The 57671-nt window shown below is 42.1% G+C and carries 56 protein-coding genes (1 of these 56 running past the window's edge); 38 read left to right on the top strand and 18 right to left on the bottom strand.

Annotated features, from left to right (window positions below):
- Nucleotides 1-361 precede the first annotated feature (361 nt).
- From ACNA6I_RS23110 to ACNA6I_RS23140, 7 genes are all read left to right on the top strand, one after another.
- The gene (locus tag ACNA6I_RS23110; protein ID WP_416314236.1) at nt 362-1111 is read left to right on the top strand and encodes a GntR family transcriptional regulator; all 750 of its coding nucleotides are present in this window, start codon (nt 362-364) and stop codon (nt 1109-1111) included.
- An 87-nt stretch (nt 1112-1198) separates the two neighbouring features.
- Nucleotides 1199-2938 carry a class I mannose-6-phosphate isomerase gene (locus ACNA6I_RS23115; RefSeq protein WP_416314237.1) on the top strand — a complete coding sequence of 580 codons (1740 nt, stop codon included), beginning with the start codon at nt 1199-1201 and terminating at the stop codon, nt 2936-2938.
- 20 nt (nt 2939-2958) lie between these two features.
- Nucleotides 2959-3336 (top strand): PTS sugar transporter subunit IIA, encoded by a 378-nt coding sequence (locus ACNA6I_RS23120; protein WP_416314238.1) that lies wholly within the window; start codon nt 2959-2961, stop codon nt 3334-3336.
- A 19-nt stretch (nt 3337-3355) separates the two neighbouring features.
- Nucleotides 3356-3832, top strand: coding sequence for a PTS system mannose/fructose/N-acetylgalactosamine-transporter subunit IIB (locus ACNA6I_RS23125; protein ID WP_416314239.1), 477 nt, complete (start codon nt 3356-3358; stop codon nt 3830-3832).
- Nucleotides 3833-3868: 36 nt separating this feature from the next.
- Nucleotides 3869-4651, top strand: a complete 783-nt coding sequence (locus ACNA6I_RS23130) for a PTS mannose/fructose/sorbose/N-acetylgalactosamine transporter subunit IIC (protein WP_416314240.1) — start codon at nt 3869-3871, stop codon at nt 4649-4651.
- Nucleotides 4652-5458 carry a PTS system mannose/fructose/sorbose family transporter subunit IID gene (locus ACNA6I_RS23135; RefSeq protein WP_416314241.1) on the top strand — a complete coding sequence of 269 codons (807 nt, stop codon included), beginning with the start codon at nt 4652-4654 and terminating at the stop codon, nt 5456-5458.
- A gap of 657 nt (nt 5459-6115) precedes the next feature.
- A complete protein-coding gene (locus tag ACNA6I_RS23140; RefSeq protein ID WP_416314311.1) occupies nt 6116-6655 on the top strand; it encodes a lysostaphin resistance A-like protein in 540 nt (179 codons plus the stop codon).
- Nucleotides 6656-6894: 239 nt separating this feature from the next.
- On the opposite strand, the gene ACNA6I_RS23145 is transcribed toward ACNA6I_RS23140, so the two are convergent.
- The 4 genes from ACNA6I_RS23145 to ACNA6I_RS23160 form a co-directional block, all read right to left on the bottom strand.
- Nucleotides 6895-7275, bottom strand: a complete 381-nt coding sequence (locus ACNA6I_RS23145) for a hypothetical protein (RefSeq protein WP_416314242.1) — start codon at nt 7273-7275, stop codon at nt 6895-6897.
- Between the two features lie 217 nt (nt 7276-7492).
- Nucleotides 7493-8740 (bottom strand): aromatic amino acid transport family protein, encoded by a 1248-nt coding sequence (locus ACNA6I_RS23150; RefSeq protein WP_416314243.1) that lies wholly within the window; start codon nt 8738-8740, stop codon nt 7493-7495.
- A 31-nt stretch (nt 8741-8771) separates the two neighbouring features.
- Nucleotides 8772-10199, bottom strand: a complete 1428-nt coding sequence (aspA, locus tag ACNA6I_RS23155) for an aspartate ammonia-lyase (RefSeq protein WP_416314244.1) — start codon at nt 10197-10199, stop codon at nt 8772-8774.
- Nucleotides 10189-11541 carry an amidase gene (locus tag ACNA6I_RS23160; RefSeq protein ID WP_416314245.1) on the bottom strand — a complete coding sequence of 451 codons (1353 nt, stop codon included), beginning with the start codon at nt 11539-11541 and terminating at the stop codon, nt 10189-10191. The genes aspA and ACNA6I_RS23160 overlap by 11 nt, the downstream gene beginning before the upstream one ends.
- Before the next feature lie 396 nt (nt 11542-11937).
- On the opposite strand from ACNA6I_RS23160, the gene ACNA6I_RS23165 reads away from it, so the two are divergent.
- Nucleotides 11938-13500, top strand: a complete 1563-nt coding sequence (locus ACNA6I_RS23165; protein WP_416314246.1) for a sigma-54 interaction domain-containing protein — start codon at nt 11938-11940, stop codon at nt 13498-13500.
- Between the two features lie 587 nt (nt 13501-14087).
- A complete protein-coding gene (locus tag ACNA6I_RS23170) occupies nt 14088-14606 on the top strand; it encodes a GrpB family protein (protein WP_416314247.1) in 519 nt (172 codons plus the stop codon).
- A 395-nt stretch (nt 14607-15001) separates the two neighbouring features.
- Here the strand turns inward: ACNA6I_RS23170 and ACNA6I_RS23175 are convergent, their stop codons facing one another.
- From ACNA6I_RS23175 to ACNA6I_RS23185, 3 genes are all read right to left on the bottom strand, one after another.
- Entirely contained in the window at nt 15002-15412 is a 411-nt protein-coding gene (locus ACNA6I_RS23175; RefSeq protein WP_416314312.1) for a DUF3784 domain-containing protein, read from the bottom strand.
- 462 nt (nt 15413-15874) lie between these two features.
- Nucleotides 15875-16282 carry a type II toxin-antitoxin system death-on-curing family toxin gene (locus tag ACNA6I_RS23180; protein WP_416314248.1) on the bottom strand — a complete coding sequence of 136 codons (408 nt, stop codon included), beginning with the start codon at nt 16280-16282 and terminating at the stop codon, nt 15875-15877.
- A 26-nt stretch (nt 16283-16308) separates the two neighbouring features.
- The gene (locus tag ACNA6I_RS23185) at nt 16309-16581 is read right to left on the bottom strand and encodes an AbrB/MazE/SpoVT family DNA-binding domain-containing protein (RefSeq protein WP_416314249.1); all 273 of its coding nucleotides are present in this window, start codon (nt 16579-16581) and stop codon (nt 16309-16311) included.
- Between the two features lie 241 nt (nt 16582-16822).
- Here ACNA6I_RS23185 and ACNA6I_RS23190 point away from each other — a divergent pair, with 241 nt between their 5' ends.
- Nucleotides 16823-19030 carry a glycoside hydrolase domain-containing protein gene (locus ACNA6I_RS23190; RefSeq protein WP_416314250.1) on the top strand — a complete coding sequence of 736 codons (2208 nt, stop codon included), beginning with the start codon at nt 16823-16825 and terminating at the stop codon, nt 19028-19030.
- A gap of 777 nt (nt 19031-19807) precedes the next feature.
- Here ACNA6I_RS23190 and ACNA6I_RS23195 read toward each other — a convergent pair.
- Nucleotides 19808-19996: a hypothetical protein gene (locus tag ACNA6I_RS23195; RefSeq protein WP_416314251.1), complete on the bottom strand. Its 189-nt coding sequence runs from the start codon at nt 19994-19996 to the stop codon at nt 19808-19810.
- Nucleotides 19997-20478: 482 nt separating this feature from the next.
- A complete protein-coding gene (locus ACNA6I_RS23200; protein ID WP_416314252.1) occupies nt 20479-21126 on the bottom strand; it encodes a hypothetical protein in 648 nt (215 codons plus the stop codon).
- 493 nt (nt 21127-21619) lie between these two features.
- Between ACNA6I_RS23200 and ACNA6I_RS23205 the strand changes: the two genes are divergently transcribed.
- The gene (locus ACNA6I_RS23205; RefSeq protein WP_416314253.1) at nt 21620-22525 is read left to right on the top strand and encodes an Abi family protein; all 906 of its coding nucleotides are present in this window, start codon (nt 21620-21622) and stop codon (nt 22523-22525) included.
- Between the two features lie 982 nt (nt 22526-23507).
- On the opposite strand, the gene ACNA6I_RS23210 is transcribed toward ACNA6I_RS23205, so the two are convergent.
- The 6 genes from ACNA6I_RS23210 to ACNA6I_RS23235 form a co-directional block, all read right to left on the bottom strand.
- On the bottom strand, nt 23508-23987 hold the full coding sequence (locus ACNA6I_RS23210; RefSeq protein ID WP_416314254.1) for an STAS domain-containing protein: 480 nt from the start codon (nt 23985-23987) through the stop codon (nt 23508-23510).
- A 76-nt stretch (nt 23988-24063) separates the two neighbouring features.
- Nucleotides 24064-24315, bottom strand: a complete 252-nt coding sequence (locus ACNA6I_RS23215; protein ID WP_416314255.1) for a hypothetical protein — start codon at nt 24313-24315, stop codon at nt 24064-24066.
- A 360-nt stretch (nt 24316-24675) separates the two neighbouring features.
- A complete protein-coding gene (locus ACNA6I_RS23220) occupies nt 24676-25323 on the bottom strand; it encodes a hypothetical protein (RefSeq protein WP_416314256.1) in 648 nt (215 codons plus the stop codon).
- Nucleotides 25324-25653: 330 nt separating this feature from the next.
- Nucleotides 25654-25875, bottom strand: coding sequence for a hypothetical protein (locus ACNA6I_RS23225; protein ID WP_416314257.1), 222 nt, complete (start codon nt 25873-25875; stop codon nt 25654-25656).
- A 94-nt stretch (nt 25876-25969) separates the two neighbouring features.
- On the bottom strand, nt 25970-26452 hold the full coding sequence (locus tag ACNA6I_RS23230; RefSeq protein ID WP_416314258.1) for a hypothetical protein: 483 nt from the start codon (nt 26450-26452) through the stop codon (nt 25970-25972).
- Nucleotides 26436-27218: a ParA family protein gene (locus tag ACNA6I_RS23235; RefSeq protein ID WP_416314259.1), complete on the bottom strand. Its 783-nt coding sequence runs from the start codon at nt 27216-27218 to the stop codon at nt 26436-26438. Before ACNA6I_RS23235 ends, ACNA6I_RS23230 begins: the two co-directional genes overlap by 17 nt.
- Before the next feature lie 223 nt (nt 27219-27441).
- Here ACNA6I_RS23235 and ACNA6I_RS23240 point away from each other — a divergent pair, with 223 nt between their 5' ends.
- The 3 genes from ACNA6I_RS23240 (at nt 27442) to ACNA6I_RS23250 (ending at nt 28884) form a co-directional block, all read left to right on the top strand.
- Entirely contained in the window at nt 27442-28002 is a 561-nt protein-coding gene (locus tag ACNA6I_RS23240) for a hypothetical protein (RefSeq protein WP_416314260.1), read from the top strand.
- 241 nt (nt 28003-28243) lie between these two features.
- Complete coding sequence (locus tag ACNA6I_RS23245) at nt 28244-28546, top strand: PadR family transcriptional regulator (RefSeq protein ID WP_416314261.1); 303 nt, start codon at nt 28244-28246, stop codon at nt 28544-28546.
- 59 nt (nt 28547-28605) lie between these two features.
- Nucleotides 28606-28884, top strand: coding sequence for a hypothetical protein (locus ACNA6I_RS23250; protein ID WP_416314262.1), 279 nt, complete (start codon nt 28606-28608; stop codon nt 28882-28884).
- Nucleotides 28885-28914: 30 nt separating this feature from the next.
- On the opposite strand, the gene ACNA6I_RS23255 is transcribed toward ACNA6I_RS23250, so the two are convergent.
- Together ACNA6I_RS23255 and ACNA6I_RS23260 are read right to left on the bottom strand one after the other, a co-directional pair.
- Nucleotides 28915-29082: a hypothetical protein gene (locus ACNA6I_RS23255; protein ID WP_416314263.1), complete on the bottom strand. Its 168-nt coding sequence runs from the start codon at nt 29080-29082 to the stop codon at nt 28915-28917.
- A gap of 31 nt (nt 29083-29113) precedes the next feature.
- Nucleotides 29114-30382 (bottom strand): helix-turn-helix domain-containing protein, encoded by a 1269-nt coding sequence (locus ACNA6I_RS23260; protein ID WP_416314264.1) that lies wholly within the window; start codon nt 30380-30382, stop codon nt 29114-29116.
- A 265-nt stretch (nt 30383-30647) separates the two neighbouring features.
- Here ACNA6I_RS23260 and ACNA6I_RS23265 point away from each other — a divergent pair, with 265 nt between their 5' ends.
- From ACNA6I_RS23265 to ACNA6I_RS23305, 9 genes are all read left to right on the top strand, one after another.
- Nucleotides 30648-30860: a hypothetical protein gene (locus ACNA6I_RS23265; RefSeq protein WP_416314265.1), complete on the top strand. Its 213-nt coding sequence runs from the start codon at nt 30648-30650 to the stop codon at nt 30858-30860.
- Nucleotides 30861-30915: 55 nt separating this feature from the next.
- Nucleotides 30916-32598: a hypothetical protein gene (locus tag ACNA6I_RS23270; protein ID WP_416314266.1), complete on the top strand. Its 1683-nt coding sequence runs from the start codon at nt 30916-30918 to the stop codon at nt 32596-32598.
- Nucleotides 32599-32622: 24 nt separating this feature from the next.
- Complete coding sequence (locus tag ACNA6I_RS23275; protein ID WP_416314267.1) at nt 32623-33351, top strand: ABC transporter ATP-binding protein; 729 nt, start codon at nt 32623-32625, stop codon at nt 33349-33351.
- 15 nt (nt 33352-33366) lie between these two features.
- Nucleotides 33367-33594 carry a hypothetical protein gene (locus tag ACNA6I_RS23280; protein WP_416314268.1) on the top strand — a complete coding sequence of 76 codons (228 nt, stop codon included), beginning with the start codon at nt 33367-33369 and terminating at the stop codon, nt 33592-33594.
- Nucleotides 33595-33651: 57 nt separating this feature from the next.
- A complete protein-coding gene (locus ACNA6I_RS23285; protein ID WP_416314269.1) occupies nt 33652-34191 on the top strand; it encodes a stage II sporulation protein M in 540 nt (179 codons plus the stop codon).
- A gap of 212 nt (nt 34192-34403) precedes the next feature.
- The gene (locus ACNA6I_RS23290; protein WP_416314270.1) at nt 34404-35075 is read left to right on the top strand and encodes a YIP1 family protein; all 672 of its coding nucleotides are present in this window, start codon (nt 34404-34406) and stop codon (nt 35073-35075) included.
- 49 nt (nt 35076-35124) lie between these two features.
- Nucleotides 35125-36249, top strand: a complete 1125-nt coding sequence (locus ACNA6I_RS23295; RefSeq protein ID WP_416314271.1) for an efflux RND transporter periplasmic adaptor subunit — start codon at nt 35125-35127, stop codon at nt 36247-36249.
- Complete coding sequence (locus ACNA6I_RS23300) at nt 36242-36907, top strand: ABC transporter ATP-binding protein (protein ID WP_416314272.1); 666 nt, start codon at nt 36242-36244, stop codon at nt 36905-36907. Before ACNA6I_RS23295 ends, ACNA6I_RS23300 begins: the two co-directional genes overlap by 8 nt.
- A gap of 16 nt (nt 36908-36923) precedes the next feature.
- Nucleotides 36924-38117 carry an ABC transporter permease gene (locus tag ACNA6I_RS23305; protein WP_416314273.1) on the top strand — a complete coding sequence of 398 codons (1194 nt, stop codon included), beginning with the start codon at nt 36924-36926 and terminating at the stop codon, nt 38115-38117.
- A 98-nt stretch (nt 38118-38215) separates the two neighbouring features.
- On the opposite strand, the gene ACNA6I_RS23310 is transcribed toward ACNA6I_RS23305, so the two are convergent.
- Nucleotides 38216-40003, bottom strand: a complete 1788-nt coding sequence (locus tag ACNA6I_RS23310; RefSeq protein WP_416314274.1) for a helix-turn-helix domain-containing protein — start codon at nt 40001-40003, stop codon at nt 38216-38218.
- A gap of 565 nt (nt 40004-40568) precedes the next feature.
- On the opposite strand from ACNA6I_RS23310, the gene ACNA6I_RS23315 reads away from it, so the two are divergent.
- From ACNA6I_RS23315 to ACNA6I_RS23385, 15 genes are all read left to right on the top strand, one after another.
- On the top strand, nt 40569-41456 hold the full coding sequence (locus ACNA6I_RS23315) for a helix-turn-helix domain-containing protein (RefSeq protein ID WP_416314275.1): 888 nt from the start codon (nt 40569-40571) through the stop codon (nt 41454-41456).
- Between the two features lie 870 nt (nt 41457-42326).
- The gene (locus ACNA6I_RS23320; protein WP_416314276.1) at nt 42327-43772 is read left to right on the top strand and encodes a primase C-terminal domain-containing protein; all 1446 of its coding nucleotides are present in this window, start codon (nt 42327-42329) and stop codon (nt 43770-43772) included.
- A gap of 785 nt (nt 43773-44557) precedes the next feature.
- Nucleotides 44558-47026, top strand: coding sequence for an ATP-binding protein (locus ACNA6I_RS23325; protein ID WP_416314277.1), 2469 nt, complete (start codon nt 44558-44560; stop codon nt 47024-47026).
- An 11-nt stretch (nt 47027-47037) separates the two neighbouring features.
- Nucleotides 47038-47928, top strand: a complete 891-nt coding sequence (locus ACNA6I_RS23330) for a replication-relaxation family protein (RefSeq protein WP_416314278.1) — start codon at nt 47038-47040, stop codon at nt 47926-47928.
- A gap of 30 nt (nt 47929-47958) precedes the next feature.
- Nucleotides 47959-48237: a hypothetical protein gene (locus ACNA6I_RS23335; protein ID WP_416314279.1), complete on the top strand. Its 279-nt coding sequence runs from the start codon at nt 47959-47961 to the stop codon at nt 48235-48237.
- Nucleotides 48238-48303: 66 nt separating this feature from the next.
- The gene (locus ACNA6I_RS23340) at nt 48304-49281 is read left to right on the top strand and encodes a conjugal transfer protein (RefSeq protein ID WP_416314280.1); all 978 of its coding nucleotides are present in this window, start codon (nt 48304-48306) and stop codon (nt 49279-49281) included.
- Between the two features lie 15 nt (nt 49282-49296).
- Nucleotides 49297-49518 carry a hypothetical protein gene (locus ACNA6I_RS23345; RefSeq protein WP_053072152.1) on the top strand — a complete coding sequence of 74 codons (222 nt, stop codon included), beginning with the start codon at nt 49297-49299 and terminating at the stop codon, nt 49516-49518.
- A gap of 38 nt (nt 49519-49556) precedes the next feature.
- Nucleotides 49557-49976: a conjugal transfer protein gene (locus tag ACNA6I_RS23350; RefSeq protein WP_048014320.1), complete on the top strand. Its 420-nt coding sequence runs from the start codon at nt 49557-49559 to the stop codon at nt 49974-49976.
- The gene (locus ACNA6I_RS23355; RefSeq protein ID WP_416314281.1) at nt 49966-52509 is read left to right on the top strand and encodes an ATP-binding protein; all 2544 of its coding nucleotides are present in this window, start codon (nt 49966-49968) and stop codon (nt 52507-52509) included. The genes ACNA6I_RS23350 and ACNA6I_RS23355 overlap by 11 nt, the downstream gene beginning before the upstream one ends.
- Nucleotides 52506-52940: a lipoprotein gene (locus ACNA6I_RS23360; RefSeq protein WP_416314282.1), complete on the top strand. Its 435-nt coding sequence runs from the start codon at nt 52506-52508 to the stop codon at nt 52938-52940. Before ACNA6I_RS23355 ends, ACNA6I_RS23360 begins: the two co-directional genes overlap by 4 nt.
- Nucleotides 52940-55213 (top strand): CD3337/EF1877 family mobilome membrane protein, encoded by a 2274-nt coding sequence (locus tag ACNA6I_RS23365; RefSeq protein WP_416314283.1) that lies wholly within the window; start codon nt 52940-52942, stop codon nt 55211-55213. The genes ACNA6I_RS23360 and ACNA6I_RS23365 overlap by 1 nt, the downstream gene beginning before the upstream one ends.
- Nucleotides 55214-55229: 16 nt before the next feature.
- Nucleotides 55230-55862, top strand: a complete 633-nt coding sequence (locus tag ACNA6I_RS23370) for a hypothetical protein (protein WP_416314284.1) — start codon at nt 55230-55232, stop codon at nt 55860-55862.
- A complete protein-coding gene (locus ACNA6I_RS23375) occupies nt 55849-57060 on the top strand; it encodes an NlpC/P60 family protein (protein WP_416314285.1) in 1212 nt (403 codons plus the stop codon). The genes ACNA6I_RS23370 and ACNA6I_RS23375 overlap by 14 nt, the downstream gene beginning before the upstream one ends.
- A gap of 20 nt (nt 57061-57080) precedes the next feature.
- Nucleotides 57081-57356, top strand: coding sequence for an AbrB/MazE/SpoVT family DNA-binding domain-containing protein (locus tag ACNA6I_RS23380; protein ID WP_416314286.1), 276 nt, complete (start codon nt 57081-57083; stop codon nt 57354-57356).
- A 201-nt stretch (nt 57357-57557) separates the two neighbouring features.
- On the top strand, nt 57558-57671 hold the 5' portion of the coding sequence (locus ACNA6I_RS23385; protein ID WP_416314287.1) for a hypothetical protein. 33 nt of this gene lie beyond the right edge of the window; the window shows 114 of its 147 coding nt (coding positions 1-114); its start codon is at nt 57558-57560; its stop codon lies beyond the right edge, outside the window.

The raw sequence follows: 57671 nt of genomic DNA on the forward strand, positions 1-57671 counted from the left end.
GCCGGAATTCGATACGAAGTACTATACTCCAGAGCTTCATCATGCCAGCTTTGTACTGCCAAAGTTCGTTAAACAGCTCGTTGATCTTAAGTAACATAACATTTAGAGTAGATGGCACCTGAGAGATTTTCAGAAAGGTGTCCGTACAAGAACAATTGGACAAAGAAGAGGGTCAAGGTTGCATATGCAACTTTGACCCTCTTTATTTACCGCACCCTAATCTCCGATTGTTCAAAAATGAGGCCTATGATGTGAGGGTTTTTCCTGATTGATGAGTTTCATTCTGTATAATACAATGGGAATAGTTTTAAACGCTTCTATGTCAGTAGGTAACAAATCAAATGAAAAGAAGGTGAACCATATGACAAGGAAATTGCATACCGGAAAAGATGCTCCTCCTTTGTATATACAGCTGAAAAATGAATTGAAAAAGAAAATAGATGATGGGACCTGGATGCCTGGAGATAAGATTACGTCCGAGCTCGAGCTTTGTTCCATCTATGATGTCAGTCGAACAACGGTGAGAGATGCTATAAATGAATTGGTTTGGGAAAAATATCTTGTCCGCCATAGGGCGAAGGGGACCTTCGTGTTAGATCATGAACACGTAGAAGGTAAGGATTATAATACCTATGTGAAGAGTTCCATTTATGAATTAAATGAAATGGGCCAGGAAGTCCATACCTATCAAGCCGAAGTTAAACGAATCAAGGCAGACAAAACGCTATCACAATTACTTGGGGCTGACCCAGAATCTACTGTATACATGCTCTCTAGACTTCGCAAAAGTCCGGGTACAAGACCCTTTTATTCGAGGACATGGTGGACTGGACAGGGAGCATTCCCGGAAGACCCGGCTGAGTATATGGGTTCTTTCTATACATTGTTGGAAGGAAAAGGAATCTGCGTAACAACAATTAAGGAATATTTAGAGGCTACCCTTCCGGAGAAGGCGATTGCTGAAGCATTGGGGATTCAACAAGAGACACCGATCCTGAAAAGGGTAAGGAAGGCAGAGGACACGGAAGGATTGTACACGGAATATTCTGAATGCTACTACATTGGTGAAGATTATCGATATCATATTGAACTAGTCGGCGGGAAAAATTAAGTTGAAAATTTCAGAAAAAAGAAATAGAATTAAATTAAATGTTATAACAATACAACATTACTACATTAGTTCGGAGGATGTGCAAAAATGATGTATGACAAGAACCCTGAAATATTCGTAAACGATACGGGACAGGGAGCATTTCAGGGCTATGACGCCATTTGCGATGCCATTTTAGAAAAAGTTTCAAATGGGCGGGGACGAGTGATCCTTACGTTGGATTGCTATCCAGGAGTAAATGTCAGTGAGTTGGAACAACGCTTGATCGGGAGGTTTTCAGAGGCCGTCACTATTTACTCAGATGATTTAACATTGGATAGTGAGGAAATTGAGGCGATGATCTCAAGGAATCTGACAGATGATAGGGTGTTCGGCGTCATGTCTCATCATAGGTTGCGAGAATTTTTTGATGAGGGATTACTTGCTAAAGCGAGGGGTAAGATCGAACAATCAAACGGATTGGTTATTATCTACGGTGTCGGTGCACATATCGTGCACCAGCCTGATGTTCTCGTCTACGCCGACATGACACGATGGGAAATCCAGCGAAGGTTCAGTGAGGAGGGCTTGAACAACTGGAAATCAGTTGATCTTGAAGAAGACATGTTAAAGAAATTCAAACGTGGATACTTCTTTGAATGGAGGGTCGCTGACCGGCATAAAAAAACTTTATTTGATGAAATTGATTTCCTGCTGGATACGTCGCTTAAAGAAGATCCAAAGATGGTGACTGGAGAGCTTTTTAGGTGGGGAATGAAGAAAGCGCTTACCGGTCCGTTCAGGCTCGTTCCTTATTTTGCTCCTGGAGTGTGGGGGGGGCAATGGATGAAAGAGAGATTCGAACTTGACCCCGATTCGGAGAATTATGCGTGGAGCTTTGACGGAGTACCGGAGGAAAATAGCGTTCAGATGCGATTCGGTGATATAAGAATTTCGATGCCAGCAGTGAACCTGGTATATCGTCATCCCGTCGAATTGCTCGGTGATCGTGTCCATGCGAGATTCGGTGATGAGTTCCCGATTCGATTCGACTTTCTAGATACGATGGGAGGGCAGAATCTTAGCCTCCAGGTTCATCCTGTCACGGAGTATATTCAAGATCGTTTCGGTATGCATTATACGCAGGATGAGAGCTATTATATGTTGGATGCCAAAGAGGCCGCAGTCGTTTACCTAGGGGTGAAGGAGGGCGTTGATCCTAACGCAATGGAGGAAGAGCTTCAACAGGCAAATGCCGGAGGGAGCGAGTTTCGAGATGAAGCTTACATCAATCGTTTCCAAGTGAAAAAGCATGACCATATCCTCATTCCCGCTGGAACAATCCACTGCTCAGGACGGGACACGGTCGTGCTAGAGATCAGTGCTACTCCTTATATCTTCACGTTTAAGCTTTGGGACTGGGGACGCTTGGGAATGGATGGTAAGCCGAGACCGGTTCACCTAGAACATGGCATGAGCGTAGTGGATTGGGAACGAGATACGGCATGGGTTCAGGATCAGCTTCTCAATCGCATTGAAGAAGTAGGTAAGGGAGATGGTTGGGTGGAAGAAAGGACCGGCCTCCATGAGAGGGAATTCATTGAAACCAGGAGGCATTGGTTCTCAGGATCCGTCACGCACTCAACGGACGGTAGCGTTAATATGCTGAATCTTGTCGAAGGCCAAGAGGCCATCGTGGAGAGTCCTGACGGTTCATTTAATCCTTACGTTATTCATTATGGGGAGACCTTCATTGTACCAGCTAATGTGAAACGTTATACGATCCGGCCATATGGCCGTTCCGAAGGAGAGACGCTCGCCACCATCAAAGCAAGCGTCCGTATTTAATAAAGAAAGGAGCTGATTAAATGAATGCAGTTATGGTTACCGCCCATGGAAATTTCGCAATCGGGTTGAAAGATTCATACACGATGATCATGGGAGAATCTAATCATATCTTTCCTATTGCATTGAAAGATGGAGTAGAGTCATTCAGCATGTTGATGGAAAAACAAGTTGAGAAGCTACTGGAGAAATACGAAGGGATCATGATTTTATGTGATTTAAAAGGAGGGACTCCTTATAACACTGCTCTCAAGCAGATGTTCACCCACCCTGAGCGCATAAAGGTGGTTGCTGGAGTGAATTTGCCATTGCTTATCGAACTCTCTTTGATTCTTGATAAGGGCATTCACGAGCTTGCAGGGGAAGCCATCACAATCGGTATCCAATCAATAACAGATTAATGTACAGGGGGATATAAGCATGCCAATTAGTTTTGTACGAATAGACGATCGAGTGATACACGGACAGATCATTACTAGATGGACGAGAATGAAGGAATGCCATGGGATACTGGTCATCGACGATGCCATTGCAAATGATCCTATGCAGAAAAAGATTTTCAGTCATGCAGCACCGAGGAATGTAAAGGTAGGAATCTATACGGTGGAAGAAGGAATTGAAAAGATCGGTAAGGCCGTACAGGCAAAGAATAGTTATTTTGTGATTGTACGATCGCCTGTTACGCTACAGCGATTGAGTGAATCGGGGGCGGAGTTTGGAGGACAAGTGAATGTCGGACCCATGAGTGCAAGGCCAGGAGCTGATACGATAGGAAAGAATGTAGCTGTAACGGTGGAAGAACGGCATGCATTTGATTACTTGGATGAAAAAGGTATGGACATTACATTCCAACTGGTTCCTGAGGAGACGCCCTACCGATGGGGAAGCATCAACTAGTTGACGAAGGAGTGAATGAAGTTGGATGGTTTACTATTGATACAAGCATTAATGATCGGGGTGTTTTGTTATCTTGGATCGGTTTCGTCCCCTTGGCTCCTCGGGGTGACAGGTGGTTATTATACCATCGGTCGACCGCTGGTTGCAGGTCTAGTGATAGGTATCATCCTTGGGGATGTGTCGACAGGTATCATCCTGGGGGTGGCCGTACAGGCGGCGTTCATCGCGACTATCTCCACGGGAGGTACGCAAAATCAAGAAGTCACGTATGCCGCATATGGGGGAATCGCACTTGGGATGTTGGCTGATGCCTCACCGGGAGTAACCGTGACGTTATCCGTCGGTATTGGTGTATTGGGGTTATTTTTGCACAATCTGATGATGGTCCTCAATTCTGGATGGAATCGGCGTGCAGAGAGAGCTGCTTTAGAAGGCGATGCAGCAGGAATTATCAGAAGTAATGCCATCTATCCTCAATTGGTCAACTTTGTTTTAAGGGTTATTCCTGTCGGGTTAGCCATCTATTTCGGAGAAGGGTTCGTCGAACAATTCCTACTATTGGTACCTGAACAGGTTACCCAGATAATGAACGTTTTGGGAGGACTTCTGCCTGCACTCGGTATCGCCTTATTGATGAATCTGCTGATTAGGGAGAAATCCCACTTCATCTTTTTCTTGGCTGGTTTTGCGTTCATAGTTTTCCTTACTAAGAATATGATTGCATTGACTATCTTCTCACTCTTGGTTGCTTACCTTTTTTATGTATCTATGGAACGATCGGATGGGAACTCAAACTTAGAAGAGGACGAGGTGATCTAGGTGCCGAAGTTAGAGAAGAAAGATCTTAAGAAATCATGGTTGAACTGGGCGATGTATCACTTGTCTTCCATGAGTTTTGAAAAGCTGGAAGCCCATGGATTTGCACACGCGATGATTCCTATATTAAAAAAGCTGTACAAACATGATACCGATGAGTATAAGAAAGCGTTGGAACGTCACTCTACGTTTTTTAACGTTGAACCACAAGTGGGTAGCGTCATTGTCGGAATTACGGCGTCGATGGAAGAAGAGAGGGCTAATGGCAAGAAAATCGATGATGAGCTCTTTGTCAGTGTGAAAACAAGCACAATGGGACCGTTGTCTGGTATTGGTGATTCCACAATCCAAGGGATCCTCATTCCAGTGCTTCTATCTATAGGTATGGCCTTGTCATCGGATGGAAGCCCCATTGGGGTTTTGCTCTATATGCTGGGGTATGTCGGCATTGTAGGATGGCTGTCGTACTTCTTGTTCATGAGGGGTTATTCATTTGGTGTCACCTCCATTGATTCAATTGTGGGTGAGGGTTCAGGTAGATTGAGGGAAGCATTCAACCTATTAGGAATTATGGTAATCGGGGGGCTGGCAGCATCTTTTGTTCAGCTCAAGACGACGGTTGAAATTCCGAACGGTAAGGACTCCATGATCCTGCAAGAAACACTCGATGGATTTTTTCCGGGTCTCTTGGGATTGATTGCTGTTTTCCTGTGCTGGTATCTTATTGCTAAGCGAAAGATGGCAGCAACGAAAGTACTGATCATTTTAATTGCTATTTCAGTTGTCGGTGTGTTGGTGGGCATATTTTAACTGAATTAACCATGTGTAAGTGCATTCCTTATGGGTGACAGATTCTCTTACTTTATTAAGAGCCTAACTGGGTAAGTGCTTATGTAGTCTTCAATAATATACTTAGTTGTTCAGATAACGTGGAGAAACGTAGCATTGGAAATCGAGTACGAAATCGCAGAGATTTCTACTCGATTTTTACTGCTCTATAGGGGTTCTTACTGATATCATTCCTGAAATAACATACCAACCAATAGAATGACAACAGTAATTGTCGCTCTGTTATTACATATGGCATGTAGATTTTCGTAAAATTTGGAGAAATAAAGATAATAGGCAATTTGTGTTAAAATTACTTAAGGGACATTGTAATTGTTCCGTTTTCGGACCATTATCATAAATCCAAATATCAGGTCGCAATTGGAGGGATTATATATAAAAGGCTTTAAGGTAGATGTATTACTCATATTTTTGGCAAGTTTATTTTTTTTCGGTATTGTTCTTTTTTCGTACAGGTTGTTTGTTTGGGGAATGTTCACAGTCGTATTCTTTCTTGTTATCTACATTTCAACCTCTAAATATCGTTCAACTGTCTCCTTGTTTATATCCTTTTTAATAGGGACGTTCATGTTTCAACTAGTAAACGATTATTTTACTGACTGGGATATATCCAAAAAAATGAAAATTATTATAAACAGAGGTTTACTCTTGCTTATAATATGTGGAATATTGACTTCGATTTTGTTATCCAAGCAAAAAGTGTTCCTTTTCACAACATTGCCAGATTGGAAGAAACACATAGTGTTCCCATCTCATTCGATTAGGATATCATATTTTTTATTTTTTGGACTAATTGGCTCAACTACAATCTTTATACCTTTATTGTTCTTGGAAGATATAAGCTATACAAAACTATTCGTGACATATGGAATATTTTTCTCCATCATAAACGCTTTTCTGGAAGAGTTTTTGTGGAGAGGATTAATGTTATCTAGTTTAAAAAGAAATGTATCGACTATTTTTTCCGTTCTAACTACCAGTATTGGTTTTGGTCTCTTGCATATATCAATAGGTATTCCTTTTATAATGAGTTTGCTCTTTTCGTTAGGAGGACTTTTCTATGCAATGGTAGTTTTAAAAACCAATAGCATATACCCAGCAATAGCCTTTCATTTCATTATAAATTTAGGTATGGTTTTTAACGGCTGGATATTTTAACCTATCAAAAAACTCAGAGTTGTATTTAACTTTGAGCTTTTCTTCGTGTTTTCCTGTTTTATTTACAGTGTGAATTCGATTGTTATTTTCAGTTTTTCCTACAAAAACCGAACTATCTAATAATAAATAATATCCTGAAGGTTTTTTTGAACGAGTTCATTGATGTTAATAGCGTTCATACAACTTAGTAAAAGGGAACACTAAAACTTTTTTAGGGTTCCCTTATCCATTAAAGTAAGTCATTTAGTTGTTAATAATAGATGGATAATTTTCTTTGTTTGTTTTTCATTTATTTTATAATAGTTGTTGCTACGATCAGTAGCAATAAGGGTCTCATTTTTATCAAAGCTTTCGTAAAAATATAAAATTTCTTTATTTCTGTCCTTATACACTAACTGGATTTTATAAGTTGGTTCAACCGTCAGTGAATAATGTGTGTGTTTTATTTTATTTGCCCTATTTAGTATTCCTGTAATGGCTCCGATTGTCTCATTGTTAGTTGTCTTAAGGCCATCTTCGATTCTTATTTCTTCAACACTAAAAAAACCATTATAGAACATTGAATAACCTGTAAAACAAAGCAAGGTTAAAATAATGGATATCATTACTTTTCTTTTCATGTACACCTCCAATAATTCCTGTGAAATGGAATACTGATTTTGTTTTAGTTTTAATTTTCTGATATTAAAAGCATATCATAGGTTTTATTCATTAAGAATAGCCAGCTTTCACAATCACCTAATTAGCGAAGTTAAATGAAGGAGATCCACTTTATCAAGAAAGGTACTGGCAATAGGCCAGTACCTTTTATCAATGTGCATTTTAACTATGGCGTCGTTACCACCCCTTAGGAAGGACATCAAGAAGTCCAAGGAACGTGTAGACAGCTGCACCCGTAAACAAAATGATCAGGGTGGCCTGAATGGCCGGGTGGGCCAGTCTTCCACATGTCCATTCAGGTTCCTTTTCATTGACCTTCCTTGCTTTATTAATCATCATGACGGGAAGAATGGCCATGACAACACCGGCAAATGCCCCGGCAATGGAGATGGCATCAACGAATCCAATGACTCCACTGTAAGCGATTACAAATGGAGGTACCGCGACGAATGACAATGAAAGGAACCGGTATTTTTTATCCCATTCAGAAGGGAATTTAAACTGATCGACGATGTTGGTCAGGAAGCTTCCTCCGATTGCCCAGAAGGAAGTCAGCATGGCCAACAGGGCAAATCCATTAGCAGTGAAGAATGCCCAGCTTCCGAGCGCATCAGCCCAAGCAACGGTCACGACTTCGGTAACGTTGTCAGGACCTGTCAAGCCCAGGGCAGCCATTGGAATGACGGCCATGAAAATCCCGGAAATGACCATTCCAATGATGATGGCCCGAGGGAGGTTCTTGACGTTTTCTTTGGACGAATATCCCCTTGCCAATTCAGGGACGGTGTACTGTGCCAAGAATGCGAAGATCGTTAAGCTGAAGATCGGAATCGCAAATCGGACGTCGGAGTAGATCAAGAACTTTCCTTCGAATTGTGGTGCAAGGAATGAAGCGATGACTAGGATCAAGACGAGTCCGGCCATGCCGAAGATGATGATATTCTCCGCCACTCCTGTCGCTTTCAGACCGAACCAGATGACAACCACGGCCGGGATGAAGAAGATGATGCTTCCGAGACTAGGAGGGATATTGAAGAATTCGGCAAGGATATTGCCGCTTCCCGCCGTGTAGGCGATCAAGGCCCCTAGTGAATTCGTCAAAACGGATAAGAACATGATCCAGGACCCAACTTTTCCGACGTACTTCTCTGCCAGACCGCTCAATTGCAGGCTTTTTTTCGTCCGAAGGGAGGTTTCGGCGATGTATAACATCGAGATTGTGGTCAGTGTACCGGCCAGGATGATCCAAAAGAGGAGCACCGGGAATCCGGCATTGCGGGCACCGAAGGCCAAGCTCAGGATTCCTGCACCTACATCGGCCCCTACGATGATGGCGACTCCTTCAATTAATTTCAGATTGGTATGCTTGAGTGCACCTGGAGGTTGGCTAGACTGGTCTACTTGTTGCGCTTGTAAATTGGACATGAGTTCAACTCCTTATTTTTTTGATGGGCATTCAATCCTTCAACAATCCTTCACCTGCAATTCCTGGGTGGGTCATCTCGTACGGATCGAGGATGAGCTTCAGCTCTTCGGCTGACAGCAATCCATGCTTAATGCATAAATCCCTGACGGACTGTCCGCTTTGGGTTGCTTCCCTAGCGATCCTAGCTGCCTTTTCGTACCCAATATGCGGGTTGACGGCTGTGATGATTCCAATGCTCTGCTCGACGTATTCCTTCATGTGTGATTCATTAGCTTCGATGCCAACCAAGCAGAAATCAGTGAAAGAACGGAAGGCATTGTTCATGATGCTGATGGATTGGATCAAGTTAAATACGAGCACAGGCTCCATGACGTTCAATTCCAATTGTCCGGCTTCAGAGGCCATGCAGATGGTGTGATCATTTCCTATTACTTGAAACGCTACCTGATTGATCATCTCCGGCATAACTGGGTTCACTTTCCCAGGCATGATCGACGACCCCGGTTGGCGGGAAGGGAGAGAGATTTCTGCCAAGCCTGCTCTTGGTCCTGATGACATGAGGCGCAGATCGTTTGCAATCTTGGACATGTTCATCATGCAGACCTTCAAGGCTGCGGAGACCTCTGTGTAGGCATCAGTGTTCTGAGTGGCATCCACGAGGTGCTCGGAATGTAGCAGAGGCAGCCCAGTAATGTCTCTTAGGTATTCCAATACACTCTCAATATAAAGGGGGTTGGCGTTCAGCCCGGTTCCGACTGCTGTGGCTCCGATATTGATCTCATACAGATGCTGTCTTGAACGCTCAATCCTTTTCAAATCACGCTGGATGACCCTGCTGTAAGATTCAAATTCCTGGCCCAAGCGGATCGGGACGGCATCCTGCAGATGAGTACGCCCCATTTTGATGATATGATCGAATTCTTCCGCTTTTTGATGGAAGGCATCTTGCATTCGTGAAATAGAGTCGATCAAGTTCTCCAGAAGGGATAGGGTTGAAAGGTGTATCGCCGTCGGAAAAACATCGTTCGTTGACTGAGCCATATTGACATGACTATTGGGACTGACGTACTGATACTGGCCTTTCTCGTAGCCAAGGATCTCCAGTGCGCGATTGGCGATGACTTCATTGGTGTTCATGTTCATTGAGGTGCCTGCCCCACCTTGGATGGGGTCGACGATGAATTCATCATTCCATTCCCCATCGATGACCTCCTGGGCTGCTTGCGCGATAGCTTGACCTGTCCTTTGCTTTAGTCGTTTCACCTTCACATTGGAAAGAGCAGCTGCCTTCTTCACACTTGCCAAAGCTTTAATCAAGGCTTCATGAATCCTGTATCCGGTGATTGGGAAGTTTTCTACGGCCCTTAATGTTTGGATACCATAGTAGGCTTCTACTGGCACTTCTTTAATTCCGAGAAAATCTTCTTCAATTCGAGTATCGACAGTCTTAACGTCCATCTTTGATCTTCCTTTCTAATGCATGGGCGAATTGATAGAGTACTTCCTCATTTCCATGTTTTGATATTAACTGGAGCCCGATTGGCAGTCCTTGACGGGAAGGTTCACCCGGTATTGACAAGGATGGGTTACCGGTCAAATTGGTTGGCGAGGTAAGGGATAAGAGCAATTGACGTACAGATTTTGTTTCTCCGTTCAGTATGATCTCTCTCTGACCGATGTCTGGTGGCAGGATGGGCAAGGTGGGTAAGAACAGGATGCTGACCTCTTCAAATATCTTGTTATATCTGGATGTGAGTCGACTTCTGATCTGTTGGGCCCGGATATACTCATACGCCTTCACATTGCGACTCGCTGATAGTCTTTCATACACCTCGGAGTCCATAAGGTCTTTATGGTTTTCAAAATTCTCTTTGTGGATTTCAGCAGCCTCAGCTTGAATAGTGATTTCCTGCGCCCACTTGATTTCATCAAGGTGTTTAATTGTTACTTCCTTTACAATCGCGCCAAGATCTTTCAACATCTTAATGGCTTTACCAAAGGATTCTTTCACCTCGTCTTGGATCGGATCCAGAAGATGGAAGGGGACACCAATAACTTTGTCCTTGATATCGTTGCCAATCAAAGAGGTGTAATCTTTAGCCTTGATCATTAGAGAGTAGGGATCCCCTGAATCGAAACCGGCCAATACGTTCAGCAGTTTTGCGTTATCTAAAACGGTAGATGTAATGGGACCTACATGATCAAGGGAGTAGGCAAGATCCTGTACACCTTTTTTACTCACCAATCCAAAGGTCGGTTTCATGCCAACGACTCCACATGCAGAGGCTGGAATTCGGATGGAACCACCTGTGTCCGTTCCGATGGCGTAATCAACCAAACCGGCACCAACAGCTGCGGCAGATCCACTGCTTGATCCACCGGTGATTTTACGTGGATTGTGAGGATTGAAGCAGGGGCCCACAAAAGATCGGTCTCCCAAAGGTCCATAAGCCAGTTCATGGGTATGTGTCTTACCGATAACGATGGCTCCTGCACCTTTTAATGAGCGTATAATAGTCGCATCTTCATCCGGGAAGAAGTTTTCATAAATCTTAGATCCCATTGTTGTCTCTATCCCATTTGTGTGAATGAGATCTTTAATGGCCACCGGTTTACCGTGGAAGTCGCTCAAGAGCTTCCCTGCCTGAAGCTCTTGATCCAGGACCTTTGCAATCATTAACGCTTCTTCATTTACTGTAATGAAGCTATTCGTCTTATGTTGGTTATAAAATATCGTTGTAAGTGTCTGCCGTATGGATTCTTCAATCGAACCCAATTTGTTAATTGAATTATTTCTCATGGTCGATTCACTCCTTGGATGAACAATTGACAAGTGATGGTTTCCCCCTTCATTTTATAGTCTCGCATTATTTACTTAGCAAAAATCGTGCCAAGTTTAAAACGTGATTATGAAGAAGATGTGTTGTTGTTTTATTCTCAATCTAGTAGAATTAATTGCAAGATCGCATGGAATTAATGCGAAAATGCATAGATACTGAATTTAAACTTACCGGACGGGTGTCTACTCAATGAAATGGAGTGTGAAATTATGGAACAGAATCTTGAGAGGGTATTAACATCAGCACTTGGGTCTATGGGGTGTGCTTTCCTTTTGATAGATCATCATGGGAAAGTTCAATTTGCCAATGACCTAGCAAAAGAGAAGCTCTTCATAATAGATCACACCACCGCCTGCATGGGTAGATTAACGGACAGTACCGATAAATATTTCTACAAAAGTGAAAATCCCGGTAAGACCATCATACAGATCAAGGAGAAAAGGTTTGTAGCCACACACTATCCAATTTATCAAGAGCGATCTTTCTATGGGGTATCCTGCTTTTTAGAAGAGGAAGAAGCCTATGTGGGAGTTGCGGATAGGAATGATCAAGAGATTGGCGAAGATCTGAAGGCACTCTTTGATAACACGTATGACGTCATTTATGTTTCTGATCATAACGGTGTCACTTTGCGTGTCAGTTCAGCTTGTAAAGAACTGTGGGGAAAGGAAGAGCATGAACTCATCGGTCGAAAGGTTTTTGATTTTGAGAATGAAGGTGTCTTTACCCCTTCCATCACCCGGCTAGTCCTTGAAAAGAAGGAAGTCGTTTCGGTTGTTCAAACGACTCAAACGGGGAAGAAATTGAAGGTGATCGGAACGCCTATCAAGGATCAAAATGGAAACATTATTCGCGTTGTCAATGTGTCGAAGGACATCACTGAACTAAGTGAGCTTCAGACAGAATTAAGCGAGATGCGCGCATTGGTGGATCAGTACAAAGCAGAACTGGATGAACTGAGGAAGAGGGAAAGCGACAAAAAAACCCTCGTTTCATATAGCTTGGAGATGGAAAGGGTTTTGACGACTGCCAGCAGGGTGGCAAGAGTAGATTCCCCAGTTCTGATCCAGGGAGAAACCGGTGTTGGGAAGGAGCTGATTGCTGATCACATCCATGCGTTCAGCCCCCGATCAGAGAAGCCGTTCATCAAACTGAACTGTGGTGCGATTCCTAAAGAACTACTGGAGTCAGAACTATTCGGTTATGAGAAGGGAGCTTTTTCAGGAGCCGTCCAGCAAAAGAAAGGGATGTTCGAGCTCGCAAACGGTGGTACCCTGTTCTTAGATGAAATCGGTGAGCTTTACCTTCCTTTACAGGCAAAGCTGTTAAGGGTCATTCAAGAACGTGAGCTTAGGAGGGTCGGAGGAACTAAGGCCATTTCTTTGGATGTTCGGATCGTGGCAGCTACAAATCGGGATCTGGGACAGATGGTGAATGAGGGGACGTTCAGGGAAGATCTTTACTACCGTTTAAACGTATTGCCGTTGAAGGTACCTGCCTTACGGAACAGGATGGATGATCTCGCGGGATTGGTCTTGCATTTCCTGGAGAAGTTCAATCACAAATACGCAGAATCCAAGAAACTTTCCCCGAATGCCCTCAATGTACTGCAAGGATATCACTGGCCCGGTAACGTACGTGAACTGAGGAACGTCATGGAACGCCTTGTCATTCTAACAGAGGGTGACGTCATTGATCAGGCAACGATAGAGGATTATTTATTCAACGAGCGATCCCGTCCTTCCGAGAAAGTCGTGGTCAACCACATCATTCCATTGAAGGAATGTGTGGAGGAGGCAGAGAGACAGTTATTGTCTATGGTAAAAAAAGAATATACATCAACATCACAGATGGCGGACGTACTGAAGGTGAATCAATCCACTATTAGCCGGAAGTTGCAACGGCTAAATTTAAAATGATATTGAAACAAAAGCTAACTGATAGCTCTATGCTTTCCTAAAGAACGTCTTCACTCCAAGCTAACTGTCTCGGAATTCTCCAAAAGTATGCACCTTTTCTGCGTGAAAGCTGGAACCTTATGATTATGCTCCCAGGCAGGGCGGGTGAGGGTTCCCCTTCTTCATTGTTACCACTCAGTGTAACAACAAGGAAGGTCGGTAGTGCTAGGGAAGTTAATGGCTAAGCTAGAAGCTTGAGGGACCGTAAGTAATGAGGCTTCCTCTTCTACTACCATCCATCTCGAAGCATCACAAGATAGGGAAGGTATTTTAAATCATTTTAAATGATTGAAGGCAGCGAGTGTACTGAAAGCAGGTACCCCATTGTAAAGGGACGTGATGAACCTAACGGTTCCATTAGAGACACGGCGTTACCCTGTTAAGAGAAGACATGAGGGTGACGCAACTCTTCGCTGAAATGTGGTCGCACTCTCGGTACCCTTGGACATGTACACGATCGTCAACGAAAAGTAAGACTTATACAACATAAAGGAAAAAGGAATATATAAATGGTATGATTAATTGCTTTAAACTAAGGAGGTATTAGCATGAAAAATTCAGTCATAATTGAAGGGTTTAATTCTGAATGGGCTTTAGAATACGAAAAAGAAGCAAAAAAGATAAAGAATATATTAGGTGTGAAAATTATCAGTATTGAGCATATTGGAAGCACTGCAGTAAAAGGTTTAGGCGCAAAACCTATTATTGATATAATGGCTGGAGTAAAGGATCTTAAAGATGTTGACGAATTTATTGAACCATTAAGCCAGATAGGATATGAATTTGTCTTTCACAAGGAGTTCCCTTTTAGACGTTTTTTTAGAAAAGGTCAGTGGAGAGCAGGCACACATCACTTTCATATTTATCAGTACCCGAGTGAGTACTGGACTAATAACCTCTTATTCAGGGATTATTTAAGGAACTATCCAAAAGTGCTTAAACAGTATTATCAGTTAAAAAAGGACTTAGCTGAAAAGTACCCTATGGATAGAATACTTTATACTTCAGCTAAGGCTCCATTTATTGAAGAGATTATCAATAAGGCTAAAAATGAACTGAAATGTTAACTCATCAAACAAACATATAGGGTACTACCAAACATACCAAGATTCCATCTGAGAGGTTATGCATCACTTGACTGTAAAAGCCAAGGCAGACTTCTACAGCAATATCTTTAATCCAAATGGAGAGCAATCTACCTATTTAAATTGAGTCCATTATTAAAAAAAAATCGCAATTAAAAACAATTACGTTTACGTAATTGTCTTTAATTGCTGTGGCTGAGTTCCTTTTAGTGATCAAACGAAAATCATACGAGACCCCGCTTAATTTTCAAAGTTTACAATAAGAGGACAGAAACATAACCCATAATCGAATATGGAAACTGTTTCCCCGAATGGAGGTGGACCGGCCATTCACATAAGAATGTGCTCGATATAAAAGTGAAACCCTCTTTGAATCATCAGTAAACTTTCCTTTTGAATCTGTCTCTTGTATTGGAATACCCCAATGCAAAAATAATAAGTGATAAAAGTAAAATAAGGCCGGAAATAAATAAAACCTGGTTTTCTAACATCTCACTCAATGCAAATAATAAAATGCTAAAGCTAATACCGTACATAATTTTCCCCATAAACTTGCATAAAGCTACTTCATCGTACTGGGCCTTTTCACTCTCAGGCATTGTATTGTAACCTGCAAGTATTGATGCTCCTTTTCCCTTCGATAGTATGATAGCCATAATTAAGAAAGGTATTGAAATTATAAGAACAGCCACTCCCAAACCAGTTACCACCTTTTCTATAAGATTTTCTGTTTTTTCTGTTGGTAAAACAACAGAGATTTTAATATCTATACGCTCTTGATGAATCATAGGTTTCAAATTGGAAATAGACAGCTCTCTACAATCATTGAACTTATCCATTATCACCTCAGTGTTTAAAAATATCTAATAATTGATACCAACTACGTATAATCTGCCTTTTGCTGATATGAAAGACTGGGAGTGGGCAGCCCGGGTGAGTGAGCATCGGCCGAAGTGGTTGCGGTCCCCTTTCTCTTGTAGTCAATTTCAAACGTAATTAATAACAAAAACCATTACAATTACGTAAACGTTTGTGTAATAGTTATTGATGTATTAGTTTCCTATACCATGCTTCGGGTGTCGAAACATTCAAGACCATCACTTAAAGATTTGCTTTTCAGGAGACTGCCTTTTTCTTGAACTCACCCAATGAAAGTCTCCGTTCAAAAGGATCTATACTTAGCGATGGGTGCTGATTATTGGACTAGGGCCATAAATCTAACACAAAGCAAAAAGACCTTTCCTTCGTTACTAGGAAAGGTCTTTTTCATGAGGAATGAGATTGCTCGAAATCCAATCCGCGATGTGTTGTAGTGGAGGCTTATCCGTTACAACAAAGGAGGTCATGTCTTCAGCTTCTTTTTCCGGAACGTCCAAGATCCAACCATTCATCCTTAGGAATTGAAACAAGCATGCGAAGGCTGTTCGTTTATTGGCATTGTGAAAAGAATGGTTTTGTGCCATACTCTCAAACAACGCTGCCGCCTTCAATTCCAAGGTAGGATACGCATCGGATTCAAAAGCAGAACTTTGTGGGCGCATGATGGCACTATCCAATAATTTTTCATCTTTGACGCCTATAAATTCTTTGGGCGAATATCGTTTAATCAACACGCCGTTCAGAAAAATGGCTTGCTTATGAGTGAGATATTTAGTCATTCGTTGCTTCCCTTATCTTTTTCATCTTATCGATCAGCAAGGTTACGGAGGGTATTATCATACCGACCAAATAAGTCCTTCATTCCTTCTAAAAAGTCATCATCGATTTCTTCAAAACCATCTACACTTACAGCAGGGCGCTTTTTAAGCACAACCTTTCCATCCTTTTCAAGATCGAACACGACCATCTCGCCTTGTTTCACGTTCAAATGTTTTAAGACTTCAGGTGGAAACGTGACGCCAGAGCTATTCCCGATTTTTGTGATTTTTCTTTCCACTTCTTTCACCGCCAAATCCATCTATAATCCCTCCTAGTATTAACATATTCTGATTATTTCATAACAGTACATATGATTTTACAATCATAACGTTATAACTATTATACATTATAAACACCATTACTACAAAACAAAGGAGAGGGCGCTACTTTTTTTAGTCGGTGTATCTAGTGAAACTGAGAAAAGGTTGTGAAATCCTCAACTTTATCCTCTTTATAGAGAAGCTCTATAACTTAACAAATCATGAAAAGAGGTAATTAATATGGATGCAATGGTTCTACAAGTCCAACAATGGGTGAACACGATTTACGGAGGAAGAAATGGTTTTGTTCCAGCACCAGAAACAGGAAATACCGGATGGTCCACTATGTATTCATTAACACGGGCACTACAACTTGAATTGGGGTTAACCTCTACAGCTGATAATTTTGGTTCGGGAACTGAAGCTGCGTATAAGAGTTGGGGCGAGATGGAGATTGGGAATGTACCGACGAATCTAAAGGGGCAAAACATTGTTAAAATTCTTCAGGGTGCCATGTACTGCAAGGGTTACAATCCTGGGGGATTTACTGGAACATTTGGAGAAGGTACTAAAGCAGCAGTCATCAAGTTACAAACTGATGCCGGACTCCCTATACGAGATGGAAAAGTGTATGGGTATGTATATAAAGCATTCTTAACCATGGATGCGTATGTTCTAACTATGGATGGAGATCCAAGAATAAGAGAAATGCAAAGGGATCTCAACTATAAATATTTTAGAACTTCCGGAGTTCAACCAGCTGATGGACACTACCAAAGGGGAACAAATAAGGCTTTGATTTACGGTATTCAGACGGAAGAAGGGATTGCACCCGGGACACAAACAGGCTCAGTTGGACCGACAACCATAAGTCTCTTACCAACTTTGGGTGTCGGAAGCTCTAAAACAAATTTTGTAAAACTACTACAATATGCTTTATATGTGAACAATTTTGACCCGGGTGATTTTGATGGTCAATTTGATACTTCTGTTAAAGATACGGTAACGAGTTTTCAGCGGTTCGTTATGTTAGATGCTGACGGAATTGCTGGAAAACAGACTTGGTTATCTGCTTTGGTTAGTACTGGAGACCCTAATCGTAAGGGTACAGCTTGTGACTGTATTACTGAAGTTACACCTTCAAGAGCTCAAAGCTTAAAAAACGCTGGTTATAAGACTGTGGGTCGCTATCTTACTAATGCGAGTGCAACTGGATTAAATAAAAAGATTCAACCTGGAGAACTAGAAAACATTTTTGCCGCAGGCTTAACAGTTTCCCCTATTTTTCAAACATATGGTGGCGATGCTTCCTACTTTAATCAAAGACAAGGAGCTGCCGATGCAACTGCTGCCTATATTGCAGCTGAAAAGTACGGATTTGAGGAAGGTACCACCATCTATTTTGCAGTTGATTTTGATGTTCTAGGGCACCAAATTACGAACAATGTTCTCCCTCACTTTTCTGCAATCAAATCTGAGTTTGCTTCTATGGGAGGAAAGTACAAGGTCGGAATTTATGGACCGAGGGCTGTTGGAATACGTGCCCAAGAAGCGGGTTATACGGAATACACCTTTGTAAGTGGAATGTCTACTGGATTCAGCGGAAACTTAGGATATCCTCTTCCTCCAAACTGGTCTTTTGATCAGATTTCTACCATTACGATTGGCACTGGTGATGGTGTGATAAATATTGACAATAATATTAATTCAGGTAGAGATTCAGGCCAATCTTCTGTTACACCTGGTCAATACCTTGATGATTTAGATTATCCTTTATCATTCCCCTACATCAATGCCGTTCAAAATGAAGTTAGCCCAATAGTCGATTCAGGGAAGAACTGGTTTCAAAAATGGATTTTAGAAGAATTTGGAGACGTTATAGGAGCTGATTTTTATCTTCGAAGTGCAAATGATGCAGTGGAAAGAACTCTTGATTACGACGCTTTAATCACCAGATTGACGAGAAAACTTCAAATGAGAAAGTCCTTTATTCAAACTGTATTAGCATGGGAGTCTTCTGTTGAAAATGTTTTAGACACCGCAAAAGATTTACTTGTCATTGGTGGTGGGGAAACCGATTCTAGCACAGGCCCTTGTCAAATATTCGCATCAACTGCCATCAAAGCAAGAGGATGGGCCGCCTACAATGGTTATCTAGACGAGCAGATACTTGATCCAAGCAACCCTGTTCATTTAAGGGTGATTTGGGAAGCGTTAAACACAAATCCATCTTATAATATTGAGACTGCAGCTTGGGTTCTAAAATGGGGAGCTGTCGGTCTCCTTGGATATAGTATAAATATGCTTGATTATAGCGAAGAAGAGATCAAAGCAACATTGGCAAGATACAATGGAACAGGTGACAAAGCAACTGAATACGGAGAAAGAAATTATGCCATTTATCAAGCATTTGAAAAATATAACGAGCTTAGTAGACTAGGAAACTAAATGGACAAAACTTTTTAGTTAAAAAGTTAAAGAGACATAAAGTGAAATAAACATCTCACCTTATGTCTCTTTTTTTATTTTGCCCAAATAAGGACAGTATTAATACTACACCTCTTTAAGGAGCACTCCGGAAAAATTCATCTATAAATTCCATAGCAAATGCAAAGATAACAAGACCGAGTGGCAATAAATTAACGAATAATACTATAACTCTTTTGGCTAAATTTTCTTTGCTGAACAATGAAATGATACTTAAAAGGATCCCTATTACCGATGCAAAAAATGCTAATAGTGTAAAGACTCTCAGAATTGTTTCTGCGCTATCGTTGGATGTTTGGGATGAGATAAACAAGGAAGTCGGTAGAACGATAACCGTAGCTAAGGCTGTGAAAAACGAGTATTTTGTGAAAATATTCAAATTTTCCCTTTCCAGAAAGAACACCTCTCTTTAGGAAGAATTATACCATTTATTTCAGATGAAACTTGATGAGTTTTTTTAACACCTACCTTTATCTCCTTCACAGTTATTTATAAATGCATTCAATTATGTAAACGAACCAACTATAAATTAAAAGATTTAAGGTAAAGCTGATTCTACCATCTATAGGATGACGTGCCATTTATCTTGTTATAACTAGTTTTGATACATAAATATTTACGCAAACAAATACATGTACGTATACGTTTGTGTAGTTGTTTGCGTTTTTTTATTGGCGCCTTGTTTCGGGCGTCTTTGACTAAAGATCCTCGGATCACCACTTTTTTTAAAGCAAACAGCTACAGTCTTCTTTCATCAAAGAACGGATACCTTAACACGATTTCTTCAAATGTCCCTTCGTCGATGATCTCCAAGCCCTTTGGATTCTCAGGATATTCTTTATGTAAGACCGTATGGGCGATGTCTAGTGCCACTTCATCTTGTCTTTCGTAACTCTTTCCACATGCAACACACCGAATATAAGCCATGGTCACTCCTCCTTTAGGTTGTAGGGTTATTCTATTATGAATCTGAACTGATGAAAAATGAGGATAATTGGAGTTTCCTAGGGAGAAACCTGGAGTTTCCCCTGGGGAAACTCCATGAATGAGCCCCTATTTTGGAGTTTGCATGTATTTTTAGGATCAAGTTGAACATGTCAGGATACGTACGTTTCCTTGAAAACCCGGGCTAATCGAGGAATACCATCTTTATTGAACCGCCTTCAGGCGGAGGGTTTTTCTTAGACAAGGGGATGTAGAAGATCCAGCATGGCGGCGGCTGCACGACAGGCTGTAAAAAAGCACTGAACGCTTTTCAACACCCTGTGCGTGTCGCTGTGGCACTAAAGGGCTCGATAACCACGGTCTGTACGGCTATCGCCTACAGTCCGTAGGTTCTTGATCCCTTTGCCTTTCAGGCCGTACCCCACGAGCCGAAGAACGGGTAGGTCTAGCCATGAAGATCTAGTTCATTTCAGATTGTTATCTATCCAGCGATTGAGGGATCGTTTGATGTTTGTACTACCGACCTTGATTTTAATTTCGTCAAAGATCATATCGAAGAATTCGGCCCATGAGAACTCTTCCCCATACGGATTGTTCTCGTTTATGTAGTGGAGGATTTTCTTCAGCTCCTTCACCCGACCCTGATTTAACTGGGTGCCGATATAATCTTCCACAAACGCATTGACCAGGTCGGCTTCGGTCATGCTGGCCTCTAACAAAATAGCCGTGGCCATACTTGGGGTGACCGCAAGACCATAAGCAAGCGTAGAGATATTTTCAAACGTATTGTCCTCTTCCTGCTCAAACTTCAGGGTGATCCGTTCCTTCTTTTCTTTGCCTCTTACGGTAAACGGGTGATCAGGGTTATCCAGTTCTCCCATCAGCAAGCTATTCTTAAAGCGAATCGAGCGTTTGAGGTGCCCAATCAAGTGCTCCATCACCTTACGGGAGAGAATCCCTCGTTTACATAATTCTACTCCGACATCTTTGACCGGCGTATTGGTGATATAGGACAACCTATAGATAGTTTCTTTTAAGTGAACGGGAATTGAAGGCTTACAGTCCTTTTTTTTATCAGTTCTCACTTTCCTCTTCTTCTCCACCATTTCCATTCCCTAGACCCCTCCATTTTCTTACGTTTAAGTTAGGACACTGTCCTTGTGTCCCTAGATTACTGAATGTATATGGGGGACGGGGGGCATGTATGTATGAATCTTCTCAAACTTGGACATAACTGTACTACTACTCTTTCGTAAGGGAGACGGATCGTATGGCGATGACGAAGGAAAAGCTCGCAGCTTATTCTAAGAAGATGAAGAAAAAGAAAGATCAATACGGATATCCAAAGGCCAGTAAAAAGACTACCTAATTAAAAGAATAGCCCAAGGACAGCATGAAGTGTCCTTAGGCTATTTTAATTTGTTTATTAGGGACTCGAACGTTGGATAGAGATGAGAATCATCATCCAGTACAACCCATGAATACAATTAGTTCTGTTGACTTATGGTGCTAATTCTAATAATATAATGGTAACAGAACCCACCACGCCTCTTAACAATGCGGACCAAGGTGGGTCATTTTGTATTTTTAAGGAGATAATACTAATTGGATCTCGATAAAGATAAAGGTAACACTAAACCACCAAAAACGTACAGTGAACAAGTGGATCTGTATAAAAGTAGGAATTTACATGTTGAAAATTCTAAATACGCTGAAAAAATCTTGCAGCGTATTAACTACTATCGCTTATCTGCTTATGGCCTAACGCTTCAAGATCGTTTGAACAAGGATGAATATGTTCCTGGGGCATCATTTAATAAAATGTTATCATTGTACGAGTTTGATCGACGTCTTAGACTATTGCTTCTAGGGACATTAGAAACCATTGAAATTGCATTAAGAACGCATATATCTTATGAAATGGCACACAAGGTTGGTCCAATGGGATATAGAAACAAAGAAAATTTCCTAGATGAAGAATTCCATCACTCCTTTTTAGGAGAACTTGACTCATTAATTAGTAAAAGTCGTAAGGGTGAGCTATTTGTACAGCACTACTTTCAAAATTATGGGGGAGTTTTTCCAATATGGGTGGCAATCGAGGTAACATCTTTTGGCTTTTTATCTAAATTATATTACAACTTAAATGTTGATTTAAAAAAACATATAGCTATGCGTTACTATAATGTGCCCTACAGATATATACAAAGTTGGCTTCGAACCTTATCAAGTATCCGTAATGTCTGTGCTCATTATGGTCGATTATATAATAAGCCTCTCACTTTTAAGCCATTACTATTCAAAGAAGATTCTAGGCAGTTTAGTAATCAGCAGATATATGCTGCTATCTATATAATAACAAGATTGTTGTCTAAGGTAGAAGGAGACAGGTTTATACGGGATCTAGACGCACTTATATCCGCATATGAGGAGGATATAAGTTTTGACGCTATAGGATTCCCCTCTAATTGGAAATACTTTTTGGAGAGATTACAAAAAAATAAGGCTTAGTATAAGGAAACCTATAGCAATATTTCTTAATTTCAGCTGAGTTTTCACCGCAGTGATGAATCCAGGATACTGTATCTCTATTTGTAATACTAAAGAAAAATAGCCCCAGGACACTTCAGAGTGTACTGGGGCTATTTTAGTTTACTGTTATAATCAATTGGCTTTTTCTAAAGCAATCCTCCAAAGCCCTCATTGATGATCTGGGTTGTATCCCCTTTTTTCCGTACAAGAGTGTTAGATCATTATGAATCCAAATGCTATCCAGGGAGTAAGTCCATTAAACTTTGGCTTGCGCCTAGCAGCGCTTGATTTTTAAGCTGTTTGGCCAGGGATCCAAAAGCTATATGGGGTGTGGATTCACTAAAAACGTTTTCGTTTGTGTTTTTAGTATCGTTCTGTCCATCAAGTCATTTCGAGCATTTGGTACCTTTTGGGCTTGCGGAATCAATAATTTTGCCTGTTGGCGTTCTACACGGTTTAGGTGCTTGTAGTCTTTTTCAGTAAGAATGAACCGGCCTGACGGATCCAGAGCTTTTATTTCGGATAATGTCAGTTGATTCCGACACGTTGCTTCCGCTCTCTGCGGGTTTTACGACAAGATTTTAGGGGCACATCAGCTTCAGCATAATCATGAACGAATTTCCGCGCGGATCAGGGCTTTTGCGCTTAATGTCATTTATCGTGTTCTAACTAAAGAGGACATAGAGGACTTTTTGGGGGGGGAAGAGGAAGCAGGCCGTGAGTATGAACAGATCACTCGAAAGATGTTTGTATTGGAAAACATCCTCAGACAGCGTTTGGGGTGTGTCCCCCATCGTAAAACAGTATCTGCAAGCGAGGAGAAAAGACAAACAAAAACCTATGATCGTGAGGCGGAATAGAGAATCAGAATTGTAAACAAAAACAATTTCGTAAACGTAATCGTTTTTGTTTACATCTCAAACATCTTCCAACGTTACGCAAATCATCAACCGGTTAACTTTTAACGAAGTTTTTTTAAGGCGGATCTCAAGGTGGATGAAATAGTTAAATGACTAAAATCAATTCCTAAATGAATCATCGTTTGAGCGACCTCAGGTCGAATACCTGTCAAAATAGAATTGACGCCTGACATCTTTAAGGCATCAACCACTTTGAAAACATGGCCTGCGACCATGGTATCAATAATGGCGACAGCGGATAGATCGATCACTAAGTATTCCAGAGCATACTCGCTGCTTTTGGTTAAAGCTTTTTCCATTACCTCCTGAGCTCTTTGAGTGTCAATATCACCAATTAAAGGTAAAACACCTACAACATCTGTGACCTGTATGATTGGAATCGATAATTCTAATGCCGTAGTTTCTGCCGCATAAATTCGTTTGAAATAGCTTTCTGTATATGATGTACTTAACCATTGAACGGCTCGATCTATTACCGAGTCAAAATTAGAGATTAGGTCGTAAAACTGTTCGATCGTCAATTGATATTTACTACTTCTTGCATTAGTATTTTTCCAATAAGGTTTCGATAGTCCCTGACCTCATCCAATGCAACTTCTATCGAGAGGTTCGCATTAACCAACGTTGGACAGCTTCATTTCCCCACTTTTCTAATGTTTCATAGGTGGAATCTAAATCTTCAGCAATGGACGCTGCATAAATGGTGATGATGTTTTCGCGCCAATTTTGCAAATGTTGAATAGGCACATGTTTATGTGAACGCGCCTCATTCTTTTGACTAATCAGTTCATGTTTTAACGATATTACCTTTTTAGCTATTTCTTCTTTATAATTTTGTGTTCGGTCCACAGGTCTGCATCCTCTCTTGGAAGGGGTATTTTTAATTCTAGCATTGAGATGAGTGTTTACACTTATAAATGTGGCCAAGGAATAATTAATATCATAAAAGAAAATACTACATTAAACGAATTTGAACGTATATGGGTTCTGTGACAAAACTTGACGGTCTCCTTGGCCGCCTTCAGGTAAATGATGAAACGAAAGAATGTGAAATTCGTTCAATATCAGATCAGGCAGGAAGGTGGGGGGGGTGTGTCGAGTATTGCGGACTTACAGAAGGGTGTAACATGGAGACGTTATCGTGAAAATAGTCTGTTCTGAATGAAAATAAAAACAAAAACACTTACGTTTACGTAAGTGTTTTTGTTTTCACTTTAGATTGTTATCTATCCAGCGATTCAGCGATCGTTTAATGTTTGTGCTACCGACTTTAATCTTGATTTCATCAAAGATCATATCGAAGAACTCGGCCCATGAGAACTCTTCTCCGTAAGGGTTGTTCTCATTTATGTAGTGAAGGATCTTCTTCAGTTCCTTCACCCTTCCCTGATTCAGCTGGGATCCGATATAGTCTTCCACAAACGCATTGACCAGGTCAGCCTCGGTCATGCTGGCCTCTAACAAAATAGCTGTGGCCATACTTGGCGTCACGGCAAGACCGTACGCGAGGGTGCTGATATTCTCAAAGGTGTTGTCTTCTCCCTGTTCGAACTTCAGGGTGATCCGTTCTTTCTTCTCTTTCCCTCTAATAGTAAATGGGTGATCCGGGTTATCAAGATCCCCCATCAGCAGGCTATTTTTAAACCGGATCGATCGTTTGAGGTGCCCAATCAAGTGCTCCATTACTTTACGGGAAAGAATACCCCGTTTACATAATTCCACCCCGACATCTTTGACCGGAGTATTGGTGATATAGGACAACCTGTAAATCGTTTCTTTTAAGTGAACGGGAATCGAAGGCTTACAATCCTTCTTTTTATCGGCTCTCACTTTCCTCTTCTTCCCCACCATTTCCATTCCCTATACCCCTCCATTTGCTTGCATTATGCTTAGGACACTGTCCTTGTGTCCTTGGATTATTGAATGTATATGGGGGACGGGGGACATGTATGTATAAAATTTCGCAAACTTGGACATAACTGTACTATTACTCTTTCGCAAGGGAGACGGATCGTATGGCCATGACGAAGGAAAAGCTCGCTGCCTATTCTAAGAAGATGAAGAACAAGAAAGATCGATACAGGTATCCCAAGGCAAGTAAAAAGACTACATAAGTATACGGATAGCCCTGGGACACTTCGTAGTGTCCCAGGGCTATTTTGTGTTTGGCACTTAACAATCCCAAGATTATTGAGTAGAGGAATTTATCTTTTTAATTTGCTGGATGACTGTTTCTGTCTTTTCAAAATTACCTTGGATACTTTCCGTCTGCTTCTCAGTGATTCCTAGAGTCTGGCCAATTTCATCAACGTGGTCTTGGATGGAACCGATCTTCTCCATCATGAGGTTATGGCTTTCATTCATCCTCGTATCCATTTCCTTCATCTTCTCCAATATTTCTTCACTCACGTTATGGCCCTCCTTCGAATAAAAGTCAACGCGGCTAAACTCTTGTATATACGAATATCTCCATAAATACCTTAGATGTCGTGGAGATCTCCCATTACTGGTCCAATTCACTCGCTAATTTTCTAAAGTAATCCTCCAAAGCCTCATTAATGATCCGGGTCTTATCCCCTTTTTCCGTACATACGTCTTTCAATACTTTCTTCAGATCATTCCGAATCCAGACGCTATCACGGGAATGCGTTTCATCAAACTTCGGCTTGCGCTTAGTAGCGCTTGATTTTTTAAGCTTTTTGGCTAGGGCTCCAAAATCCGTATCATGTGTAGATTTACTATCAACGGTTTCGTTTTTACTTTCATTGACACTTTCGTTTACGTTTGTGTTATTGTTTTCGTTTTTGTTTCCGTTCATCAAGTCATTTCGAGCGTTCGGTGCTTTTTGGGCTTGTTGTATCAATAATTTGGCCTGTGTGCGTTCTACACTGTTTAGGTGCTTGTAGTCCTTTTCAGTAAGAATGGACCGGTCTGCAGGGTCCATGTTTTTAATTTCTGTTAATGTCAGTTTAATTGATTCCGACACGTTGCTTCAGCTCCTCATAGAATGGTAGGTACTCTTCAAGTGCAGCGTCTAATTCAGGATTATTATTGAATCCGTTCAACGAGATTCGACCGGTGGAGGCTTTCCGTTTCACCAAGTGAGAAAACACCAAGTCACTGTATTGAGATTCGATAAGGTCGGCAAACGCTTTAGAGTCGGTCCGACGCGAGTCAATCAGATTGCGAAGGATTCCCGTAATACGAAGATCCGGGTTGTAGTTCATTTGTGCGTGGATCGCCGTTTCCAAGAAGCGTTCGATTGCGGTGAAAGCCCATTTTGAGCTTTCGCATAGCACGACGACCTCATCGCTTGCGCAAATGGCGTTGATCATTGGCTCTGCCAAGGATGGGGGAGTATCCACAATAATGAAATCATACTCATCTTTGACTTGTTTGAGGGTTTCCCTCAGGAGAAAATTCCCGTCCATCTTTTGCTTGCGTTCGTACTCCCTGTAAATGAACTTCGCCAATGTTGCCAGGAAGTCATCCGCAGGAAGCAAGTCCAAGTTCTCAGAAACGTTATAGATGTACTTCCTAGCGTCATCTTCCTTAAACGCATCCAGGATGGTTTTCCCTTCAAAGAATGTTAGGTCCTTTTGCGTGAGGAGATCTGTGAGGTTCCCTTGGCTGTCCATGTCCACGGCAAGGACCTTATAGCCATCACGTGCAAGCAGATATGAAATGATCCCCGAAGTGGTGGTCTTAGAAGACCCGCCTTTTTGAATACCAAATGTGATTGTCTTTGCCATTTTATACACCTCATAGTGAAGTATTGTGGTAATTGTTTATGTATGTATTTACGTATGTGTTTTTGTATACGTAAACGTTAATATAATATTATAATTAATCATTTATTTAGTCAAAGGGCTAATGGGTATTACTTACGACAACTTTCAGTTACTCACCACACTAAACTTTATATAGATTAGGCCGATATATTACTGTTAAGAATTTTTATAAGGTGGTAGTTTAATGGTACTTTTTATTCTTTTATTTCTTGTAGTATTTTTTATTTTTGCCGTTTTTCTCTCCAATCAGCAAGGTAAATCTGAAAATTTAGATAGTTTCCTTGGGGAACATGGCATAAGGGTAAGTAGGGCTGAACGTTTTTTGGATGGTACTCACCTGATCTACGATCAAAGTTCGGACAGACTATGGTTGTATAAAGAGAAAGGACAGAAATACATAGGCGCCAATCGAAACTGTATAATTTGTTGTGAAGTGAATATAGATGACGAAACAGAACATAGGACCTCCTTATCAAGTGCTGCTGGTCGGGCAGTGGTTGGAGGAGTACTACTAGGAGGATTAGGGGCTATTGTTGGTGGGGTGACAGCTAGAAAGAAAAGTAATCATCTAATTCACGAAGTGACTCTAAAGATTTATTATGATATTGCTGAACAAGAACCTTTTGCTGTAGACATTAAGACTTTTTCAGATGGGCGAGGATCTCAGTCAACAGATGGATTTTATAAGGATGCTTACAATAAAACAATGGCATGGAGTAAATTTATTGAAGGGTACATGAGATAATTCTTTTGAGGAAAGATATAGAACTTACCTAAATACCCTTAGGACAGATAATACTGTCCTAAGGGTATTTTTGATTGGATTTTTATATATATTGTTTGACTTCTCGATAAGTAATTTAGCTGAATACTATACCCTACAAAGACAATTAATTCTGAAAAAACTTGACATCTTGCTCGATCCTTTAGCAATATAAAAAGAAAAAGAAAGGTAAAATAATCCTATGGGCTCGATAAGAACTCAGATGTTAAAAGGAATACTGGAGGGCTGCATTTTAGCAATTATTAATGATTCACCTACTTATGCTTATGAATTGACCGTGAAACTACATCAAAAGGGATTAACCCACACCAGTGAAGGATCAATATATCCACTAATACTTAGGCTTCAGAAAGAAGGGTTAGTTATTAGCGAGAATCGGAAATCAACTGTCGGTCCAGACCGAAAGTATTTGAGCTTAACTGCGGAAGGAGTGGAAGCGCTTAATGATTTCTCAATTGAGTGGAGTGCACTAAGTAATGCGGTTAAGGTGATTGTAAGAGAATAAGTATAAACAAACAACTGGGTAGGTATATATCTGAATTTTTAGTCTTAGGAGGGTTTTTAGTGAGAGGATTAAAGGTTTTTTTTGGAACAATTGCAAGCGTTTTGTTAGGTATCTTGTTCTTGGGGGCAATTGACTTAGATGATATTAAATACAAAAAGAATATAAATAAGCTAAAAAAAGAAAATTGGTTTAAAGAACTAGCAGACAATGGCGTCTATTATAGCAAGTTTCATGATGATCCTGTTGTAAGAGAATTCTTGATGAAGGAGAACATTGTGAAAGATATGAAAGAAGATGAAAGGAAAAGAGAAGAGTTTGAGAAGCTTCTCAAAAGTTAATTAAAAAAACCACTCAAAAGAGTGGTTTTTTTAATATTCTGGATGATCTTCACCGGCTAATGGATCGATCTCGAAATGAAACTGTGTTCTTACACCTTCTTTTTTCTTGGTCTGCTTTTCTTCAAAACCTGATGATAAAATACTTGAACTGATGAACAGACTAAATGCAATAAAAGAGGTATTAATAATTTTTTTCATATGTAAGCTCCTAAACTTTATTTGATTTTAATTACAGGTGTGTTTTTCTGATTGTATTGGATAGACAATAAAAGTGACTGGATTTTTTATATTGAAACATCTGAGAAAAATGGTCAGCAAGTTGTTCATAGCTTTCACATAGATTGACATAATCTGCAGTTTCTAAGAAGTACGGAATTGCTATGTCTTCAAGGTAAGTGGCTAAATCTAACTGGTTTTTTATCTCCATTTTCAATTTAGTCAATTTAATTTTCGTTGTTATATCACATGAGGAAATCTTTTTTAAACCCTTCTCTATCCAAACTAACCCTTGTTTAATGTCGTTATTCAACAAATGAGATTCAACTAACCCATAAATCGAGTTACCGTAGTTAATGGTGTGCTCTTTTTTATAGGTTAGACTTTCTAGGAAAGAGTTGATGGATTTTGAATACAGCTTTGATTGCTGGTACAGACATCCCAGGTTAGTATAGACCATGCCTAGAATTTCAGCATCGTTTAACTGGTTTGCAAGACCAATTATATTTAGATATTGGTTCTCTGCCTCTTCAAATTTCCCGACTCTTCCCATGTTAATTCCAATTAACATTTGGCAGTCGATACTTCGATGAAATAAAGATTTTTCATTAAAAATCTCCAGAGCTATACGGGTGTGATAAATAGCTAAAGGTACCTTGTTTAAGTGACTATAAGTCAATGCCAGATGAAAGTCGATTTCTTGATCTCTTAAGTTTTCTTCTTTAAACTGCTTTTCGGTCTGATTTAGATACTGCAGCCCCAGTTCGAAATTTTTCTTTTTGCAGTAATAGATTCCTGTGAAGTAGTTTAGGTAAATTTGTTGTTTAATATTAAAGTTTTTCTTTAGTTTAGAAAGTTTCTTTAGCTTCGTTTCCATTTCAGTATGATCATTTAAGAGTGCAAAATAGCGCAGACAGATGATCTCGAACCAATAAGTTAGTTCAGGCATAAAGACGTTGCTGTCAAAAAATGATTTAAGTTTTGAATAGTGTTTTTTGGCACTGATCATGTCTCTAATCTGTATACTTTTGTACCACGTAATCAGGTCACGCTCTGTTTCTTCTCCTGAAGATAATTGACTAAGGTCAATATTTAAGCGCTCAAGCAATAGTTCAAGGACTTCCTCATTCGATGACTCAACTTTTAAATTTTCTAACTTGCTTAGATAGGAAATTGAGCAAATCCCTCGTGATAACTCTTCCTGAGTCATGTTCAGCTGCACCCTATTGTGATAAATAAGTTTCCCATAGTTGATGGCTTCACTACCTTTAAGCTGTATCACTTATACACCTCCCCGTTATAAAAGACTCAGGATATCTAGACTATACCAAAACTGTAATTAGGTAGTAAATGAGATTTTTTATTAATTTTTGAAAATTTGAGAAAATGCACTCGGTTACATATGAGTTATACGGTGAAAATTCACCGATTTTCCCAATAACCACATGTCGAAAGATGTGTTACCATCGTATCAGAGGCAAAGAAATGGTAATTTTTACATCAATTTAATTTTATTGCCTTAATTGTAAAAGAGGAGGTGTATCCGAATGTTTGAAGTTATGGAAGTAGCGGACTTGGCGGCTAAACTTGGAATTACATATTCTAAAGCTTATCTAATTGCCAAAGCAGTAAGTGCTGGGATGACTCTTGCTTCAATTCTAACAATTGTTTCAGGGGTAGGTTCCATTGTTGGTGTGTACATGTTTGCAATTAAGAAGAAGGTCATTGATCTTGGCTTAAGAGCAACTGCAGCCTGGTAATTAGAGAGATAATCAGGAAGCTGATTAGGCTTCCTGATTATTTTGGGAGGAAGACATGGATTACTTTCTGGTATTAATAAAAAACAGAATTAGAATAAATACAAATAAATTTCTCTATTTACACAAAGAAGCGAAAACGGATAAAAAAGAACTTATCTTCCTATCGGCAGTGGCAATATTCCTATCATTGATTGTAGGGGTACTATCGCTTGGAGCATCATCGATCGCCATTTTTTTACTCACAGGGAATGTGGGAGAAGTTATTGCGGATTATGGTTCGATAAACTGGTATACATTGATCTTACTCATTAGCATGCTTTTACTTTCCACAGATAATTTAATTAATCAATATCATAAATTTTCAACGACAAGTGAATACAAGCTTATGTTAACAAGTCCAGTAGATACGAAGCAATTCCTATTGGTGAAGTTGATTGAGCCTTACATAACCAAATCAGTAATAGCTCTTTTCGTAATTATACCCATTATTCTAAATCTTCATTTTAAGCTGAGTTTGTCAGTATTAAACACTGCCTTTCTGGTAGCTATGTTGATTTGCTTGTTTTTGTGCTCTGTGCTGATTAGGTTCATTTTCATTATCTTCATTATCAAACAAAAAGCAAGCAGGAAAAGCTTAGCTCCGTTTTCCTTATTTAATATTTTAATGTATTACCTGATTATTTCACTGATTTTAATAGCATTAAAACCTTTGATTGAGTACTTTCCATCATATATTACTGATTTAATAGAGAAAATAACTATTGTGTTTCCACTTTTCTACATTGAAGGATTGGAAATATCGAACATATTTCTTCCTATAGCATGGTTAACCAGTCAGTTAAGCACTTTGTTAAGTAACGAAATTACTGTTATGACGATTATAGGAATTCTTGTCCTTATTTTCTCGACCGTACTTGTGTTTTTCTGGTTTAAGAACTTAAGTAACAGTCTTAGTAAGACAGGTGCGCTTGAAACGTTCTTTGAAATGAGCCACTCTACAGGATCTATCTCTAAAGAGACTTTAAAGAACAGTAAAAGCTTTTTAGATTTCACTGATTTTAAAAACATTATCTTCTTAAAAGACTTTAGATTGCTGATCAGAGAAAACAAGGTATATTGGTTCGCTTCAATTTTCACCATTATGGTGGGGTATTCAACATTAGTTGTAGGGTATTACTTTGCCTCTAAAAATCTAGGGTTTTCTGGCTATGACGAGTATGTAGGTATTTTACTTGCCTTGTTTGGGAACTCGATCATTGCCAACAGCATGCTTGATAAATATGGTTTTGATGCGGAAGGAAACAATTTCAACCTATTGAAGTTGGCGCCGATTAAAAGCAGTGATCTGGTCTTATCAAAGTTCTACTCTCTACTCGCGATTAGTGTACCGTTTTGGATTTTGTTTGTCTTCGTTACAAATTTATTATTCCAGGTCAATGTAATTTTTGTTCTTCTTCTTTTAGTAAGCTCCACGGTTGCATATGGTATGACCTGTTTGTTTTCAAGTATTGTATATCCAGATTTCTACGCCGAAGATATCACTCAGCTGCCTACACTGAAGTCAAAAATGCTTTCAACAGGAGTATCCACATTTTATCTTTCTCTTATAGCTTCAGTTTTTTACCTTGGATCTTCTTTAAATGTAAGTGTATTCCTGATTTCTGGTGCTTCCGTTCTTTTTGGCCTCCTAATGTTTTATCTCACGGTCTATAAAGTTGAAGAGTACTCGGCAAGTTAATATAGCGAGGGTGAAGTGACAGCAATGTTGATTCTAGAAAATATATCAAAGAAGTACGAAAATAACCAAGTTGTTAAAGGAGTCACGATTTCGGTGAATCCTGGAGAAATTACAGGCATTATTGGGCCAAATGGAGCTGGAAAGACTACCTTATTAAATATGATTGTAGGCTTATTAAAACCTACAGAAGGCGAGATAAGGTTCAACAATACAATACAACGTAATAATAAGAAAGAGTTCTTGCAACAAATCGCTTATATACCAGACTCCTTATTTTTATATGACAACTTAACAGGAAGAGAGTATGTTACCTTCATGGCAAGCCTGTGGCAAGTTAACAAGAAACAGGTGGAAACCGATTTGGAGTTTTTAGCAAAGAAATTTTTCATGGCAGAAAAATTGGACAACTTTATTAGGACCTACTCAAAAGGAATGAAGCAAAAGATCTCTCTAATTGGTGCTTTGATACACAGGCCAAAACTACTTATTCTAGACGAGCCATTCAACGGATTAGACCCCGAAAGTTCCAGAGTAATAAAAAAATATTTTTCGGATTATATAAAAAAAGGGAATTCAATCCTGTTTAGTAGCCACATATTGGAGTTGGTTGAAAAACTATGTGATAAGTTCATTATTTTAAGCCAAGGTGAAGTACGGGCAACTGGTAACTTAGATCAAATTCGTTCGTTATCTCATGATAACAAAGAAGATCTTGAAGAAATTTTTTATGATCTTATAAAAAAAGAGGCTTGAAAGGAGGTGAGATAAATGGAATTATTGCTAGCGTACACATTGGAATTGGCTGGTATGCTCGGTGGATCGACATCTGCATGGGTTAGCTTTCTGAAATTATTGATAGGTGGACATTCTGTGGCTGGGGCAGTTGCTTTAGTATTTAGTGGTGTCGGCGGACTGGGTACAGTCTATTATCTAGGCGCGTGGTATTTGAAAAACAAAGTCAAAAAAATTGGCTTGTTTGCCACTGCTTCCTGGTAAAAAACTATGTGAGGAGTGGGTTTATACCCACTTCTCATATTTTAATGAGGGATGAAAATGCCAAACACAGTAAAAGTGTTCTTTCACGATATAAAGTACTTACTTTTGGTCTCAACAGTAATATTCACCTTATCTTTGTTTTTCGGGTTTTATTTAGAAAGCCGATTAGAAGGGTCATTTTTTTCAGCTACAGATCACACAACTATGGATATTTTCCAAAATAATATTAAGGCTTCTGTCCCTTTCATTCTTGGATTTGTATCTTTAGGTGTTTCAACGGTAGCAGCACTACTTATTAATGGAGTAGCCATTGGTGGAAGCATACTTGCTAGTACAGACCATTTATCAACAGTGCAAATTATCTTATTGTTAATTCCACATGGAATATTAGAAATCCCAGCTCTCATGCTGTCATCGACAATAGGCTTCTATTCATTAAAAATCCTGTTTCTATTTATTCGAGGAAAATCAATAAACCTAAAGCATGAGCTTATGAATGTAGGGAAGTTGTTAATTTTAGTCTTGGTCTTATTTGTTACAGCTGCATTTGTAGAAGCAAATATCACTACAGTGTTTCATCCATTCACGAAGGAGTGAGGTAATTTGTTGGATTTTCTTTGGCTTATAGGCTCTCTCATAGTAGTCGCAACATGGATCTTTTTGTACTTTGTAACACGGAAGAAAATATTCATCGCAATTGCTGTAGCCACACTAATAGCTGACATCTTTGTTATGAGGGATTACGGAATATCGATCAAATCGATTTTTGACTCATTTATATAACACAAATAGAAGGGAAGTATAATTTCATGCAAGCTCAACCAATTCTTACAAATGCACCCAACCAAACTGGTAAACCTTCTTTAATAAAAATGATCTGGAGCCCTGTTGAACAGATGAACCGGATTAAAGAGACCCCCAATATTATGTTTGCCCTCTTTATTGTTACAGTTCTGTACACATTTGGTGTAGCAACGATGGCGCTTAACTATGATATGAGTACGCTTCTTGAAGATATTCCAGATGTCGAGAGCAATTCTCTCCTTTTTAAGTCAATCGTTATCGGCTCAGCCGCACTTTCAGGACTCACAACTCCACTCTTCAATATCTTAGCCAGTAGCTGTTTTTTTTATATAATTGCTAAAATATTCAAAAAATCAGTTACTTTCAGGCAAATATTTTCCTTAAATACATATGTCATGATCATAGGTGTCATTGGACTCCTATTAAATAGTTTATTGCTTCATACTTTGAACATTGAAGGAATTAAGACCATCACCAGCTTATCTGCACTAGTTAATAACTCGTCATTTGAGAAATTAGAGATTTTCACAATCTGGCAGACTGTTGTTACCGGCTTGGGACTTTATTATGTGGCCAACTTCTCAAAAACATTAAGCTGGGTAATATCTGTTGTTTTATTAGTACTAATAGTGGTCGCAGGATATCTATTCTCTGGAGACATGCAAGGGTTGGCTTAATTTTTAAGCCACCATTGAACCATTAGTTTTGAAAGGATGTATGAGCAGCATGAGCAAAAAACTTTATATCATTATAGGAGTGGCATGTCTTCTTTTAACAACAATATGTATAAATGTTGTGAATTCTAAAAGTAAAGAAACCTCGGTAAACGTTATAAAGCTTAAGGAAAGAGAAGTAAAAGAGATGACTACAATTTCTGGTACCTTAGGGTACGAAGAGGAAAAGTATTATTATAGTAACCCTGAACTTGGTGAGGTCACTGAGGTGCATGTGAAAGAAGGGGACAATGTTGAAAAAGGCGATGCACTGTTCCAATACGACGGTGAAACAATAGAATTAGAGTCGGATGGAAATGCCCTGTCAGTTGAGTCAAGTTACCTCACTATAAACAAAATACAAAACCAGATCGACGAATTAGAAAAAAAAGCTCAGGATGTAAAGAAAGAATTTGGAGAAAAAGAAGCTAATTCACAGTTCAGTCAAGAATTGAAGCAACTTAACCATGAGTTGAAGTTAGCGAATATTGAGGCCAGACGCTATTTGTTGGAGAAGGAAAGTATTGTAAAAAAGAAGGAAACTCTTTTAGTGTCAAGCGACATGCAGGGTACTGTTATGGCTATTGGTAAAGCTCCAGGTCTAAATGAGAATGTAAACACACCCTTGATTCATATTGCTAATAAAAGCAAGCTCATGGTCAAAGGCACTATTTCTGAATTTGATTCCTTAAAAGTTAAAGAAGGGCAAGAAGTACAGATAAGTTCTGATGCTATGCCGGATCAAAGTTGGACTGGAACAGTTAGTAAAATAGATGCATTACCTCAAGCGACTAGTGAAATCAGTGACTCGGAAAACCCCCAGGTTCGGTACCCAATCACAATTGAGGTGAATGGATCAGATTTACCGGCCAGACCTGGATTCAGAATGATTGTAGAAATTGAAACTGATAAGTCTACCGTACCAACGCTCCCTATGGCTGCGGTAAAAAGTGATGATGAGGGTAATTATTACGTCTTTACCATTGAAGATAATAAAGTGTTGAAAAAAGTAATTGAGGTGGGTTCCACACACGGTGACTTTGTTGTTGTTAAAGAAGGAATTAAAAAAGGGGATGCAGTTGTTGATAGCCCTTCAAAAGATATCGACGAAGGAGTGGAAGTGACAATTAATGATTGAGCTTAAGAATGTATCTAAGTCTTTCAGTATAGGAAATGAAGACTTAAACATCTTGAATGATATTAATCTTAGAATTGAAGAAGGCGATTTTGTTGCAATTATGGGATCATCAGGGTCAGGGAAGTCGACTCTGATGAATATCCTGGGCTGTCTTGATAAACCATCCTCTGGTGAATATCTCTTGGACTCAAAAGAGGTATTAAATCTTGCAGAGCATGAAATTGCGTTTATTCGTAATGAATCAATCGGATTTGTGTTTCAACAATTTCACCTTCTGCCAAGGCTTTCTGCTATTAAAAATGTAGAGTTGCCTCTTATATATTCCGGTAAGAAGAAAAACGTAAGGGATGAAAGATCAAGGGAAGTTCTGAAAAAAGTAGGACTCTCAGATCGAATGAATCACTTTCCGAATGAACTCTCTGGAGGACAGAAGCAAAGAGTCGCTATTGCGAGGGCTATAGTGAATAATCCTAAAATTATTCTAGCTGATGAGCCCACAGGATCACTTGATTCAAAATCAAGTGAGATTATTATGCAACAATTTTCATTATTAAATCAAGAAGGAAAGACCATTGTAGTCATAACCCATGAACAAGAAGTTGCAGATTATGCAAATAAAGTCATACACGTTCATGATGGTACCATAATTAACGAGTAATAGTGTGGTGGGAAACTTGAAAGTGTCGGAACAGTTAAAAATGGCTATCTCCTCAATCTTGGTGCATAAAATGAGATCAGTTCTTACTATTATAGGTATAGTAATTGGGGTGGCTTCCGTAATTATAGTCGTTGCCATCGGTAACGGGGGAGAAGCTTTATTAAAAGGAGTTATTGCTGGACCTGGTAATACCATAGAGGTTTTTTATAATTTGGAAGAGGAAGAGTTTGATGAACAGCAGGCGAATGATGGCGATTTCACGCAACAAGATGTTAATGCGCTTAAAGAAATATCAGGAGTACAGAATATCGTTGCCTCAAGCTCGATGTTTTCTACATCTACATTTATGGACGAAAGTTATCAATTAAGTGTTTTAGGAGTCACTGATACCTATTTTAAAGTGAATAAACTTGGTTTACATAAAGGTGTAGAGTTCTCTACTCAAGATTTTCTCGGTGGTAGAAATACAGGCATAATAAGTTATGCTCTCTTTGAAAAAATGCAGGAGAAAAACATGACGAATCCTCTGGGAGAAGTGCTTTGGATAAAAGGACAACCGATTAAAATAACAGGTGTGGCCGAAAAACCTGAGGGCCTTTTTTCATTTAATTCTTTGGAGGTTTACTTGCCTTCAAGTACAGTAAACGCTGTTTTTGGTCAAAAGAATTTTAACCAGTTAACTTTACAGGTAGAAGACATCAATGATATGAATGATGTGGGGAAAAGAGCAACAGAGATGTTGAATAGTATGCACAATACTGGGGATTCATATGAAGTGATTAACATTGAAGAGATGGCCGAAGGTATAGGAAAAGTTACAAACATCATGACTATAATCATTGGTTCAATAGCCGGAATATCTCTTTTTGTGGGCGGCGTAGGAGTGATGAATATTATGTTGGTCTCCGTAACAGAAAGAACGAGGGAGATTGGTATTAGGAAAGCGTTGGGAGCAACGAATAAACAAATATTATCCCAATTCTTAATAGAAGCCATCGTCCTTACATTGACAGGAGGCATTATCGGAGTAATGTTCGGGGTAGTAACCTCTTTTGCTGTTTCCAAAATTGCTGGTTGGCCATCTTTAATCTCATGGGAGATAATCACCATCGGGGTGCTGTTCTCAGCCCTTATTGGAACAATTTTTGGTTTATTACCTGCTAAAAAAGCTGCAAAACTTGATCCTATAGATTCGTTGAGATATGAGTAGAGATAAAACTATTTGAGGTACTGTAAGACAAACAAGACTTAAATAAAATACCGCCTAACATTTTTAAGTGTTTGGGCGGTATTTTTAATTCAAAAAAATTATTGATCAGAGTGATGTTGAAGCCAATTGAGCATTTTTTTGTCATTATTTTTATTTTGCCTTTTACTTTCTTTCCGAAGGTATCTCGACAAAGTGGAGTGAGACATCCCCATGTCAGAAGCAACCTGTCGAATACTCATTCCCATTAAGTCTATTTGGTCTTTTAGCACCTCAGGAGAAAGAGTTATATCCTGGGAAGTCTGTTCTGCTCCTGTTGAAAGGTCAAACGATTGTTGTTGATAGCTATTAACAACAGGAAGATGCTCCTCCATTGATGCAGCCACTTCCTGTGGTGTTTCTCGGTGATCAGTTAAAAACTGATTCAGAATCAAGTTTTTAGAGTTAATTTGAGTAGAAGCTCCCAATAGATTTTTTTGATTTTCTTCAATTAGGACTTCATTCGGATGAATGCGGACGCTGAGCTTCATCCAGTAGTTCTTAACCCATCCTCTTTTGCCAATTCTCTCTTCTTCAAGAGGTTCCGTGTACTCCCACTGGCGAATGACTCCGTCCTGCTGCAGGTCATCCAATACTTTTTCAAATTTATCTCGTAGTCTCCCTTGCGTATACCGGTTTGAAACGTCCATTGCTTTCAGCAAGGTTGAAATCTTGAACGCTTGCGTGAGAGTGCCTTTGATGGTCCGGATCTTCCACTGAAGGTTCAAATACCGTGTAAGGCGCTTGTGCTCCCTCTGTGTGTAATGACTGTACTGGAAGACCTTTAGGTCCAGGGTACCGATAGAACGATTCGTTCCATCTATGTAGGGCCTCAGGATCGCTGCAGGCTTTACCTGTATGGCATAAATCCCTTTGGCTTCGCCTGATTTCTTATCGTAGGCCACACGGATTTTTCCAACTTCGAACATGCGCTGAAAGTCTTTAAAGTTATACAGTTCACTGTCTTCCATGTCTTCGGTGTTCAAGACCTGCACTTTTTGGTCCCCCATGGATACCCAAATGCTTGATAGAGCTGCCACACGCTTCATGACATTGAACCGGTCCTCTTCCCTGAAATCCATTTCCTTTCCATACGATGATCGTTTCTTCAGTTTACGCAGCCTGAGGGCGTCATTGCTGTGAAACTCAATATATCCATCCTCATTCTTCGGAGAGACCATCCATAGATAGGTTATCAGGTCAAAAAGGTCGGCCGTCATCTCGTCCAGGGAGTTGAGGGTCGATCCTATCATTTCAAGCCACATGGTCTGCTGATCGGATCCCCCGTGTTGGGTCAGGGCATCCTGTGGACGCAGCTCGGCCAAGCCTTTTAGCATCCCACGGTTGTCCAAGATCTCCGTTGTCAGGTTTCCGGTTTCGTTTTCTTTGAAGTGATCCTTCTTTGTGACGATGTCACGCATAAGATGATATTCCATTTCGGAGCTTCCTAATATGTATTCTTGTTGCAGGGCAACATCTATCTGTTCCTGATTAATGCTATGTTTGAGACCGTCGGTCGGAAACTCTTGAATCAGGTGATCCGCAAGCAAGGTCCGTATCAAGTTCTTATAAAGTGCCACAGCTTCCCTGATCATCTGCTTGGTGATCGGTCTGTCCAGAAACACTGTTCGGGTAAAGAAGGAGAAAAGAGCACGGTAGCTTGCTACGGCACCTTCAGGTGGCATGTTTTGCTGTGCTTCATATGGCCTTACCAGGTAGGCTTCAGTCTCCCAAGCTTGCACCACATGAGGTCGATCTTCATATAGAGGCTTCGTTTCCTCAAAGATGGCTATTTTCAAAAACTCATAGTTCAGAAGGTGGTTATCTGCAATTAATTCATAACGCGCCATTTGCACCAACCTTTCTTTAAAATGCACCACTTACGTTCATTATAGCAAGACGAGTTACACATAAAAAGATAAAATGCACCACTGCAAGAATGTTTTTTCCATATAATATCATTTATTACCTTTATATACCTAAAAAGATGATGTTTAAGCAACCTTTGGTGCATTTGCACAGATATTTTGGCGGGATGTGTACACAAACAGTCTATAATTTGCACCAATTTCAAGGTGAACCTGCCTGCTGATCCTTGAAGTAGGTGGTTCATTTATAGAGAGTATGGAGGGATGTTAAAATGGTGCATTTATTGTCGAATTTTGCGGAATGTGTACACAAACGGATTGCATTTGCACCAATATTCTTTTTTGAACTGGGAATGTACTTTCTTCAACACTCGTTGATATAGAATAGCTGTTGGCCTTATGGTATTTTCTTTATCAAAAATTTCTCCCAATACGCAGATAACTATGGCTAGAAAGTCAATTCTAAAATTGAAACATAGCATAAAAAGTCAAGTTTCTTAAAGATGACTTCCTTTATACTAAGCTTGTAAGGTAAGGAGGTGCTCGGTTGTCCTATCAAGAACATGAGCGAACGGTTCATGAAACATTGAATTATATTGAACAACATTTGAATGACGAATTACCACTTCAAACTCTAGCGAAACACGCTGGTTATTCTAGGTTTCACTTTCACCGTATGTTCAAAAAAGTGATTAAGAAGTCAGTTGTTGATTATATACGGGAACGAAGGCTGGCCCAAGCGGCGAAGGATTTAATTCATACGGATCAACGTGCGATTGACATCGCATTGCAGTATCGATTTGGTTCACAGGAATCCTTCACTAGAGCCTTTAGAAAGATATATGACATGTCACCCGTACGCTATCGAAAATTATTAAGGAATGTCATTGATGAGGAGGAAACAAATATGGCTGATAATAAGAACACACCTACTGGCTGGATTATGACGGGGGACACTCCATCTGACTATGAAACAGGTTTGGATAACAGAATTGTACACAGTGGCACTTACTCTGCTTATCTGAAATCAAAAGATGAAAAAGCTCGAGGTTTCGCGACATTGATGCAACAAATTAAGTCTAAGCGTTACCAAGGGGAACGTCTTCAGTTTTCTGCTTTTGTCAAAAGCGAAGATGTGAAAGGCTCAGCTGGTTTATGGATGAGAATTGACCACTCTTCAGGTGAAGTTCTTGCGTTTGACAATATGATGAACCGTCCTATTACAGGAACAAACGGATGGAATCATTATAGTGTAGTACTAGATGTTCCAGTGAAAAGTGAGGTCATTGCGTTTGGCATAATACTACAAGGCTCAGGTCAAATTTGGATGGACGAACTTAGTTTTAAAATTGTAGATGAAAGTGTACCAGTGACAGAACAAAACACTGTGGATGATTTAGAAGATGAACCAGTGAATTTGAATTTTGAAGGCTAGCAGACTGAAGTTAGGAGGAAAGTGATTGCCATGAAGAAGATTGGTGCGATTTTATTGTTCGCTGTTAATTCACTCACCTTTATGTGCGGCTTTGGATTTTTATTTGGTGAAGAGGAAGAGAAGTAAAATAAGGAATAACCCTACTGAAATTGTGGTAGGGTTTTTTTGTGGGGAACTGTATGTTTAAAAGGTTAAATCCTTACCCAAAAACGTTCCAAGTACAAATATAGCAATAAATTCTACTCCCCCTAACAGTTGCTGTTAATGGTGGAAAGGATAAAGGGATTCATGCAAAGAAATGAACCATGCTGCGAAATGTGCCAACTTTGGTGCATTTTAGAGCCGTTCTGGCGGAATGTGCCCCCCTAATGGATGAGATATTGGAACACTACTGGTGCATTTTGAACGATGTCTGGCGGAATGTGTACACATGAATATCCTTGATATGACAGCCTTTTTCCTATAAACTTACTTTTCTTTCGACTGAACCCGTCCATTTCACCCCCGTTTTCAGCGGAATGTGTACACATTAAATGCACCAAAACGATAAAAATCCAGCGGAATGTGTACACAAACGGATCGTCTTTCCCTTGCTATAAAAGGATTCCTTCAAAAATGAAATGGTGCAAATGGTGCAAAAGTTCAGCGGAATGTGTACTCGAAAAAAATTTAAAACTTTTTCTTAAACCCTTGAGGCTCTAAGCTTCAAGGGTTCTTTTTTTTTTGGTGCATTTCCTCTAGAGAGAGCCGTTTTACAAAATTCGATTTCGTTATACTTGGTTCAACACTATTTGGAGGGAGGGGAGTTCTGTGTCTCATTCACTTTTTTACGGAGAGAAATCAATCTCGGTTCATGACATCCAACGGTTTATGACTCATGAGAGTCTGGACCAGTTTAAACGGAAAGGATCAAATGCACCAATCAAACGAGTCGAATCCTATCAGCAGGAGCTGAAGAAAAATCCGTACAAAAATGGAGTCGTTTTTGTTTCTCAATCCAAGGAAGCGTTAACCGAAGGGAAAGGTTACATCATCAGTTCCTACGAGACACTTCGAGAAAAGTATGGACATGTCTCCCACTGGACCCCCAATACCTTTAGAGGCGGAACCTATTATGATTTCAAACGCAGGATCATCAAGGGACACAGTCGTGACAACCTGAAGCAGATCAACGTCATTGCCTTTGATATCGATACGAAGGACGTGGACCTGTACGCGCTGTATTTAGGATGTGAAGCCCTGCAGCTCCCGAAACCGAACCTTTTACTTGAAACCCCGAGAGGGTATCAATGCTTTTTCGTGCTTTCAACACCCTTTTACATTAGCAGTCAACAGGACTATAAGTCTCTCAGGATTGCAGAGCGCATTTCGGATAACGTCCGGAAGGCACTGAGTGCATTTGCACCAGTGGACCGGAACTGTGTCCCGTTCGGCTTCTATCGCATGCCGACAGAAGACAACATCTTGGATTTTCACGGCGTTCCCGCCGATACCCAGGCGCTGATCAGGTGGTCACAGCAGTACGAAAGATCAGAACAAAAGGCTCTATTCACTTTGGTGCCATCGTCTTCAGATGAGCCTCAGCCTCTCTATCGCTCAGAGTGGTACCATGCGTTGATCCAGGCTTCAGGGATCCAAAAAGGCTTCCATGGTGCAAGTCGGAACAATGCAATCATGACCCTGGCTCTCGCCAACTATGCGAGTGAGCGTCCTTTTGAAGAAGCGTACGATGAACTGGATCAGTTTAATAGTTTCTTAGATGCACCACTGAGCCGTGCAGAATTCGAACGCACGCTGAAGAGTGCGTATTCAGGGAAGTATAAAGGCGTGAAACGCTCCTATGTTGAGGGACTTCTTGAACTTTGGACGGATGGCCGCGCCACTTTCTGTGGGAAAGAAGGGTGGTATAAGTTCAAGAAGGAGCGACAAGACCGACAGCGATCCCACTATACGGAGTGGGAAGAAGATATCATCGCCCATCTGAAAACAGCCACAAGCCCTGATACACCGTTTATGAAGGGATCTTTAGTGAACCTTGCCGAGCAATTCAACATGCCTGTTTCATCCTTGAAAGAAGTATTGAAGCGATCCAAACAGCTCATCAAGCACAGTGTGGGGCGCGGAAGGGCCGCCGTCACGACACTAACGAGCAAATCCATTCTCCTGCAAAGCATCATCACCTTAAGGAAAAAGGGAACACAAACCTGGATCCCGGAAGAAATCAAAAGACAGGTGGCCGCAAGCAGAGAAACACAGCTCGGCTTTACCGTGAATCCCCCCATATCGCTACCCGCGGAGTGGGCCAACAGCAGTTGAAAAGTAATAAGCCAGTCTGCCATTACATATCTAAATTCTCCTTATAGCTTGTCTTGGCACTTTAGAATTATTATTGCTTATACGAGTCTTTGTTTTGTTTGAATTGTGTTTGAGGTTGGGATCTTATATGTCTTTATATGGATTACGCTGGCCAATGAGTATTACATAATAGTGCATATCTCAGTTTCCTTATAGTTACAACTTTGACATCTGTTTGAAAATTTTGACTTCTCACGTAGTACAAATGTATGTTCTGTTTTCAGGACTTCTATCATGTTGTAATGGATTTCCAGTATGTTACCATTTATTCAAATAGATGTTTAAGTAAATGTGAAAGAATACTCTTGATCATCTTTACCATCTAATTTACTTTTTGGGGGCGTTCAAGTGCGTCCGGTCCTGCCAAATGGTCACGGACCTCCAGGTTTTCACTCCGTGACCATTTGGCAGGACCTTAGGTAAATAACCCACTTACTGGATTAAAAATAATGTGTATGTGTAGTGGTGGGTGGTGGTGAATAGTGTTGAGTGAGGAGAGAGTAGTGAGGTAGTAAGGTAAGTAAGTGTGTAGTAGTAGTGTGAGTGTGTAGTGTAAGAGTAGATATAGAGAGTAAAGTAAGTAAGGTAGAGAAAGAGAGAGAAGGTCAAGTAAAAAGTTCAAGTGCAAGGTCAAGTGCAGGGTCAAGATCGGAAAGGAAAGGGCGGGAAGAAAGAGGCAGGTAATTGAGAAAGGGTTCGATCATTGAGAACGGATGAGAGGAAGGTGAGAAGAGTTGAGGTTTCATGTGTTGCCATTTTTGATTCCGAAAAGTGGTAAGAAATATGAGCTGAAGACGACGCTGGACTCGAAGATTTTGTATTTCAAGGATGAGACGGCCTGGGCGACGATGCTGAGTTTTTTGTATCGACCGTGGTACAGGAGAATGGTGAAGCAGGAGTGGATTAGCTGGGAGATCGTGGCGACGAAGGAGGATATACGGTATTTCATATGGGTTCCGGATGAACGGATAGGCAGGGCGTTTCGCAGCAAATATTATGCGGAGCATCCCGAGGTGGAGCTTGTGGAAGTGGAGGATCAACTGATTGATTTTTCTCGTCCTCATGCAGGCACCAAACTATTCACCGAGAGTCACTGGACGGTCCCGATCAAGACGTATCACAATGAGGTGGTGGATACGCAGGCTGAACTGATTGAGTTTTTGGACTCGCTTGAAGACGGGCAGGAGGTTCATATGCAGTTTCTCATGCAGCCTGCCTATCGTACGGAAAAGAGTTTCAGGGGGATCACGAGGCAACTCAACAGGCAAGGGGAACGGGATGAGACGCTTGAAAAGGATAACGAGCTGTATCTATCGGCGATCGAGGGCAAATCGACACGCTCTCTTTCACGTATGGCCATCAAGGTAGTGGGATTTGGCCGTGATGAGAAAGAAGCGAAGACGTTGATCAAAAGTGCGAAGGGATCCATCGGGACGTTTTCAAGTGGACGGCTCAATCAGCTTCACGGCCGGGAGTGGTGGCCGGTCCGGACGCTGCGGCCATTGTTTCGCTGGGAGTTCCAGAATCGGATTTTCCCCGTGCAACGGATGAAGAGCCGTGTTGTCCTGGGTACGGAAGAAATGGCTGCGATCATGCGGCTGCCGAGCGAACGGATCCACAACAATAAGCTCAATCGCTTGAAGATGAGGTCCACCCCGTTGCCGAAGGAGGTCAAACAAGGCGATCGTTCCACTCTTTCCATTCCCATCGGGTTTTCCAAGCATCACGGTACGAGTGATGAGGTAGTGTTTGATCTCGCATCGCTCCGGTATCACGCGGCGTTTATCGGGATGTCCGGTATGGGGAAATCGACGGCCATGTATAACCTGGTGGAAGACCTCATTCAGCTTGAAGGGGCCGGTACGACGATCGGGGGAACGGTCATTGATCCCCACGGGGATTTGTGCCAGGACATCGCTGCCCGGGTCCCGCCGGAGAAACAGCACTTGGTGAGGTACATCAAGTTTTCAGACTTAGAGGTCCCGTTTAATGTATACGACGTCGATTTTGCCACAAGTGAAGATAAGATCGCCCAGACGGTTGCGGACGTCTTGAAGCGCACGTGGAAAGACTTTTGGGGGCCGAACATCGATGACAATTTCCTTAATGGAGGGATTGCCCTGCAGAGGATCGGGGAAGCGAGTCTTCCGAACCTTCAGCGACTGCTGAGTGACCCCGATTACAGGGAAAGCGTGCTTTCCAGGCTAAAAAGGGAAGATCCCATGGAGAATGATCTTTACCTGTATTTATCGAATTTACAGGGCTTGAAGGACCGGGAGCTGCAGCAGAAGACGAATTCGACGCTCAATAAGCTCCGAAAGATCACGCTGTCAGGCGTCATGGGAAAGATGCTTCGGGCGAAGACGAACGGAATCAGGTTCCGGGAGAACATGGACGAGGGGCGTATCGTGCTCTTGGATTTATCGGAGCTCACGAGTGATGAGAAGAAGCTGATTGGATCGATCTGTCTGACGTTCGCGGAACTTGCCGGGAAGAGTCGTGCGGATACGGATGCTTCAGAGCGTGACCGTCTTCCTTACCATTTCGTTATGGTCGATGAAGCGCCGACGTTGATGGAACATAGCTCGGATGCCATCGAGTCATTTGCTTCTGAACTGCGTAAATATAAGACTTCGATCATTTTGGGGATGCAGGGACTGAAAGGTCAGGTTCCACCGGAAGTGTCTGATGCGATTTTTCGGAATTTTGGCACATTTGTTTCGTTTCGGCTGGGTAATCCAGAAGACGCCGATCTCGTCAATCGTTCGATGCCTTCAGAATCTCTTAGCGAAAAGGACTATTTACAGGTTGAACCCTTCTATGGGTACATGAGGATGCAAGTGAAAAACGAGCGCACCCGTCCCTTTCTCATCCGAATGAAAGCACCAGAGAAGGCTCAGTTTTCCTCTTCGATTCCGGTCATGAAGCAACAGACGTTAGAGGAGGCACTTGAGTTTGAAGAAGAACAACCTGAACATCACCAAGATTCCCTAGAGGAAGTCCTGGATCTTGAGGAGCTGGAACGTGAAGAAGAGGTCGTTGTTCAATCTGAAAATGAAAGCGTTTTCTATGAGGGAGAGGACGACCAGGAAGAAGGTGAGGAACGAGAACAGACAGAGTCTGACGAGAAAGAGGCGGACAAAACCGATGAAAACCAGAAGGAGGATCAGCATGAGAAGAAAAAGGAAGTCAGCATCGATGATTTGCTTGTGTAGGGGGGAAGAGAATGGCCAAACGAATTGGAGACATCGAAGAGCAGCTATTTGTATCACTTCATGATCTCGTATTCATTGACGTGTCGTATCTAGAAAAGTATATCTTTGTCCATACGAACGGCAAGGCCTACTCGAGGGCATGGATTTCAAGGCAGATGAAGGCCCTGCAGACAGAAGGGTATATCAAGTCGTTTCCGGTTGCCAAAGCGACCACACGAGGCAATGATCGCCTCGTGTACACGCTTGATACGAGGGGGATCCAGGAAACGAAGGAGATCCTCGGGGAGGCGGATTGGGATGCAAGATGGACCCAGCGTACGCCTACCTATGTGTTTCACTCCCTGCGAATGGCGCACATCCAGGCGGCCTACGCCTCCAACAGCGACGACCTGTTTGGGTTTAAAGAATTCTTTTCGGAACGAAGGGCGTATCGGAATTACGGGGAGCATATACGGGATTCAGGGGGGAAGGGCCGACAGTCGGCGACGACCGTGATCAGACCGGACGGGGCGTTTGTACTTGAAAGGGAGGTACAGGCGCAGTCCCTGCAGATCTTATTCCTTGTCGAACTTGAAAGGAGCCGGCAGCGCATTGATGTGACGCTCAACAAGATCCGACGATACAACGAGTACGTTCGGAAATCGGCCTTCAAGGAGGATCAGGTGTTTGGGGATTCGATCCGGACCGTTCGCGTCCTGTTCATCTCCAATAACGAAACGGAGCGAAACCAACTCATGCGGAATGCACAAAAGGCCGATGCCAGGGAACTCGAGAAAATCGGAGGGGCCCTCTTATTTGCCACATATGAAGACGTCATGAGGGATCCTTACGGGGCGATATGGAAAGCAGCGCATTCGAGTGACCCCGAGCAATTATACAGATTATACAAGAAAATCGAATGATGTTTGTCGAACTTGAAAGGAGGTGAGAAAGTGGGATACAAGGTGAAGAGAGGGTCCGGATCATCCCAACCGGTGATCAGGGAGTTCGTCCTCTCCGTCTTGAAACGGCTGATCGGTCTTCTTGTCGTAGTCGGATTGATGGCAGGTGTGGGCTACTTCTTTTTAAGGATGGCCTATTATCGTTACCCTGCGTTCCAGGCGGCCGCAGATGACGTTTTAGGCTGGGTGCAGGGGTTTTATGCCCATCGGGATTTGGGCCACGATCGGAATCATCCTTTTCGTTTGCCTTGCCGTATGGGCAATCGGTGAAGAAGCGAGGAGGAAGGAGCGCCGGAGGGAGTCCATGAAGGAAATGATGAAGTAAGGAGGGGGACCATGAAGAAGCGTGAATATCCGAAAGCGATATTCAGGAGAAAGCTGATGAAGGGCATCTTTTGGACCGGCTTTACACTCGTACTGTTTTTATCCGTCGTGGCCATTGTGAGAGTCGGCAATGCCGATGCCGGGGCCGTCTCATCGGAGGAACTGAAACAGGAGGTGAGTGATAAAAAGAATCTAGCAGCATCCGAAGGAGGCCAGAGTTTTTCTGAAAACTTCGCAAAAGAGTATTTTAACTGGGAACGTGAAGATGAAAAGATAAAGGACCGTGCTGATCGTCTCGCCCCCTACATCGCAGATGGCCTCGATGAACAGGCAGGCCTCTCGTATGATGGTATGGAATGGAGCAGCAAGCTTCATGACGCACAAGTGTGGAACGTCGAGGCAACAGGAGAGGATACCGCCCTTGTGACCCTTCGAGTCACCCATGAGTTACAGAAAGTGACGCCTCCGGATAAGGAGGCCGTCGAGAAAGCAAAAAAGGATAAGAAAGATCCTCCGGAGCCAAAGGAAGAAACGTCCGGACCCCATGAGAAATTCATCAACATCCCCGTGAAGACAGACGGAAGGTCGTTTGTGGTTCACCAGATTCCCTACTTTGTCGCATCCCCGAAGAAACCAGACATCAAAGCTGATTCCACAGTCAATGAAAAAGGAAAGGTAGATGATTCGAAGATCCGGAAAGAAGCAACCTCCTTCCTGAACACGTTCTTCAAAGTCTACACCACCGGGACACAGGAAGAGCTGTCTTACTACATCGAAGAAAATTCCATCCAATCGATGAATGGCATCATGACATTCAAGGAAGTCCAAAACCTCATTGTGAAAAAGGGTCAACAGAAGGATGACTATGACGTATCGGTCACCGTCCTCTTCACAGAAAATGAGTCGATGGGGCAGGTCGCCTATCCATACCAGCTAACGATTACGAAGGACGCCGACCGGTGGTTCGTGAAGCAAATCAATCACCACTAATAGGAGGGATACAGTATGAATTTCGGAGAGAATCTCCAAAACTGGTTTTCGACAGAAATGGGAGCCGTCTTTATGGTCGTCATCGGGGCCATCGCGATCTTTTTTCTCGTCCGTCGTGAGTTTTCCAAGTTTATCGGATTCGCCGTCTTTGCGATGATCACAGGGGTTTTCATCTTTCAACCGGACAGCGTCGTCAGTTTGGGGAGTAAGCTATGGACCACGGTGTTTGGGGGATGAGCCGGGCATGGTGATCAAGACGGGGAGGGGAGGTCAGAATGAAGCCTAAAATCGTCAGGACCTACAATAGCGTGTGGAAAGTAGAAAAGGTACTTTACGGCATTCAGGATATACCCTTGCCGATACCTCTCACGTATCGGCAGATAGGGTTCTTTGCAGGGGGAGTAATAGTCGTTTGGATCCTAAATCACTTCCCTCCCCTTAGTTTAATTCATTTGACACTCGTTGAGTATATCTTTCTACCGGGATTATTCTCCTGGTTCTTCACGAAGCAGTTGCTTGATGGGAAAGCACCACACCGATTTTTGATCCGGGTGGTGCAGTACCATCTCAGCCCGCGCGTCCTGAATCGCTACAAAGAAGTGAACAGCAGCACGAAGCCTTATAAGTATGGGAGTTCCATCAGTTACAGGGAACTCAGCTACGACAAAAAGGAAGGTGACGCTGATGAACATTGAATTTCCGGTTAAGTATTTTGAAGAGAACCTTGTATTCACGCAAGACGGCACGTGTTGGGCGTATTATCAGCTCTCCGGCTATAACTACGACTTCCTGGCAGACGATGAGAAGGAGTATATTTTCACGAAGATTAAAGCCTTCTTCTGGCAGATCCATCTTGATACCCATATGCTCGTCGTCCCGAACTTCCAATCGATCCAGGAGAAGCATGAGCGTTTCAAGAGCCGACTATCCGGTTCACTCAAGCAGGCGGCGGTCAAGCATACGGATGATGCTGCCGATCAACTGGAACGCCTGCTTGGAAAGGAAGGAACGGAATATCTGTTTTATATAGGCGTGAAGCTGCCGAAGCCCGAAAAAACCCAGAAAAACTCGCTCCTTCAGGACATCAAGGAAGCGTGGAAGGAATTCATCGGATCCGTGAATGAAACGACAGGGCTCGATGCGCCTGAAATCGTCGAAGATGAAATCAAGCGTTACCGAAAGGCGGAACGTCGCATCCACAACAAGATCTACTCTCGCTTTCAAGCAGAACCCGTCAGCGAGGAAGCCATCCAGTGGCTCATCAGACGGAACTTCTACCGGGGGATCGGAAAAGCCCCCATCCTAAAAAACTGGAGCCCCGCCTACAGCGTGCACTACAAGGAATTTGAAGACGGTCATGTCACAGTCAGAAGACCACTCTATCATGACGTCCTGCGGCTCTCTGAAGGGCTTATCGATGATACACCGAAGCGAAGCCTCGTGTTGAAGCAGATCCAGGAAGGGGAGGAGAGAGAAGGGCATGTCGCATTCCTGACCGTTTCCAATGTTCCTTTTGAGATGGAGTTTCCGAACGAGGAATGGATCTATACGATCCAAAGTCTCGATTTTCCAGTTGAACTCAGCATCCGGACCGAGACGATGGATAACCGGAAGGCCCTATCGGCCGTCCGGAACAAACAGAAAGAGCTGAAGGATCAGGACCGTCACGCAAGGGAGACGGGGAATGACACGGGCCTCAACGTACTCGAAGGCCGTCAGGAAGCCCACGAGCTGGAAGCTCACTTGCAAAAATCCCGGATGCCCCTCATCAAGACCTCCATCGTCATCGCCGTATCGGCATCCGATGAAGACGAGTTGAAGCGCCGTTGCGATACGGTGAAGGACCACTACCAAGATATGATGTTTCAGGTGGAACAGCCTTACGGGGACCAGTGGCTCGCCTTTAATGAATTCTTACCTGGGTCGAAGCGCTATGTGAAGGATTATATCCATTACATGGAGCCTGCGACCGTGTCTGGTGGCATGTTCGGGGCCACCAAACAGCTGGGGGACGGAGAAGGCTTCTTCATCGGGACGACGGGAATCCTGGATCAGCCGGTCTACATCATGCCGAACCGGGCCGCCCAAGGGATCCGTGGCACGAAGACCAACGCCCTTTCAGCAGCGTTCCTTGGTTCACTCGGAGGAGGGAAATCCTTCAGTTCCAATCTCATCACCTACCTTTCCGTCCTTTCAGGAGGGAAGGCGCTCGTGATTGATCCGAAGGGAGAGAGAGGGGAATGGGATGAGGATCTCTTTGAGCTTCAGGATCAGGTCAATATCATCTCTCTTTCGGCAAAGCTTGAGGACCGGGGCAGGCTAGATCCGTTCTCCATACATGACGACCGGAAAGAAGCCGAAACCCTTGCCCTTGATATCCTCACCTTCTTGACCGGTGTACGTCTGGATGACTCCAAGCGTTTCCCCAAGTTGACGCAGGCGGTCCGGATCGTCGCTGAAGGAGAGAATCCCTGTTTGATGAAAGTCATGGAGACCTTACTAGATAGTGAGGATGAGGTGGCCAGTCAGTTAGGAGAGCATATCCGGTCGTTCAGCGAGCTGTCTTTTGCACAGCTATTATTCGGGAATGGCGAGAACCATGCGGCCATCAGCCTCGAAACCGCACTGAATGTCCTTCAAATCCAGAACCTTGAGCTTCCGGCACCGGATACGCCACATGAAAAATACAACCTATCGGAGATGCTGTCGGTTGCGATGATGCTTCCCATTTCATCCTTCGCCTTAAAGTTCATCCACACCAATAGAAGCATCTTTAAAGTGGTTCTCCTTGATGAAGCCTGGGCAGTGCTGAACACGAGTCAGGGAAGCCACTTGGCCACACGGCTTGTCAGGGCAGGACGCTCTATGAACGCAGGGATCTACTTTGTCACACAGAACGCAGATGATCTTCTTGATGAGAAGATGAAGAACAATATCGGGATGAAATTCGCCTTCAGGAGTACCGACCCTCAAGAAATTCAGAACGTGCTGTCGCTACTCAACCTCAAACATACGGAATATAACGCTTCAACCCTGAGGGAGCTTCAGAACGGGCAGTGCCTCTTCCAGGACATCTCCGGAAGGGTCGGCGTTGTCTCCATCAACGCCTTGTTCCAAGACCTCTTTGATGCCTTTGATACACGGCCGCCGGTGGCAGAAGCCGTGGAAGAAAAGCTCAGTGACTACGATACGGAGAAGAACCGAGAGCAAACGGGGGTGTATATATGATGAGAAACGTATTTTCACCTATAGTGATTGTCTTTTGCCTTCTTACGTTAGTGGCCTGCGGAAGCAATAAAGTGGAGGGAAAGGGACCTGAGGATATTCCTGTTGAGTGGGTAAACGCAGAGGTTCAGAAAGATGGATCGAAGATGTTAGATCTGCTTAAAGAAAAAACAAATGCTTTAAATTCTGACCAAAAAGCTGAAAATAATACAGTAATAGAAAGCTATAAGCTTACTGAATGGAAAGCAAGTGAAGACCGTTACTTTTACGAAGTTATCTATGAGAATCCACAGACAAGTGGCGCTACAACTGAACAAATGGAAGTGGTTAAAACTAAAGAGGGATGGAAGCGAACTTCCTATAGTGATCTACGAAACTTTGATACATTGACTCAAGATTTAGAGCCAAACGTATTAAAGGAGATGCATGACTAATGAAGAAGTTAGTTAAGTTTGTCCTAGTAGTGACTTTCATCTTTGGTTTTACTCAGGTACCAGTGGCTGCAAGTTTACAAAATAATCTAGTTCCTCAAGAAACTGATGAAAAGCAAGTTGGTGATGTTCCTTTAGAGTATAACGAATATAAAATGCATCATTATCAGTTAGATACCTATGTAGACACCACGAGTGATTGGATGCCTTGGAACTGGGCCGATGGAGCAGGGAAGCAGATATATATAGCATTGATGGAGATAATCAACTCCATTTGGCAGTTAAATGTAGTGCTATCCACTTTTACCATGGTCATCGTCCAAGAAGCGTTCGAATTAGATTTTGTATCCGGAGTAGTGGATGAGGTAGGAGCGTCCATTCAAAATGTGGCTGGATTTAATTCACAGGGTTTCATGTCTAACGGGTTATGGCCCATCATGCTCACCACTATCTTTTGCATCGTGGGAGCCTGGGCCACTTATGTAGGAATGATCAAGCGAGAAAGCAGTAGAGCCTGGGGAGGCCTTATTTCAGCGTTGATTGTCTTTGTCCTCTCTTTGGGTTTTTTCTCAAATGCAGGAACCGTTTTAGGAGGGTTGAATAGTTGGTCCAGTGATATTCAAAGCAAAATTCTAGGAGTCTCTTCAGGGATAGTAAATCCAGGTTCCTCTTATAATGCTGAGGAAGGTATTGCTTCAATGAGAAATCAAATGTTTGATCTAATGGTGAGCAAACCATATAAATTGATGCAATATGGAACTGCAGATGTGGAGAAAGAAAGAGTAGATAAAGTCTTGGAATTAGATCCTCTTTTTGAAGGGGAGGAAAGAGAGCAACAAATAAAACAAGAAGTTGAGAATCAGGAAAATGTGATGATGTCTGTGGATGGGATAAGCCAACGAGCAGCATTTGTACCATTATTGTTCATTGGAAACAGCATCATTGGAGTCTTTCTCCTGATCATTTCTGGCTCCATCATCCTGTTTCAAATGATTTTCTTAGTTCTTGCCCTGTTTGCCCCTGTTCCATTGCTTATGGCCATCGTTCCGAGGTGGCAACAGACGGCTTTCGATTGGTTCATGAAGCTTCTCCATGCGCAGCTGATGAAAATTGGAATTGCGTTACTCCTTACCATCTTGTTCGGGATCTCGGCCATTCTGTATCGAGCCACCGAGTCATCAGACTTAGGGTATTTAGGAATGATGGTGCTTCAAATCATATGTTTTGTAGGCATCTGGGTGAAGAGGAAAGAGCTATTCGGTATGGTCTCCACGGCCGCCAACCATGTTCAAAGCAGTACGGGTCAAACATTACAGAACTATAAGCAAAGGTATAACCAAGCGAGGAATACCATGAACCATTTGAACCGAAGAAACGGTGGTGAGAGCTCCAGGGAACAACCATTGGCCAATCGTAATCAAAGTCGAAAAGGACCATCAATTAATCATCAATCACCTCAGAATGTGTTATTGAATCGAAAGCATAAGCCGGGTGAGGGGACGGAACACTCGATGAATCAAGACCCTCAACCGAGAGGTGAGACTGATTCTGCCAAAATAAAGGATCAGCATCACCTTATGGCGGAAAAGTCTGCTCGAGATGAATCACACTTAAGTGAACGTACACATGGGGCAGATGAAACTGAAAAGCCAAAAGACAGTAATGTCACCAACATTGAAGACTTGCGAAAACGGAGATTGGAGAGAGGTACTGCTGCAAATGCTCCACTTGCGGACAGAAGGACGATCAGTAAAGCGCAACGTGAGTCAGCTTCTGCACGTGAGAACCCGGATCAACCAGAGGTCCAGTCAACAAAACGCAAATCAGAGCGTACAATAGACCTGAAAAATAGCCATGCCCAAAGAGACACCATAAATGACAAGAGCGACCAACATCTTGAAGAAACGCGCAATATGGAAGACAATCGCAAACACGACATCACCAGTCGAACGAAATTGAACGATGAAATCAAGGAAAAGCATCGGACAGATCAAGTCCATCACAACAATGCCTCTTACGAGAACAATGAAACCTCTACCCGTCAGGTCTCAGAGCGAAATCGCCAGACCAATGAAACCAACCGAACGGTTCAAGATGAAAGGATCAACCGGGAAAACATCAATCATCAGGTTCTTGAACGAAACGAGAAAAAAATCAATTTGAAGCGTGAACAAGTGAATGTCTCCAAAATCATTGAACATGTGAAGAGTCAGGACAAGCCTCTGACCAAGTGGGAAGCCGATCAGCAAGTGAAAGCCAAGAGAGTGAAGAAATAATGGAAGGAGTGGGAGGATGTTTGGATGGGATATTCACAACAGTCAATCGGACCGACTCAAACTCTTTTTCTTCCTCTTGGCGGTCTTCCTGGTCATCGGCTTTTCCGCAACCTTTGTATTTCGAAGCAATTATGAAATGGAGTCCAAACCGGTGGAGACAGGATCCGACCAAACGGTTGAATTCCCTTATTCCGAGTCAGGCACTAGCGAAGTAAAACCAAACGAAACCGCAACGTCCGAAGAAGAAAATACCTACGATCAGACTGAGCACTTTACTGAGAAAGAGCTCGAAGAGAGTAAGGAAGTCGCCGTAGCGTTCGCCCGGTCATTCCATTCGTACAGTGCCGATCAGCCAGAAGAGTATCTCGAGAAATCAAAGCCTTGGATGAAGACTTCCTTCTATAAGAAGAAGAGGGATGATGACCGGCGTGAGCCTCTAGGGCGGTCGTATTTAACGGTTGATGAAACGTCCGTCACACCCGTAGTCAATCAAAGTACATCGGTCATTCGCTGGAACGTGATGGTGACAGGAGAAGCCAAAGCCCCGGACGGGTCAAAGACGAAAACCGAAGATTGGTATCTGGTCAGCGTACGCCAAGAGGAACGAGAATGGAAGGTAGAGGATGTGAGAGTCAATGTCCCGAATTAACGAATCAGACATTCCAGAAGAAAGTACGGTAGGGAAAGTAGGAAAAGCTGGCGCCAAAAAAGCCGGGAAACATGTGGCCAAGAAGGCCGGTAAAAAAATTGTTCAGAAAGCAGCTGCCGGAGTGGCCACGAAAACGGGCGGGGCTGCGGCCATCAGCATCGGGTGGCCGGCCGTCATCGCGGTAGTGGTTGTGCTGATCATTTTAGCAGGACTTGCATTTACCTTTATTATCCTTGTAGCAACTAGTGGGGATGAACCGGCTTCAACGGATGGAGTGACCTGGGGGGAAGGCATCTCAGAGATTGGAGAAAATGAGATCCCGGCAGAATTCATCCCGGTCTACAAAGAGGCCGAAGAAAAGTACGGCGTGCCGTGGAACCTACTTGCGGCCCATCACCGGGTCGAGACCCGGTTTTCCACGATCGAACCGATGATTTCCCCTGTCGGGGCCACCGGTCATATGCAGTTCATGCCGTGTACGTGGGTAGGATGGAATCACCCTTCGTGCAGTGGCTTGGGGAAAGGGAATATATCAGAGTCCGAGCTGACGGATCCCGAGGCGATTAAACAGTACGGTGGGTACGGGGTAGACGGTGATGGAGACGGGAAAGCTGATCCCAATAACCTGAAGGACTCAGTGTTTGCGGCAGCAAATTACCTTGCGTCGAACGGCGCTTCTGAAGGGAACATCCGAGAAGCCGTATTCGCTTATAACCATGCGGATTGGTATGTGGAAGAGGTCATGGGATTCGCGGACTCCTATGTAGACGGCTATGTGGCCATTGATACGGGAAGCCAAGAAGAAAGTGGGGTTGAAGTGGTCGATGTTGGACGCGAGTGGATTGGGAACTCCCAATATGTCTTCGGGGGCGGTCGGAATCAAAGTGATATATCCAGAGGGCGCTTTGACTGTTCGAGCTTTGTTCATTGGGCATTTGACCAAGCAGGGATCAACGTGGGTCCTCTCGGCTCCACCAGCACGGATACGCTGAAACACTTAGGGAAACCCATAGCCAAACGTGACATGAAGCCTGGCGATTTAGTTTTCTTTGACACCTATAAACGGGATGGGCATGTAGGAATTTACATCGGAGACGGCGAATTTATAGGAGCGCAGACGAATAAAGGAGTATCCATCGAAGACATGACCCAAGGATATTGGGAAGAAAAATTCAATGGCCGAGTCAAGCGCCTATAAATGAAAGTGGAGATGAACCTATGAGAAGTACAGGAATTGTACGTAAAGTGGATGAGCTCGGGAGGATTGTGGTTCCTAAAGAAATACGCAGGGTGTTAGGGATACAAGAGAAGGATCCAATGGAGATTTTCGTGGAAGATGACATTATCACATTGCAGAAGTATAAGCCAGAAGCCGCCTGTGACGTGACAGGAGAAATTTCTCCAAGGAATCAAACGTATGGCTACGGTCAGATTACACTGAGTCCTGAGGGGGCAAGGGCATTGCTGGAGGAACTGAAGGAAATCGTTGGTTAACATTTATTTTTTCTGGGTTGTAGTCAATTGTTGGTTATAACTATAAGCTTGAAAAATCGGTAAAATGAGCCAGGGTCAGATAAAATAGAGGAACACCATAAGGTACACTGAATCAGCTCGATTACATCTGTACAAACTATTAGAAAACACTATGTAGACAAATCCTGTATTGAAACCTATTGCCACGATTGTGGTCACAAGATGAAGCCAAGACCAGCCACAGAAAAGGGCTTTGGATACTCTGACGAATTCAATAATTTCTTCATTGCAGGTAAGTTCAAGCGTGCTAATGAGATTTCGTGGGAACATTTTGGT

Source organism: Rossellomorea sp. FS2, from assembly GCF_047915635.1.
Classification (GTDB): domain Bacteria; phylum Bacillota; class Bacilli; order Bacillales; family Bacillaceae_B; genus Rossellomorea; species Rossellomorea marisflavi_A.

Excerpts from the sequence above, each read along its gene's own strand:
- ACNA6I_RS23110 (WP_416314236.1), top strand. The coding sequence starts at position 362 with ATGACAAGGAAATTGCATACCGGAAAAGATGCTCCTCCTTTGTATATA.
- ACNA6I_RS23115 (WP_416314237.1), top strand. The coding sequence starts at position 1,199 with ATGATGTATGACAAGAACCCTGAAATATTCGTAAACGATACGGGACAG.
- ACNA6I_RS23120 (WP_416314238.1), top strand. The coding sequence starts at position 2,959 with ATGAATGCAGTTATGGTTACCGCCCATGGAAATTTCGCAATCGGGTTG.
- ACNA6I_RS23125 (WP_416314239.1), top strand. The coding sequence starts at position 3,356 with ATGCCAATTAGTTTTGTACGAATAGACGATCGAGTGATACACGGACAG.
- ACNA6I_RS23140 (WP_416314311.1), top strand. The coding sequence starts at position 6,116 with ATGAAAATTATTATAAACAGAGGTTTACTCTTGCTTATAATATGTGGA.
- ACNA6I_RS23145 (WP_416314242.1), bottom strand. The coding sequence starts at position 7,275 with ATGAAAAGAAAAGTAATGATATCCATTATTTTAACCTTGCTTTGTTTT.
- ACNA6I_RS23150 (WP_416314243.1), bottom strand. The coding sequence starts at position 8,740 with ATGTCCAATTTACAAGCGCAACAAGTAGACCAGTCTAGCCAACCTCCA.
- aspA (WP_416314244.1), bottom strand. The coding sequence starts at position 10,199 with ATGGACGTTAAGACTGTCGATACTCGAATTGAAGAAGATTTTCTCGGA.
- ACNA6I_RS23160 (WP_416314245.1), bottom strand. The coding sequence starts at position 11,541 with ATGAGAAATAATTCAATTAACAAATTGGGTTCGATTGAAGAATCCATA.
- ACNA6I_RS23165 (WP_416314246.1), top strand. The coding sequence starts at position 11,938 with ATGGGTAGATTAACGGACAGTACCGATAAATATTTCTACAAAAGTGAA.
- ACNA6I_RS23170 (WP_416314247.1), top strand. The coding sequence starts at position 14,088 with ATGAAAAATTCAGTCATAATTGAAGGGTTTAATTCTGAATGGGCTTTA.
- ACNA6I_RS23175 (WP_416314312.1), bottom strand. The coding sequence starts at position 15,412 with ATGATTCATCAAGAGCGTATAGATATTAAAATCTCTGTTGTTTTACCA.
- ACNA6I_RS23180 (WP_416314248.1), bottom strand. The coding sequence starts at position 16,282 with ATGACTAAATATCTCACTCATAAGCAAGCCATTTTTCTGAACGGCGTG.
- ACNA6I_RS23185 (WP_416314249.1), bottom strand. The coding sequence starts at position 16,581 with ATGGATTTGGCGGTGAAAGAAGTGGAAAGAAAAATCACAAAAATCGGG.
- ACNA6I_RS23190 (WP_416314250.1), top strand. The coding sequence starts at position 16,823 with ATGGATGCAATGGTTCTACAAGTCCAACAATGGGTGAACACGATTTAC.
- ACNA6I_RS23195 (WP_416314251.1), bottom strand. The coding sequence starts at position 19,996 with ATGGCTTATATTCGGTGTGTTGCATGTGGAAAGAGTTACGAAAGACAA.
- ACNA6I_RS23200 (WP_416314252.1), bottom strand. The coding sequence starts at position 21,126 with ATGGAAATGGTGGAGAAGAAGAGGAAAGTGAGAACTGATAAAAAAAAG.
- ACNA6I_RS23220 (WP_416314256.1), bottom strand. The coding sequence starts at position 25,323 with ATGGAAATGGTGGGGAAGAAGAGGAAAGTGAGAGCCGATAAAAAGAAG.
- ACNA6I_RS23235 (WP_416314259.1), bottom strand. The coding sequence starts at position 27,218 with ATGGCAAAGACAATCACATTTGGTATTCAAAAAGGCGGGTCTTCTAAG.
- ACNA6I_RS23240 (WP_416314260.1), top strand. The coding sequence starts at position 27,442 with ATGGTACTTTTTATTCTTTTATTTCTTGTAGTATTTTTTATTTTTGCC.
- ACNA6I_RS23245 (WP_416314261.1), top strand. The coding sequence starts at position 28,244 with ATGTTAAAAGGAATACTGGAGGGCTGCATTTTAGCAATTATTAATGAT.
- ACNA6I_RS23255 (WP_416314263.1), bottom strand. The coding sequence starts at position 29,082 with ATGAAAAAAATTATTAATACCTCTTTTATTGCATTTAGTCTGTTCATC.
- ACNA6I_RS23265 (WP_416314265.1), top strand. The coding sequence starts at position 30,648 with ATGTTTGAAGTTATGGAAGTAGCGGACTTGGCGGCTAAACTTGGAATT.
- ACNA6I_RS23270 (WP_416314266.1), top strand. The coding sequence starts at position 30,916 with ATGGATTACTTTCTGGTATTAATAAAAAACAGAATTAGAATAAATACA.
- ACNA6I_RS23275 (WP_416314267.1), top strand. The coding sequence starts at position 32,623 with ATGTTGATTCTAGAAAATATATCAAAGAAGTACGAAAATAACCAAGTT.
- ACNA6I_RS23280 (WP_416314268.1), top strand. The coding sequence starts at position 33,367 with ATGGAATTATTGCTAGCGTACACATTGGAATTGGCTGGTATGCTCGGT.
- ACNA6I_RS23285 (WP_416314269.1), top strand. The coding sequence starts at position 33,652 with ATGCCAAACACAGTAAAAGTGTTCTTTCACGATATAAAGTACTTACTT.
- ACNA6I_RS23290 (WP_416314270.1), top strand. The coding sequence starts at position 34,404 with ATGCAAGCTCAACCAATTCTTACAAATGCACCCAACCAAACTGGTAAA.
- ACNA6I_RS23295 (WP_416314271.1), top strand. The coding sequence starts at position 35,125 with ATGAGCAAAAAACTTTATATCATTATAGGAGTGGCATGTCTTCTTTTA.
- ACNA6I_RS23300 (WP_416314272.1), top strand. The coding sequence starts at position 36,242 with ATGATTGAGCTTAAGAATGTATCTAAGTCTTTCAGTATAGGAAATGAA.
- ACNA6I_RS23310 (WP_416314274.1), bottom strand. The coding sequence starts at position 40,003 with ATGGCGCGTTATGAATTAATTGCAGATAACCACCTTCTGAACTATGAG.
- ACNA6I_RS23320 (WP_416314276.1), top strand. The coding sequence starts at position 42,327 with ATGACTCATGAGAGTCTGGACCAGTTTAAACGGAAAGGATCAAATGCA.
- ACNA6I_RS23330 (WP_416314278.1), top strand. The coding sequence starts at position 47,038 with ATGGCCAAACGAATTGGAGACATCGAAGAGCAGCTATTTGTATCACTT.
- ACNA6I_RS23340 (WP_416314280.1), top strand. The coding sequence starts at position 48,304 with ATGAAGAAGCGTGAATATCCGAAAGCGATATTCAGGAGAAAGCTGATG.
- ACNA6I_RS23345 (WP_053072152.1), top strand. The coding sequence starts at position 49,297 with ATGAATTTCGGAGAGAATCTCCAAAACTGGTTTTCGACAGAAATGGGA.
- ACNA6I_RS23350 (WP_048014320.1), top strand. The coding sequence starts at position 49,557 with ATGAAGCCTAAAATCGTCAGGACCTACAATAGCGTGTGGAAAGTAGAA.
- ACNA6I_RS23355 (WP_416314281.1), top strand. The coding sequence starts at position 49,966 with ATGAACATTGAATTTCCGGTTAAGTATTTTGAAGAGAACCTTGTATTC.
- ACNA6I_RS23360 (WP_416314282.1), top strand. The coding sequence starts at position 52,506 with ATGATGAGAAACGTATTTTCACCTATAGTGATTGTCTTTTGCCTTCTT.
- ACNA6I_RS23365 (WP_416314283.1), top strand. The coding sequence starts at position 52,940 with ATGAAGAAGTTAGTTAAGTTTGTCCTAGTAGTGACTTTCATCTTTGGT.
- ACNA6I_RS23370 (WP_416314284.1), top strand. The coding sequence starts at position 55,230 with ATGTTTGGATGGGATATTCACAACAGTCAATCGGACCGACTCAAACTC.
- ACNA6I_RS23375 (WP_416314285.1), top strand. The coding sequence starts at position 55,849 with ATGTCCCGAATTAACGAATCAGACATTCCAGAAGAAAGTACGGTAGGG.
- ACNA6I_RS23380 (WP_416314286.1), top strand. The coding sequence starts at position 57,081 with ATGAGAAGTACAGGAATTGTACGTAAAGTGGATGAGCTCGGGAGGATT.